Raw genomic sequence first — 55,761 nt, 5'->3', positions numbered from 1 at the left:
AAAACTGCGGTGACATCCTCGTTCGCCGCATTCAAAGCGATGTTTAAAGCAAAAGCGGTTTTTCCCATGCTCGGGCGCGCCCCGATAACGACGAGGTCCGATTCCTGAAAACCGCCAGTCAGCCTGTCCAGCTTTTTGAAGCCGGAGGGAACCCCGATTATTTCGCCCAGGTCCTTCCCGCAGTCGGTATACAAATCAACGAGCCCCTCCCGGATTTCTCCGGCATCTTCGTCCCCCTGCATGTCTTCAATCTGTTTTAGCTGTTTAATGCCATCACTGAGGACATCGTGAATATCTAGATAAAATGCCTTGTCCCTTATTTTTCCGGCAATTTCGATCGTCTTTCGTTTTTGGTGGTACGCCTTGACAGTGTTTTGATAAAAAATGAAATTCGCTGTTGTCGGGACGCTAACGGCAAGATCGGTGATAAAACTGATTCCGCCAAGGTTCTCAAGTTCCTGGGGGCCGGCTTCCTCCGCTACGGAAATGACATCAACCGGCTTGCCCTTTTCAGCTAGGAGCAGAATGACCGCAAAAATCCGCCTCATTTTATACGTATACAACTGATCGGGTTTGACTGTGCACTCTTGCACCAACCCGCCATCCAGGAAAAACGAGCCGACAAATGCCTCCTCGGCTTCCTCGTTAAAAAGCCGTCCATCGCCAGTTTTACAGCTGTTCAAAACTCCGTCCATTGTCATTTCCCTCTTTCTATCCCAAGGATTTCCCTTATCCTCGCCAAATGCAGCTGCACGACTTCATCGCTTGCCGGCCTTTCCTGTTGCCAAATCACCCCAAGCGTTTCCACACTGGTTGGAATCGCCCTTCCAGCACCGACAGTATGTATGGAGAAGTCACAAATCTTTGGCGGATAAGGAGAAATGGCTGCATGGTGCAAGACGCGCTGCTCGCAGTGGCCAAACGTGCTCTCTTTTAAAACCATGTGCCAATTGTCGACTTTCTCCTCATCAATAACAAATTGGTCATAGTAGCTTTCGATCATCCGTAAAATGGTTAAAACCTCACGTTTCGTCATCAAAACGGAAATCCCCCTCCCAAAACCTTTTCCTGGCGGGCTTTTGGTTCAAATACGATTCAAACTTCGTCCCGAAAAGCGTCTGAGGCCTTAGGTATCGGCTCCACTTAGGGTGATCGAGCCAATCATCCGTTTTCTTGTCGATGACTTTTTTAAAATCGGCGAGCCGGAATCCCTCTTTCCACCTGGCGGAAATGAGTTTCCGCGTCTTTCCGTTCCCGCTTTTAAAAGTCGAAAATGTCTTTTCATTCAGGTATTTCACCACTTCGGCAACCGGAATCTCCTCTGCCGCTTCCGATTCTTCCACTAGGGCTGGCTCAGCGAGGGGCTTAGGTTCCGGGTTGGAAATGCCCTCTATCTCCAGCTCCTTCAGTTTTTCATAGTCAATCGTGTACCACTTCGTCTGATCCATTTTGAATTTGTTGAAATTGCCGGTTATGATAAGCCCGAGTTCCTCCAGCGTTTTAAACACACGCTTCATCGTACTTTGCGACCAGAAAGGAATCTGCTCCTGCCATTCCTTGTACGTGTTATAAACCCAACTGCGTCCATCGATCATATGCGTTTTCTTCGTCAGCCAATAATGGACCTGTTGCAGGACGATCGCTTCGTTCAGCCCGATTTTTAGCGCCAATGACTTAATGACCATAAGCGGCTGTTCCTCGATCAATAATTTGCTCATGCAATAAACCTCCGTTTTCGACTATGTGGTCGTTGCTCGTTCCAAACCGTGTTGTCTACCCTTCCACCCTTTATATAGGGATTCGTACCGAAAAAGGACATGGCCAGGAAAAATTTTTATTTGGGCAAAAAATACCCCCGGCTGCTCTTTAGCCGGGGTTTATAAATAAATATCCTGTAGTAGTCTTTGAAGTAATCTTTGGTAACAGCAGGCCAGTTTGAAACCGCACATCGTGGCGAACTGAACCGCAGTGAATTCCATTTCCGACAGGGCAATGAAGCATTTTTAATCCTTAACGGATATTTAATTTAAACGAGATTCTAGACTTTAAATAAGCTGGTGAAATAATTTTTTATTGAAGTTCATGTGGAATTTCATGTTAATATATATAAGATTAGGAAAATTCAGTTCCTTTGCGGATTTATAACTTGTATAAATCAAAGACGTGTCTCTAGTAGAAAATAGCGAGATATTAGGAGGTTGGTAATGGTACTAGTTATAATGGTAAGTAGATTTCTTTGCGAAATAGTAGCTTTAATCATTTTCGGAATCTGGGGGTTTCAGCAAGGGAAAATTGCTGGCGCTATTGGAGTTCCCTTAGTGGTAGCGGTTGTTTGGGCTATGCTCGGTTCCCCGAATGCACCTTATAAACTTCAAGGTGTTTATGGTTCTATTCTAGAGTTATTGCTATTTTCAGTAGCAAGCTATCTCCTATATAGTCTGGGACATACATACTTAGCTTTACTATATTTCATCGTAGCAATTGGAATATCAATACTTATTCATTTTATGAATATATAAAACGATAGGGGTCCAATTCTGTATTAAAGGATGTGCATCCACTCTTTTTCTTTCACATGAAGACGTACTTAAAGTAACAGGGGCGTTCGGTCAATAAGAGGTTATCCAATTTCCCTAATAATAGGAAGTTTATTGTTCCGTTAAAGGGAAGGTTAATTCAATAATCGGAAGGAAAAAGGTATATAGAAAGAGAACTATTTGATATACCGGATTAAATAAAGGAGAAAAGGCTATGAGTAACTCATTTATTGAACAAGTACATTATATTAGAATTCCTGTAAAAGATTTAGAACTGTCTGCCCAATGGTATAGAGACGTATTAGGGCTCCAGTTACTAAACAATACTAAGGAACGTGCAATTTTAAAAGTAAATGAAGGACCTTTCTTACTTATCTTAGTTCCTACCGAAGATGAAACATTTGCACATTTTACAATTGATAATGAACAAGAATTTAGCATTGGCTTTACAAGTCCAGAATTATCTAAATTTCATCAACACTTAATTGATAATCAAGTTAAGGTCGAGGATATAAAAGAAGATAATGGTCATGCCTTTTTCCACTTTTATGACCCAAATGGTAATAAACTTCAAGTACACTGGTAAGATAAATAAATTACCTTGTTTCATTAACGGGTGCTTTAACGGAATAAGAACAGGAAAGTCAAAATCAGACGTTCCCATTTTTTCCTATAAAACAACAATATTATTTAACAAACCCTAATAAAAAGGACCGACTTTTGTAGTTGGTCCTTCTTGCGTTAATTGTATTGTGAATTTAATAGTAATTATCTTCGTGTTTTAGCGATTTCTCTGTTTGCATCTCATAAGTAAACCCGTTACTAAATTGGATCCTTGTTTTATCTTAGTTCAACTAGATCTCCTGTTTCCTCAAATATCATTTAAATTACACTCAAATCCAATTGAGCGACAAAGATTTTACCAATAGCCCTAAAGGTGTCGCACAAATCCCGTTGTGCGACAAAGATTCGCCCAGAAGCCGTAAAGGTGTCGCACAAATCCCGTTGTGCGACAAAGATTTGACCAATAGCCCTAAAGGTGTCGCACAAATCCCGTTGTGCGACAAAGATTCGCCCAGAAGCCGTAAAGGTGTCGTACAAATCCCGTTGAGCGACAAAGATTTGACCAATAGCCCTAAAGGTGTCGCACAAATCCCGTTGTGCGACAAAGATTTTACCAATAGCCCTAAAGGTGTCGCACAAATCCCGTTGTGCGACAAAGATTTTACCAATAACCCTAAAGGTGTCGCACAAATCTCGTTGAGCGACAAAAATTCGCCCAAAAGTCGTAAAGGTGTCACTCAAATCGGGTTGAGCGACAAAGATTTACCCAAAAGCCGAAAAGGTGTCACTCAAATCCCGTTGATTCACTGCAGTTTTGCCCGGCATTCAATATCTATTTCTTCAACAACTTGGCCTTCTGAAATCAAATAAGCTTTTTCATATAAGTTACAAACCGGACAAATATGGTTCGGTATAATCTGCACTTTATCGCCTATATACACTTGTTTGGAAAAGCTTTCATTGTAAATGATGGCATGTTCATCGAAAACACCGTGAATATAGACATCGTCAAATTCCTTTATACGGCCGAGGCCTTTTGTTGCTGTATGTCCTACACTTCGCGTTTGGGCTGTAATTCCTTTTGCCCCTACATCCGTAATCACACGCTCTTTAGTAGGTTTGCTGATGACTGTCGTAAGAACCGTTGCTGCGCAGCGGTCATATGTGCCGATTACGTTTGACTGTGAGGAATCCATAAAAATATACGTACCCGGCCTAATTTCCGTAACCCCTTTTGGAATCTCGAAATTTAGCATGAAAGGAGGAGTGGAACCGATGCTGACGACTTTTGCCTTTAGCCCCATTTCTTCTGCTATTTTTGCAAAGTGCAACGTTCGGTTTACACTTTCAAGATAAAGCTCTTTGCATTCATCTATGTTTTCCGCTTTATAGGAATGCCCATCATGAGAAAAGACCCCTCTAAACTCGACATTTTTACAAGTCTTAACAGCCTCCAATAATGTACGGAAATCACTTTCTTCAATAATCCCCGAGCGTTGTTCCCCTACTTCAATTTCTACAAGAACTTGGGCTTTCTTTTCAGCGCCTTCAAAAACCTCTTCAATTTGATTGACTTGATACGTATGATCGATACCAAACGAGATATCAATCGTATCGGCTAATTTTCGGATACGTTCAACTTTTGATTTGCCGACAATCTGGTTTGCAATAAAAATATTTTTCAAACCGTTTTTCGCCATGACCTCGGCTTCTCCTACTTTGGCAACGGTGATTCCTACAGCACCTAACTCCTCCTGCAATTTAGCAAGCGTTGGCATTTTGTGGGTTTTCGTATGCGGCCGTAAATGTACGTTATATTCATTCGCATAATTTTGCATTGAACGAAGATTGTCCATCATAATTTCTCTATCGATTAAAAGCGCAGGTGTATCTAACTCGAAATAGTTCATTGGTCCGTCTCCTTTTTTAATTTGATTTAATTCCCGCACCACAAAGAGGGATGATAATTTTTTCATCTGGCGCCTTCATATATTTTAAATATCCGGCATAGTTTGCGGCTGTTGTGATTTCAACATAGAAACCTTTGTCAGCAAGCATTGCCCTAGCACTCTCGATTTCATCCTCTTTAATGGCGATAAATATTCCATTCGTTTCACGGACAGCCTTCAAAATTTGGCTAGAGCGCGCTGGGGCCGCAATCGCGATACCTTCTGCCAAAGTCCCTTTATTGGTTACAGGTTCTGCTGTTTCGAGCCCATTTTCAAATGCACTTACAAGAGGCGCACAGTTCGCTGCCTGGATTGCAACTATCTTTGGCATTTTGTCTATCAATTTATTATCATATAACTCTTTAAATCCATAGTACGCGCCAAGCACAAGTGTACCGTTGCCGACCGGGATGATTAATGCATCTGGGGCTCCTTTTAATTGCTCGTAAATTTCATATGCGTATGTTTTGGTTCCTTCGTAAAAATATGGATTGTACACATGGCTTGCGTAAAAAACCTTTTCTTCGTCTACTGCTTTTTGTGCCGCCGCTGCAACTTCCTCCCGTGTACCACGAATCGCTTTTATGGTGGCTCTATGCGCCTTGATTTGAGCGATCTTTTTCGGTGAAGTTTCATCGCTTAAATAAATATCGCAGGCAATGTTGCATCGTGCCGCATACGCCGCAATCGCCGTTCCTGCATTCCCGCTGCTATCAGCGATTACCTTTGAAACGCCCATCTCTTTCGCCTTCGCCATCAAAACAGCGGCTCCGCGGTCTTTAAAGGATAAAGTGGGCATCATATAATCAACTTTTACACACGTATTTGGTTCCAGTGGGTCTAGAACGATTAAAGGTGACTGGCCTTCACCCATTGTCACGGATTCCCATGTCCTTGAATCTTTTGCGAATGGCATGGTGTCAACATAACGCCATAATGAGTTTGGATAGTTACTCCAGGCTGCCATATCAATTTTTGGGGTATCTTTTACGATGTTTAATACTCCGCCACATTCACATTTCCATGTCGCCGGAGTAATCTCATGCTTTTTGCCACAGCTGTTACAGATAAATTGATTCACCATTTGCCAACCCCTTTAGATACTTTTTTATAAAAAATAGACTTTTTTATATGAAGCGAGCAAAAAAATGGAACTAAATATACGCGATGGCATCAATTTCAATTTTGAATCCAAAATGCAATTCATTCGTTGGGACAACCGTTCGAGTTGGTTTATGTTCGCCGAAAAATTCCTTGTAAACAGCATCTACCTGATCCCATAATTTCACATCGGGAATATACAATGTCATACGCAAAATCTGCTCTTTTCTGCTTCCAACGGCTTCTACAATCATTTCGACATTTTTAAGTGCTTGCAATGTTTCCTCTTCGATGGTGCCGAATTTCTTTTCACGGGTTTCTGGATTAATAGAAAATTGTCCCGATACATAGACAGTGTTTTGATGAACGGTTGCCAGAGCATAGTGTCCATTCGACTTTAAATTTCCGACTTCAAAGATGCTTTTCATTTGCTTCTCCTTACCTTGATTTATTTTTGATTTCATCCAAATAACTGTAAACGGTTACTTTGGAAATCCCCAATAAAGACGCGACCTTCTCAACAGATCCTTTCATTAAAAAAATGCCTTTCTCATCCATAAACCTTATTAATTCAATCTTTTCATGGCGTTTCATTCCTGGATGCACACTGTTTTCAATGATTTGCTGAATCAATTGGTCTACGATTCCTTCAACATTTTCAATCTCATCATCTGATTTTGTTTGAGTCTCTTGAACTTCAGCTTGTGTTGAAAGAAAGGTATTTAAAAATAGCTGCATCTGATTCAGTGCCTCAACGTCGAAATTTATGCAGAAAGCACCAATCACTTTTTGACTGGAATCACGTATTAATGAAGTCGATGAACGAATCGTACGCCTGTCTTCTGTTACAAATGTATAGCCTGCTAGATAATCTTCTTTAAAGTCTTCCGACCGCAATACAGTCGTCACGAGGTGATCGAATGATTGGCCGATTTCCCTTCCTGTAACATGGTTATTGACTGTAAACATGACCGAGCTTCGAGGGTTGGTCAAATCATGTATAACGACCTCGCAGTTCGGCCCAAACATTTTTGCAGTAGCTTTTGCTACCGGGATAAAACCCTCTAATAACTTCTTGCTTTCTTCCATGTCTACCTACCTCATTTTTTAAAGTCGATTTAATTATATAATTTTTTATACAAAAAGGAAATGTGTATATTTTTTTATACAATTATTAAACTAAACACACAGCAATAACATTAATTCACACCACAAATCACAGCTATATTCTACAATTTCACAGTCAAAAAGGCTTAGAGTTATTTTCAACTTTAAGCCTTTTTTGTATGATCATATTTCACTAAAGCACCCGTTACTTCAATAAGATACTTTACATATATCTGTCGCTAAAATTTCTTCTTTACTGCTAACGTTAAAGCTTTCCATAGTTTCAGTAATAGTTTAAAAAACCAATAAAACAGCAAAAAATTAAAGATTAATCCCAAAAGTCTAAAGGTAGACACTCCAACACCACGATATTCAAAAGCCTCAGCAGGGAAACCAAAATAGATAACCCCATTACCACGGACTTGATAACCAATTTCAGGAATCAGAGCAAAGAAAATAGTTGAAATAAGACTTAAAAGATATAGGTTCTTTTTAGTGGAAGTCATTTTATTTTTGGGGCTTAATAAGCTAAATAATACTAATACAATTAACCCAAAGAGTAATAATACATTCGGCATTTCTTCTATCACTTCTGCCATTTATTTCCTCCCTTAAATAAAGTTTCACCTTCATTCTAATGAAGGAGGACCTAAATTCAACTCAATTTTTTCTTCCTTTCCTGCCCATCTAACAATCACATACCATTTCTCTATCTTACTAATTGAAGGAGGGTTATTTTCAAAACCTTCTCCCTCACCCATTTTCATATTGTTACTAACTTCCTCGCTAAAATTTACCCCCCTGGCGAAATTAACATTGTTATGATCATATATCTCAAATTCCACTGTTGTAATCCCCAAGGGATTATCTCCTGTACCAATAAAAGTAAGTGTTCCTCTTTTAAAGCTAAAATGGTTGTCAGGCAAAAAAGAAACCACATAATCATCTATCTGCCAATTTGAACTCTTTCCGCTCAAATATACGTAAGAGTATTGCTTTGGTTCTTTAAACAAGAAGTATGAAAGAGTAATTAAGTTAGTTACCGACAATGCTCCAATTAATATGAACAAGTTTTTTTTAGTTGCGATAACGAACTCCTCCGTTCTTAGTTTCTTTCCCAATCATATTTGTATTGTTCTTCACACTTCTTTTCCAATATAGGTAGCGTCCTTTAATCCGAATCTACGATCGTCCACAATTATTGTATTAACCTGTGCGTCCTTCCAACCTCCGATTACTTCTACTCTTTCAATATTAGAAAGTGAATTCCAGGCTAATTCTCTTACATCCGTTACTTCTTGGGTGGACTCTGTTTCATTTTTTGATAGTTATCGGCAAAGCATCCACCTAATAGCAGGGATAGAACACCAATAACTGATAACAAAAACATTTTAATTGAAGACACCCCATTTTGCTTTTTATTATTTTTACAAATTGGGATTTTTTTCATTGATTCTTGAGCTTAATAAGGCATTCAACAAAAAAGTGCCTTCATTCTTTTTGGAATCAAAGCACATGTTAGTTTAGGTATAATTCGTCAAAATTCCTTTTTGTATTGAACAACAAACGGAGTGAACAATAAAATAACACAGTATATAAGAAGTACTACACCAAAGGTTACATAGTCGTTATTGAAAGAAGAAAGAAAAAAATAAAATATTAAAATTGGTAAAGTACAGAGGGCTGCAACTGTACATCTCCCAAAAATGGTAATCTTATGTTTAGTACCACAGTTGTCACATTAAATTGGTTTATATAACCACCCAATCGATTTAGTGATTTTACTCCAGCTAAATGCTGAATTGCAGTTTTTACATTTTTGCAAATTACCCCTCCTTAACAATTGATTTTGCTAAATGCTTAAAACCTAATTCCGTTTTAGCATTACTTGTTAAATCAACTCCCCAATTATTTAAATCTTATCGCATTTTATCAATATTCTTCTTAAACTCCACGTTAAACAAGTAGTTCAATAAGAAAGTTTTAATCCTATTGGATTAACACACCCCTAGTAAAAAGTGATTTCTACTCTGTATTTGCTTTACTAAATCAATTATTTCTCCTTTTTGTTTTTTATCTTTTTGCAGTTGTCCTTCTATTGCTTACTATTTGCTTTATATAGTTTGTCATTAACTTTAATTGCTATTGCCTCTTCAATATTTATATCCTTTACTTTAAAAATTTTACTCGGACTTTTATATGGGTTTTGGTCTTCGGAATACGACACAATTTCTTGAATTCGATTAATTTTGCCTATTTGTTCTTCAACCTCGTTTATAGCTATAACTTCATCGGTCATTAGATAGGTTAAGTTGTCAATTTTAATTATGGCTGGGGTAAGGTTAGTAAATTCAGCACTGCTTAATTTGTTCATATTACAACCTGAAAGCAAAATAGAAACAAAAAGTAAACCTATTGTTATTGCTTTTTTCAAGGTATTCACGCCTTCCTTTGCACTTTTAACTTCAATAACTTTATGCACCTCTTCAACATAATTAATAACATTCCTTATTGAACTATCCTCGCCAGTTCCTTTAATAGGTAATTCCACAAAAATAGCGTTAATCCTTCCTGGAGCATCGTATCCGTTACTTTAAGTGTATTTCTTCAAAATCATATTGTGGTTTCTCACTTTAAATATTTTAGGGAATACAGCTCCTTTTTTACAAAAACAAAAAGAGCTGAAGCTCAATGAATCTTCAACTCTTGCACCGGTTCTTAATTTGGTTCTATATTATTTATCTGTTTTATTTATGAGGATGTTTATGAATAGCTAATCAAGATTGGGAATAATTTTACTGGAGTTTAAGAACAACTTTCCCCTTTGTCCGTCCACTTTCAACGTGCATATGAGCCTCTACAATTTCATCTAAGGGAAAGCACTTTTCAATTACAGGTCTTAATTTTTCTTTTTCCATAAGAACTCGTAATATGTCCAAATCACTGCCATTTGGTTTTGCAAGATGAATCTTAGCTTTCTTACTACCTATGATAGAGCCTATCATCAATTGAATTGGATGATACTTGGGGTAGAGTGGGTGTTCTGTTATATAAATGCCATTTTCGGTTAGAGAACGCAAACAACTGAAAAAGGTCCTCTTTCCGACAGCATCCAGTATTACATCATATTTTTTCCGTTGTGAGCGAAGTCTTCTTGGGTATAATCAATTACATGATGAGCACCTAGATTTTTAACCCACTCAAAATTTTCGCTAGTACAAGTTACAGAACATCACTTGAAATATCATTTTTCTTCAACCATAAACCTTAATACATCTTGAAAAATGATATTGTCAGACAGTGACAGCTCTTGCCTTACTATATCCAAGTAAGGTTCACATTGGTGCATGGCAACTGGCTGTCCATCTACCTTGTTATAACAGCGATTATCTTTATACATGTAGTTTTCTGAAAAAAAACTCCCATCGCGAAAAACTACGGGATGGTCGCCAGTCCTTGTGAAAAGGTTATGGCCAAATGAATAACGATCATCAATCTCAATGCCGAGCAGATGGAGAAGAGTTGGGCGTATGTCTATTTCTCCACCTTGTGTCATAATCGTTTCCCCATCGTGGCCAGGAACATGAATGATCAACGGTATTTGCTGATGTTTAACCTGGTTGACAATGCTATCTTCTTCATTTAGCAGCTCTCTCAGGCCTTCCTCATACTTTTCAGAGATACCGTAATGGTCACCGACTAGCACAAACATAGTATTTTCGTACATACCTTCTTCTTTTAACTTTTCAAAAAACGTTTCAATTGATTTGTCCAAATAACGAACGGTTGTAACATAGCGGTTTACCACATCTTCACTTGTCTCCGCCGGGGCAATAAACATATCCTTCTCGTCCAATAAAAACGGAAAATGATTCGTTAAGGTAAGGAATTTGGCATAGTACGGCTGGGGTAGATCCTTTAAATACTCTACTGACTGTATAAAGAATGGACTATCTTTCAATCCATAGTTGACCGAGTTTTCTTCCGTTACGATATAATCTTCCTTTGAAAAAAACTGTTCATATCCAAGCGCTTTGTACATGACATCCCGATTCCAAAACGTGCTTACATTCCCATGAAAAGTTGCAGAATAGTAATGATTCTCTTTTAAGATTTTTGGAAGGCTATAATAAGTATTTTCTGGCCTTCTTACAAAAACTGAACCGCTTGCTAATGGATAAAGACTTGTATCAATCATGAATTCGGCATCGGAAGTTTTTCCCTGTGCGGTTTGATCATATAGTTGATTGAAATAAAAACTATCTTTAATCAACTCATTTAGGAAGGGTGTCACTTCTTCTCCATTTACCTTTTGATTGATCACAAAGTCTTGAGTAGATTCCAGAGTTATTAAGACGATATTTTTGCCTTTCGCTATTCCGAATAAGTCTGTTCGTTCAGTATCCTTTTGTTGCAAATGTTCCTGTAAGGCAACCGCATCCGCCTCTGTAACAAGTAATCGTTCAAGAGGTGCTTTGAGGCCTAAGGCAATATCATATACATGGTAATTCAGTGGGCCCAATGATTTAACCATCTGTTCCCTGTCGTACGATTCGGAGAAAAGATGCACTGATTTTATCAAACCAAAACAAATCGTCAAAACTACAAACCCTACAGCAACTGTGATATATTTACTCTTACTTTGCTTATGGACTGTAAGGATGGACTTCGTTTGTAACATCAGCCATCCTGCTATGAAAATATCTATAAACAATAATGCATCCCACGGACTCATCAATTCAATTGTACTGGCACTCAAACCGCCGACATTATCGAACTGAAATAAAATAGGTAAAGTAACAAAATCTATGTAAAAACGATAATAAAGGAGATCTGCATAAAGAATAGCCGTCCCAAGTAGGTATAAACCGAACAATAAAAATCGATTTACCTTATTACCAAAATAAAAACTGAAACCCATTATTAACAATAAAGATCCGACTGAATTTGTTAGCACTAATACACTATCAAAAACAGATTGAATGCTAAGATTAAAGCCGACAAAACAAACAATCACCGTTTTCAGCCAAAGAATACTAGTTACAGCCAACGTAAGTTTCATGCCTGATGTATTGTTCTTTACCTGTATCATTGAGTCAAACCCTCTCAACACAGCCATCCATCACTTCCTTAAAAATTGTAACGGCAGCTTCAATCTCCTTCACTGTTAAATCCCCCATAAATGCAAACTGGATCCAATTCCGTTGCATCAAGTAACTACTTTCATAACTAATCATGACCCCCTTTTCCTTCAGTCGGTCACCAATCTTTTTTGAAGCTATAAAATCTGGAAGTGTAATGGTCAGGATACCGGGGGAGGACCCTTCATTTCCAAGGATCCTAAATCCTGCATCAGTTAACATTCTTTTCGCAGCATTTCCCAAAGTATGTCTATTTTCCAAGTCCACGTGTTTTATAGCTTTATGTAATGCAGAAAGTAGGTTAGACGAATGGGTGTATGGTACACTTTCAGCATTGGCATACTGTCCCAAATCTAAGTATCTTGGTAATTCTTTATTAGGTTCAATTGCCTCCTGGTGAAAAACAATTGCTAATCCTGGATAAGAACTAAGTCCCTTTCCGCTAACTGTACTTGCTAAATATACGTCCTTTAAATCAATGGGAACTATTCCAACTGAACTACAGGCATCCAAGCATACTTTAAGTTCATACTTTTTGGATACTTCTATTATTCGATTTAAATCGTAGAGATAGCCCGTTGATGTTTCACAGTGTACAGTCCAAATCCAATTAATATCATCATATGTACGTAGGAAGTCTTCAATTTCATCAATCGAGATCCATTCGTTCCACTGTTTTGCCAATTTGTAGTACTGTAACCCAAGCCTTTCCGCATGCTCAATTAACCGATAGCCAAACTCTCCATTTGCAAGGACGAGACCTTTTCCGGGGAGCTTTTTCAATTGAGCACCTACTAAATCATTCGCAAGAGTTCCAGTCCCAATTACTATTTGTACATTATTCGCATTTACGAGGTCGCAAAGTTTTGCCCGGACTGCTTTCATTTCTTTACTGAATTCATCCGAGCGATGGGATATAGCTGTTTTTCCGAATGCAAATTCAACTTCTTTCTTAACCTCAACAGGGCCAGGCAGAAAGTTCATTCGTTTCAAAGGCTTCTTTTTTTGCTTCATCAACCTAGTAAAAGCCTTTGTTGACGTCTCAAACTTCTCCTCTGTCAAGTACATCGGTTGAAACATCGCACCCGTTGTCCCAACCATTGGCCCAAACGGTTCGAAACCAATTTTTTTATATAGCTTGATTTGCCGGTCAGTTCCTGAAATAAGTGCCATATTATAATTTTTATCCAAGCAATAACTAACCAGCTTGTTAACCAACTGAAAGAAAACCCTGGTTTTTCGGTAGTTTCCTTTCACAGAGAGCAGCCGGATTTCACAAGGTTTTGCATGCGATGGTAAATAGTTATCTAAATCATCAAGCTTATAGTCAAGAGAAAATGGACGATTGCCACGCACGGCAATCATTCCGATAACTTCTCCTTCATCTTTTGCAATTATATATGTATTTTCACTATCAAATTTATCTATTAAACGATGGTCCTCGTTCTGTTGATGTTGAGGAATTTCATCCACAAAAGTTTCGTAATTTAACTTATAAATCTGTTCCATCTCTTCCGGTTCCGATGCTATTTTAAATGTTAGAGAATTATGTTCCATTCTCTTACCTCCCCTAGACAAAAATGAAATGGATTGAAGAAACCTGTTCATTTCCTTTTAATATGTTGATGTACCACAATTAGTAATAATGTGAAAAGACCAATAGCAACATAATATTCTTCAACTATCCACGCTGTAATTGGAATGGAAGCCAAAGAAATCAAACCAGCAATCGTAAACTTTCGAATAAATAGGTAACCGATTCCAAAGCCTATCCCTAGAACCGGAATCGCAATTGGAACAAGAAACAACGTTGACGCCAAAAAAACGACGACCCCTTTACCGCCTTTAAAGCCTAGTTGCATCGGCAAAATATGCCCCATCAGCAAGAAAAGAGCACTAATTAATAACATCATTTCATTTTGAGGAAAGACAATGGTCGTTATATACAGAGCGATTATTACCTTTGCTATATCAAGGAGCAACGTATAGAAAAATCCTTTTTTACCTAACTGTCTCCCAGCATTTTTTGCTCCAGCATTGCCGCTCCCAAGTTTACGAATATCTCTTCCACTCATCCATTTTGTTACGTAATAAGCAGCCGTAAAGCCTCCAAGGAAATAAGATAACAAAATAATAGAAATAAGCTCTAGTAACATACATTACCTCAAATGAAACTTTTTTGTATTTCCTATATTAATATAGGCTTAAAATCATTTATATGATAAATATAAACGAAAACCACTCAACTGTTGCAAATCCTTATTCTTAACCAAGCACACATTAGGGTAATATTACACTAATAATAACATATGGTGAAGTTTTACCCTACCAAAAATGCCCTTTTATAAAAATCCCCCATATTGTTTCAATGCATTGAGTATGTAGTGTATACTTCGGGCCATCTGGTAGTGTCTCTAATGCCTCATTAAAAGCTAAATAAGACAAAGAAAACTAAAGAAACGCGCGCCGATTGGTATCGACACACGCTCGTTGCATAGCTTTTTTAATTGTCTGCTTGACGGGGGCAAAGACCATCCGGGCAGGTTTTCTGTATAGAAGAAACAGCTGCTACCGGGTTATTGGCCAAATTTACCCTTTACTATTACCCTCTACAATTCTTCCAAGGAAAAAACCATCTACCTCACTCAGTTTGCCCCTCCAAAGAAATTCTCCTTTTGAAGGGGTAGATTTGCTGTCCCCACAATAAACTCTTGTGTTTGTTAAATGAATAAAATTAGCAGTATCGTGAGCCTCTGAATCAGCAGCTTCTCCAGCATTTATCAGCATTTCACCTAATTTTTCTGCTATATCGCCACCATCCTCAAAGGCCTGGCTCAGTGACTCGAAATATTCCTTGGCCGATACCAAAGTGCCTGTAATGACTGCTCCCTTTACGTTCAACGTAATATCGAGATTGTAATTGTGTTTATTGGCGGCTTGTACAAATACCTCAAGAACGTTATCTTTTCCTGGTTCGGATTGAATACTCATTTTACTCTTCCCTCTTTAGCCCATTTAATAGATAAGTATCTTCTTCCTCTTGAAGCACAGTGTAGCTTTTTTTCGAGGTATTTTTTTCACTTGAGTTTTTTGCCTGCCCGCCCTTTTTGCTGCCTGTGTTTTTGGTTGTAGCTCCGTTACTATTGCTGCTTGATTTTCCCTTTGAATCTCGTTGTTCTTCTTCCTCATCCTCAGGGGTATCTTCTGTTCCTTCGTTGTCATCCTCGTCTTCCGAAGGATCTTCTGTTTCGTCGTCTTCTTCCTCATCCTCGTCTTCGTCGTCTTCGTCGTCTTCTTCGTCTTCTTCGTCTTCGTCGTCTTCGTCGTCTTCTTCCTCGTCCTCCGGAGTATCTTCTGATTCCTCGTCTTCTTCCTCGTCCTCAGAAGCATCTTCTAATTCTTCATCATTATCTTCTCTAAAAAAATTAGTTGGTTCTTCGTCTTCTTTCACTGAGGAGCTGTTTCTTTCCTCTTCATTGCCTGATTCGTCTTCCTGGGACGAGTTTTTTTCTTCTACATTTCCTGCTGAATCGTCTTGTTTATCGCCGCTTGTGACATCCGATCCTTGAGGGGAGTTTTCCTGCCTGTTATTGGTTTTGTTATTTTCCTCTTCAAGGAGTTTAAATAGCAACTTTTCTATTTTATCCAGTCGATCCTTTACTTTTTCATGTGCCATTTTTAAATCTTCGGTTTCGCTGCTTTCTGTTTCTGAATTATTTTGAGGCTGATTTTCAGTGTCGCCTTCCCTATCTTTGGAGTAAGAAGTTTCATTAATTCCCGGGCCGATAAGCCTCGTTTCAGAAATGGTGTTTTCTTCCCCGCCGTTAGTGTCGGTTTGGCTATCTTGATCGGTTCGTCCGGAATCTTTAGATGAATTTGTCATCTCATCTTGCCCGGAGCCGTTTTGATTGGTCCCTTCTTCCTGCGAATCACTGTTTTTGCCCTTAAATAATTTTCCTAGCAATTCTTCCATTTTCTCAAGACGATCACTCAAGGATCCTTTTTCGGAGCTACCCTCGTTTTTATTCATTAGATTGGAGGCAGATTTCTTAACGGTATCCAGTGCTTTCCTGGAACTATCCTTGGCTGCACTCCCTAATTCCGAGACATTTTCAGTAATCCTGTCTTTAACTTTCTTGCTATTCTCTGGTGTAGCGATATAGCCAATGGCAGCACCAATTGCGCCCCCGGCCAATGACCGTTTTAAAGAACCGCTCATCCAACTTTTTGATTCGTCAGATTGTTCCCCGTTTGTTCCATTTGACTCGCTCTCATTGGTTTGGTTTTCATTTGTTTTATTTTCTTTCGTTTCTTCTTCATTTTCCACGTTGCTACTAGCCTGGGTATTATCTTTTTCGTTCTCATTTGTTAAGTCTTGATTGTTTTTGCTTTCTTCCATTTTATAGCCTCCAATTACATAGAGTTATAATGAACTAATTTGGGTTTTTTCTAAAATTATTCGGCATTGTATCCAGAACTGCTTTGATTTGGCTTATTGTCTTTGGACTGCAGGAAATTATTTAACATCTCCTCCAATTTATCCAATCGCTGATTTAGTTTTTCAGTTTCGGACGTTCCACCATTACTGTCGTTTGCCTGAGCAGTAGATTCCTTCTTGCTGAAAATCTTGCCGGCGGATGTTTTAACAGTTGATAAGGCCTTCTTTGATTTATCTTTTACTGTATCGCCAATATCCGCACTTTTTGTTTTAAGGTTGTCTGCATTTACAACTTTCATCACTTTTTTGCCATTTTCCGGGGTTGCAAGATAGCCGATTGTGGCACCGATAATCCCCCCGGCAATGGAGCGTTTGATTGCCTCGGCATTGGTCTTGCTTCCAGTTTGAGTTTCTTGAGATTGATTCACAGCATTAGCATTGTTTGTGCTTTCCATTTTTAAAACCTCCAGATTTATAGTGAGTTTGGTGCGTTTAAACGGTTTGTGGACAGATTTCCTTCAAGGGCTTCCAGCCGTTCCTGAAGTCTCTTGTTCTCTTCTTCCAATGCTTTTGTCCTGTTATCATTTGCTTTGGACGAGAGGTAGGGATCATTTTCCCACCAGTCCATCCCAATTTCTTTTGCCTTATCAATGGAGGCCACAATCAGCCGGATTTTAATCGTCAAAAGTTCTACATCGGCGATCCCAATTGATATATCGCCTGCTATCACGACACCTTTGTCCAATACTTTCTCAAGGACATCTACAATCGTACTGGATTGCATATGGTGCTCAACTGCCATAACTTCGTCCTCCTTAGGCTTGTTAGAGTAAGCTTCCTAAAGGACCCAGATCAATATTCAAGTCATCATCATCCAAGCCGAATATTTCTTTTAACTCTTCCATTTTTTCTTCCAGATTCATCAGCGCTTCACCCAAATTTTCGATTTGCTCATCTGTAAGGGTTCCGCCTTCAACACGCCTTATTGCGTGCCTTTCGACAATTTGCCTTAAAAGCTCAATTACAGTCAAAACAAGCTGAGCCAATCCATGTTCCGCATTATCAGGATCCAGATTAATTTTTCCATTTGTTTGGCTGGCCGGTTGCATGCAGCAGCTCCTCCCTTTGCACGTCGAATTGTTCCGAAGATATCGTTTTTCCTTTCTGCTGTGCCTGAACTAGTGATTCAACCGAAGCGATCAAGACCCGGAGATCAAGATAAACCAGGTCGACCCCTGCAATGGAAATGACCAAATCCGCTCTTAGGGCCACTCCTTTATCAAGGATCACATCCAGAATATCAATCAGGGCGATTTCCTTATTCTCTATTGATTCTCTAAGTGACATATCTATCAATCCTTATTTATGAAAAGCTTGAAAAATGGTAGGCTGGCCAGGGTCCGGTCACCTCAAAGTGCCATCCTGTATCTTTCAGTTCTTTTTCATATTGCTGGATTCGTTCTAAAAAAGGCTCCACATTGGATTTAGGAATAAGGTACACACCATTCCAGGCCATATTGTCTTTTCTTCCTGTTACATCTTTGCCCCAGGTTTTTTTGACATTTCCCTCAAGGGCGATTTCATTAAGGTGCAGATGGACTTTTTCGCTTACCCGGTTTTTTTCTTCCTCAAGCTCTGTTTCGATTAATGTTTCAAGTTTTTTCTTTTCAAAGAATTGCTTTCCTTTGGATAATTGGCTTATTTCCGCCCTTTTTTCTTCAATCGCAGGATTGGTCTCATTTACCTGTTGTTTTAACAACTGGTCATTACAGTAAATCTTTACATTCCATTCTTCATTATTTGCCAGTAAAGAAAAGGTTTGTTCCATTTTCACTGCATTAGACTGTACCGCCTGTTCTAGGCTGTCCTCACTTTTGTATAACGTGCAAAATTTTAATGGAATAATAGTGAACATTTTTGATAGATTTAAAACCGTTTCATGATGATGGAATGCTTTTTCCTGAAGCCACTCCATATCGTTATTGATCCTGTCTTCAATGGATTCTTCGCTGTATTCCGTTGAATCAAGCTTGCACACTACCGCTGTAATATTTCCGATGGAAAGGGAATAGATTTCCCTGCTGCCGTCAAATCCCTTATAATCCGGAAGCGACCTGTCTTGCGCTTCTTTTGTTGGGACCAACCCATATAAATAAATCAGATCGCCCATACTCCTGTCTTCCTCACTTCTTTTTTGTCATTTCCTGCCATTGGTCCATTTCTTTCTGTTTTGCTATTTCATATCGAACCATCAATTCTTGTTCTTTTGCTTTGTAGGCTTCCTCCGGGATTTCATCCAATTCATACATCATTTGAAGCTGGATGAGTTTTTGCTGAATGGTTGGAAGGTCGTAAAGTTCTTTATCCGCCTCCTCTTTCACCTTTTCAGCAATTTTAATAACGAGGTTGATGGGGGCGGAAACCAATTTGTGTAGCATCAGGCATTCTCAACCGTTAATCTGATGTTGACAAAATTATAGGCTGGCCAGGGACCGCTGTAGTTAAACTCGACCTTATCCTTCCATTTTTCATGAACCGCATTCACTTGTTCATCGAATATTTGCTCTTTATCCCGGTCTATTAAAAATGATGCATTAAGCAACATTTTTTCGCTTATTGGGTTATTTGTTTTAGAGGCTTCTGCCAGTTTGGTTAATGGCTGAAGTACTTCCAGCTCAATCTCCTTTTGAAGAGATTTAATAAGATTTTGTGCCATTCCGCCCAGTTGGATCCGTTCATAATAACTGGCTGCTTCAGATTTCCCCTGGACAGCGTTTGCCAAAGCGCCTGCCTTCGAGTTTTTCTTAATCTTTGATTCAAGCCAATCCTGTTTTCCGATGACTTTTAACCCCAGTTCGATCTTTCCTTTTATTGCAGGAAAAAGCTCCTGAAACTGTGGATATAGATTTTCCAGAAGTACCTCAACATCTCCCTTTGTATGGAAGACGTTCCCAAAACTGACGGGAATAACGGTATCATTTTGGTTCATTACAAGGGATACAGCTTTTTGGTGCATCATAAGGTTATCCTTGTTTGGCTGATAGATTTTTATAGGCGCTTCCGCTGCGACCATTCCCGAATCTTTATAGCGGATAACAAAAAGTTCCCGTTTCTCTCCTTCAAACTCGATTTCACCAAACGTTTCATTCGAATCCGTCTGAATTCCACAAAAGATATAAATACCCATTTGCTCTTCCTGATTCATGTTATACTTCCCCTTTACTCCTCATTTTTCTTGATGCTCTCACATACTGTAATAATCAGCTCTTCTGCTTTTTTAGTAGGCTGAGCCTCCTCTTTAAAGCACTTACTGAGTTGATGGCCTACTATATCAATGCAAAGCCGTTGAAATTCTGGATTTTTCCCTTTTATAGGCGTTTTTGCGTTCTCTGCCAGACTCGCAATCATTAAAGAAGCTCTCAAACTTGGTCCGTCTGCTTCTTTACAGCTTTTGCGCAGTTCCCCAACTAGTGAAGTTATGAATCTGGCTTCCTCGATCTTTATGCCGGTTTTCTCCATAACGATTTTGGCTTCCTGCTCACTTTCCTTGTGGTCAATATAAATGGTAATGAGCCGATCCAGCAGTGCATCCTGAGTTTTGTAAACCCCTGCATACTCGGAAGGATTGCTCGTAAAAATTACCCTGAATTCCGGATGGACGCGGATAAATGGCTCAGTCATTTTTGTTCCATAAAGCGGGAGAATCCCTTCTTCAAGCAATGACAGGAAAATATTGTTTGTTGTGGGTTTGGAACGGGTAAATTCGTCATAAATAAGGGTGTACCCATTTTTAACCGCCTCTAGTAAACGGCCATCCTTCCATACTTCCGTCAGGCTTTCATCTTTTTTATAGACGGATCTGATGTAGTTATCCACAACCTTTTTGCTTGTATAGCCAGTAAAGTCACCAATAAGGTCTTTATTATTTAATTCATGGTTTCCATGAATCAACATGACCGGCCTCTTCCGCTTTTTAGCCAGAGCAAGTGCAAGCGACGTTTTCCCTACTCCAGAGGGGCCTGTAAAATGCACAGGATAACCGGCAGCCAAATACCGTTGAGATCGCAGCAATAAATCCTGCGTATTATCGTCGATAGTAATTGGTGGCTTATTCTGTTTATTGCTCTGCTTCAAGACAGTCACTCTTTTACCACGTCCTACTATTCTTGGTTAATGGAGCTTCTGAATCGCAGCTCCCTCCGTTTATAGGAAGAAATTTCTTTCTCCTGATTCAGGCAGACTTCATAAACGCCTATCATTTCATCCTTTGCATACTTTTTCATGTATTCTTTTTCTTCTATTACTTCAACGGTGAGCTTCCAGCCGTTTTCAGCATCTTCTATTGAGGTAATCTTATGGACGGGTGCAACAAACTCATTAAAAAACTCCGTCACATTCCCTATAATCTTTTTAATTTCCATTGCCTGCCTCCACTTTTTAAATAAGTGCCAGGGTATATGTAATACATACCCTGACACCTACCCATCATCCTAAATACTAAACCTGGCGTTGCTTCTTTCATTTTCCTGGGAAGGAAGCCCCTTCTCTTGTACTTCATCTCTAAGCAGCCCTACCGCTTCTGCATATCGGAGCCACGTATCCACACTTGCAATAACTACCCTCGCTTCAACCGTCAGAATTTCAATCCCTACAACGGATACTCTAACAAATGCATCTATAACAATCCCTTTATCCAGAATCCTATCGATAACCTCTGCAAGACTTGAACTATCTGTACTTTTTTGAACAGCCATTCTTGATTCTCCTTTCTGGATGTTAAATCAGGAGCCCATTGTTTTAATGTCATTTGATGACTTGATATTGGCAGCCCCCTTAATATCGTTGGTCCCCTTAATGCTGCTGGCACTTTTTATATGGCTTATTCCTTTAACTTTGCGTTCTTTCTTTTTTTGGGAAGAGGACAGTTTTTCCTGGAGTTCCTCCCCTGCCTCTTTTGCACTGCCTACCTTTTCCCTGGCAGTAAGGAGGGCATCCTGGGTTTTCTCTTTTGCTTCTTGGGCCTTATCGTGAAGGTTTTCAGCAAAATGTTCCCGTTTTTCTTCTAATTTCTCAGTGAAGCTTTCCGCTTTTTCCTGAAAATTTTCAACAGCGTTTTCTTTTGCTTTTTCAACAAATTCTGTTTTAACCTTTTCCTTTATTGGCTTGGGGGTGTGTTCGATAATTTCTTTCGCAACTTTTCCGGCTGCTTTTTTCAGGCGTTCTCCCACCACATTTCCCCCTTTGTGTTATTAAGCGTTCTCGATTCTCGACTCAGCGAGTTTTGAGAGCATTTCTTCAATACGGTCAAGGCGGTCATTCAGATTTTTATTTTCTTCTTTTATTTCTTCAAATTTGTGAGTGCCCACTTTTTCGATTGCGGCTGAACCTGCATCAGTGTTTTCGAGATAATTGGATGCAATCTGACTGATGCTTTTTTGGGCCTGGGTGGTGATAATTTCTTGAGCAGCTTTTTTCAGTTCCTGGCTTGTATTCTTTACAAACTCAGACTGAATGAAATTTTTAAAGGCTTTTTTACTCGTTTCCTGGGTTGAGAGCAACCCAAGCCCTGCGCCCACAATCCCGCCAACTAATGCAAGATTAAATGAAAAATTTCCATTTTCCGTTTTTTCTTCTTGTTGATCCGGTTCCTGTAAATGCTGGTTATATTCCAATTCAGGCATACATAATTGCCCCTTTCTGATTACTTTAAAAACTAAATTGAGGGATTCCCTCTTTACCATCTCTTGTAAAACTGCTCCTGTTGGCTTCATCCTTAAGAAGCCCAACAGCTTCTGCATAGCGCAGCCATGTATCTACACTGGCTATGACAACCCTCGCTTCAACCGTCAATATTTCAACCCCTAAAAGCGAGACTCTTGCAAAAGCATCAATCACTATTCCTTTGTCGAGAATCCTGTCTATTACTTCTGCCAGGCTTGAACTATCCGTACTCTTTTGAACGCTCATCCCAAGTCTCCTTTCTTTCCAGCTTAGGCCGCCGGGCAGGTATTTTCTTTAGCGCTTATAGTGCCTTTTACCGCTACGTAGTGAAGATAAACGAAAATTAGCGAAAAATTTAATCTACCACTTAAGACATATTTAGGAATTCCTCTATTTGATAATGAAACTTTATTAAGAGAATGCCTTGATAAAGACTTGTTCCCAAAGCAATAGGACCATTCTTTCACAACCACTCCTTACATAAAAAAAGCCCCCATCCCGTAAGGATGAAAGCTTTTGGTATATTCTTTCCTTATAGCTAAGGTATTGGTATGGGGATTCGAAAATAACTGAGTCTTTATTGTACGCTACGGTATTAACATTAGGAGATGGTACCTTTTCAATTGGCTATATTAAACCTTGATGTTGATTCTGGACTACTAGAAAACCACCTCCTAAAAAAGGCGGTTAGTTGACTAACGTTATCCGCTTTACTTCAATAAATAACTTGTAATCAACTGAAACAAGTACACACCATAATGATATTACCATCAGGATCTTTAATGGAGAACTCAGCCAAATCGGGATATGTTATGATATCAGTTACTATCTCAGCACCAATATTAGTAACATGGATAAAAGCTTCGTTTATGTCAGTTGCACTAAGGTTAAAGAGCGGTTGATTTGATGGGATAAAACTATAATCTTTATCAAAACAATGGTTATCAAGGGTTATACCAGGGCGTCCGTCTCCCATATTCAAGGTATATATAGGTCCATTACGTTTCCCCTCCCTTACCTCCAACCCAAGTAATTCACTATACCATCGTACTGAACGTTCTAAATCCGTTACGTGAACAAAAATCGTATCAATCCTGTTTTCAATTGCTTTTGACAATTAGCATACACCTCCGACGGATAATACCATTTAATTTCCACGGGATAATTAAAAATTCCTGCCCGTTTATTTATGCTGTCTGCTTGTGCTGGTACGGGAACACAAACATTAGGAATTTTATAAGGATGAAAAAGTTGAAAATGTAGATAAAATAATTTTTCAAGATGGTTCAACGGGAAATTCAGAATCAATTACTGAGCAGGAGCAAATAAAGGAAGAGGTATTTATATATAACTTTAATGTGAAGCTGGGAATCCAGATGTTGCGGCTGTTTAATACCTGAAATTCTTCAACTTGTCATTTCCTTTAAAGAATACAGGCATTCATTTCACCTGACAGAATTTATAAATTTCGCAAACAATCATACCATCATCTTTTTGTATTGAAAAACTTATTAAGAAACATGCACTAGAAAAAATAAAAATCATATATAGGTGATATCCGGTTTAAATGGTTGAGGAGGATATCATGAAACCTATGCTACCTATTGAAAAATATTTCGGTAAGTTAGAACTTGTTTATACATTTTTTGGGGCAATGCCCACTGGTGTTAGTGTTTCAGAAACAGGGCGTATTTTTATTTGTTTTCCGAAATGGGGAGACGAAGTTAATTTTACTGTGGCGGAAATTGTTGATGATAAATTGCAGCCTTATCCTAATTTACAAACGAATTTGTTTAACCCCGAGAATATTAAAATGACTTTCATCAGTGTCCAAAGTGTAGTTACTGATGGAAGGGGAACGCTTTGGGTATTAGATACAGCCGCACCCAATTTCTCTGAACCTATTAAAGGCGGAGCAAAATTAGTCGCTGTTGAGTTAAAAACCAATACAATTAGAAGAGTGTATTCCTTTACAGAAGATGTTCTCCTGCCAACAACTTACCTGAATGATGTCCGATTTGATTTTCGTGTTGGTAGAGCCGGATATGCATATATTACCGATTCCTCATCTACAGGACCAGGAGCTATTATCGTGGTTGATTTAGAAACTGGAACAGCATTTAGACGGTTAAATGGGGCAAATCCAACTTCACCCGATCCCTTTATTTTGCCGAAAGTAGAAGGCAAAATTTTGATGAATCGAAACAAAGATGGCTCAACCTCCCCATTTAGGCTGGCTTCTGATGGAATTGCAATTTCTCCCGATGGCAAGGTATTATTTTTTTGCCCACTCACCAGTCGTCATCTGTTTTCGATTTCAACAGAAGTCCTAAGAGACCGGTCCATACCGGATGCAGATTTAATTTATCATGTGAAGTATCGGGGAGAGAAAGGTGCATCTGATGGAATGATTACCGATGCAAAAGGAATCGTTTATGCTGGTGATTATGAAAATAACAGTATTCGAAAGATATTACCGAATGGAGCGATGGAAACCATTGCACATGATCCAAGATTACTTTGGCCGGATACTTTTTCAATTGGCCCTGATGGATACTTATATGTCATTGTAAACCAATTACATCGGCAAGCCAGATTTCATTATGGAAGAGATTTACGAGAAAAACCTTATAGTTTACTTCGTATGAAAATCGGCGAATTACCTGCTCCAGCCTTTTAATAATAATGGATACTTCCTTCACAGCAGTAGGCCATTTAGATGTTATTCAGCCACTGCTAGCCTTTTCTTTTAATAACACTCCAATTGTGATTTCGTTGAAGAGGATGAAAAACGGGGAGAGATCAGTACTTTTCCAGTGATACAACAAAACCCAGTCTTAAACTCACTGGGCTGTCTGTTTTTTAAGGTTTTAATACAACTTTGATGCAATCTTCTGTTTTTGTGTCGAAAACCTCATATCCATGCTTAGCCTGATCGAGGGGGAGAACGTGTGTAATAACATCGCTAGGATCTACTTTTCCGGAATTGAACAGGTCATATAGGAAAGGCATATACGGAATTACTGGTGCCTGTCCCATTTTTAAATCGATATTTCTCTGGAAGAAGTCTCCAAGCGGAAAAGCATTGTATCGTCCTCCATAAACGCCTGTTATTTGGACGGTACCGCCTTTTCTAACCGCCTGGCTGGCAATTACAATCGCCCCCATCGCTCCGCCCTGAAGCTTTAGTCCGCTTGCAAGAAATTCCATTTCGGTCCACTTTCCATCCATACCGACAGCATCTATGACTATATCTGCTCCGCCCTTTGTAATTTCCTTTAGGTACTGACCGGTGTTTTCATGCTGTTCAAAATTCACAATCTCAACCTTGTTGTGTTTCTTGGCATGCTGCAGCCGGTAGTCAATGTAATCTACAGCAATAACCCTTTTTGCTCCTTTGTACCAGGCAAATTTTTGGGCAAGCAGTCCAACCGGGCCGCAACCAAGCACTATGACTGTATCTCCCTCTTTTACGCCGGCATGGTCTACCGACCAGTAGGCGGTTGAAGCTGCATCGGCAATTAAACAAAGCTTTTCATCTTCAATTTCGCAAGCTTCGGGAATTTTAAAAGGCGTAAAGTTTCCGTAAGGGACACGCATATACTCAGCTTGCCCGCCAGCATAACCGCCAGTAAGTTCAGAGTAGCCGAAGAATCCGCCCATGTCACCATGAGGGTTGGAATTATCACATTGGCTGGTTAAATCATGCTGACAATACCAGCACGATCCGCAACTCACATTGAAAGGGATAATGACCCGGTCACCTTTTTTTAAATTCCTTACATCTGGCCCTACTTCCTCAACAATCCCCATCGGCTCATGCCCGATGACAAAGTCAGTAGGCATGCTGGGAATCATACCATGAATTAAATGAAGGTCCGACCCACAAATTGCGGAACTTGTTATTTTAACTATAATATCATCGGAATTCTTAATTGTGGGATCTTTAACTTCTCTTACTTCTACATTTTTAATCCCTTGATAGGTAACAGCTTTCATCTAAGTATTTCCCTCCTTTTATTCATTTGGAGTAGCGAACATTCCGCCCCGGTCGGTGTCATTATGGAAGAGAGTCATTTGGCCAATTTGAACGGCTGTCTCTGCTCCTTTTAAATCAACTGGATACTGCTCCTTAAAATTATAGGGGTGAAGCCATTTTCTCTCGATCATTAAGTCGGAAATTTCTCCGTGTAGATCAATTGCTTGCATCAATTGTTTAGTTAATACTCTTTTAAGTTCCGGATTCGCAACTTCTGCAATCGCAAATCCATAATTACGAATACCATTTTTTACAGAAAGCAAGAAATCCAAAGCAAATGCAGAATCAGCCAAATTCGGCATGCCTTCCGCGTTTCTCGGGTCTAGATAGTCTTTCATGATTCCACCTCCTGATTAATGAAGAATTTCACTCTGTTTATAAAAAGGCAGTAGCTCATTTATCGCTTCTGTTGATTGTTGAACATCTTTCTGCATTAACTGTTTTAACTCATTATTAAAGCAAATCCCTTGCATTAATTTAGATCTCAGCAAACAAACAGTTTTCAGATTGATGATTTCATGTGTCTCCAAAGTTTCGTGTAGTGCCAACTTTTGCTGGTCCACCAACTCTTCACCTCCACTTTTTTAATCAAAAGTATTTTCCCAATGAGGATTTCTTTTTATACACAATGCATGAGCGATTTTATTTTTTGACATGAATATTCCATTAAAGTCATTCAAATAAATAAGTAGGTACAAAAACACAAAAGGAGTGAATATGATGGTCAAATATCTAGGATTGCATGAGACTCTGGAAGTACACGAATTGTTAACCTTTAAAAACCTATGTTTAACCAAATCAACAACAATGGGTCCTTTGGCACAGGATGAAGAGTTAAAAACAATTCTTTCAAATGATGTTTCGACAGGACAACAGCATATTCAGCAATTGCAGCAAATCTTAACAAATAGGGAGGCCAACCAATGAATCAATTTATCCAAAACATGGTAGGAATGGGTGGTATGACGGACCAGGTTATCGCAAATGATTTCTTAATGTCGGCTAAAGCAGGAATAAGGAATTACACAATTGCAATAACAGAAGCAGCTACCCCGGAATTAAGAACAGTATTGAGGGAACAGTTACAGGCTGCTATTCAAACTCATGAAAATATAACCAGCTATATGATGTCAAAAGGATACTATCATCCGCATAATCTAAGTGAGCAGTTGCAGGTTGATTTAACCGCATCACAAACAGCAACAAACCTGGCACAGCAATAGGCTTTTTGTTTATTAAGATAATAGAGGACTTCATAGCGGACCTTAACAAAGTGAGGACTTACGAATCTGCCTGTGTAGAATTAATCTGCACAGGTTTATTCTTTTATAGGATATGACCTTTTGGTTAATATTGTTTAAAGATAATCTAAAAGGACCTTAGAAGATACCAGATGGCTACTCCGGTATTGTTTATTTTTTGAAAAAAAGGATGGTTCGCGGATGGCTTTTAGGCAGTGGCTGAATGATAAAGTATTCCTTCAAAAATCTGTGTTTAGAGTAGTTATTTCTGCCAAAATAGTGAACTGCAGTTTTGCCTGAATGCCATAGTCTTTGTATACGGGGAAAAGCATTTAATCCGTTTGTCTGTTGCATATGCTTTTCACGCCGTTGATCATAACAACCTAAAACGGGGCAGCGCTCCTGTAATGAATCAAAATTTGTGAATAAATCTACTTAAACATAACGGTGCTAATCTTCAATAAGTAATTAAAACAAGGACCCCATCGGGTCCTTGTTTTATGGTCATTATCATCAATATTATCTAACATAGCTTTTTTATTATCTCATTTTGGCATATGACACCAAATTCTCTTACTACTTTGCTCCATGCAATTCCTTAAAAGAAGGACTTAGTTCGCTCCATACATCAAATAAATTTCCATCCAAATCATAAAAAACAAAATTGTTTCCCGCATGACCACGATCTTCAATTTCACCAACATTGACTCCTTGCTTTTCAAGGTAATTATGGAACTCTACTAAAAGATTATATCCATCTACTTCGAAAGTCACTGTAAAATGGTCCTTTCCATGAACATCTAAAAATTTAGCAGCCTCTCCTGGTTTAGCCTTTACAAGGAAGAAACTTTGATGAGCAAAATCTAAAATTGCCTTATCATAATTCCGAAAATTTTCAACGGCACCGAGTTTCTCTTGATACCATATTGACGATTTTTCTGGATCAGTCACAGGTATATATGTAGTTCCTACTCTTTGAATATATGTACTCATTCTTTACACTCCCTATTAGTAAATTCCCCTTAAAATGTTACGATCCCCAATCCATTTCCATCGGGATCGTAAAGGTCAAAAAACCGCATTCCGTCTCCTCCGTGAATTTCGCTTACTCTGTAATTTTGATTGGATAAATAATTATGATACCCGTCAACATCATCACAATAAAAGTTGAATGCAATATGTTTAGGTTCAGGCATCTTCTCAACTTTATAAAGAGTTAAAGCTGTTTTAGTTTCCCCGTCATCGATAAAACGAAAGCCTACATATAGACCATCGCTGCTTCGGTAGACGACTTTAAAAGGGAATGTGTTGATATACCATCTTTCTGAACTTTCCAGATTGGTAACCGGAACAAAAACAGCATCTATCCGTTTAACAGATTTCATTCAAACTCACCTCCTACTTTAATAACGGATAAAAAACAAAAAAGGATACGGGCACTTTTAAATTTTTTCATTAACCCAAAAACGATTGCCATCCGGGTCTACTAGTTCAAATATAAAATGGCCATCCGATTTTTTAATTTTAATTCCTCTTGAAACTAAAAGGTGGTATGTAGAAACTACACTTTTAAAATCGTTTTGTCGCAGACCATTCAACATTCGATTCAGAAGGTTAGGAGTGGGGTCCTCATTGGTTTGCTGGAATTTTTCTAATTTGGCGAGATTATTTCTCCCTCTATTGATTGCTGCCTTTACTCCACCTGAAGTCATGTCCAGCAACTTTGCAATCTCATTTGAAGTAAACCCAAAATATTCTTTAAGTAATAGAGTAGCTGCTTGCTTAAACGGTAAAAGAGAAATTAGAATTTCTACTGATTCCAATAGACTATTATCAAAAGTTGCTAATTCAAAATCATTGTTGATTCCTACAATCTCACGCTTTGTTTTCCTAGTTGTGTCATACCACTGATTCGTTGCAATCTTAAAAATATATCCTTTCGGGTTGGGGTGTTCAGAAAGGGCCGCGTTATTCGTTAAGAGTTTTATTAAAGTATCCTGGAATAAATCTTCCCCATTCCATGGTGTACCCGCTAACATATAACAATACTTCTTAAGTTCCGGTAAAAATGGTTCGAAATTAAAATCTGACATTAAATCATGCTCCTTACCAAAAGGTCAACCTAATCAATGTAGATTATTATTCGACAAAAAAAACGCTTTGTCCTGCCATTCCATTTTATTTATTCCTTCTTCAACTCCCCAGTATGTAAATAAGGAGTTAAACAAAATATGCGGTAATCCTTCATGGAATTAACCTCCACAATTAGGCTAACACGAAAAAAGACCGCCACAGCGATCTTTGTCTTTAGCTCTTCATTGTAATAAACAGCCAGTTTATTCATCATAGGCATCGCCTAAGGATGTAAAATCGTCCTGAAGCCAATACCAATAATCACCGTTATTCAATACCAAACGTTCAAGCAACTCAGTAAAAGAATTGGCGATTACTGGGCAGCTCCCAGCAACACCGTGAATTTCCCAATTACTATCATAACATCTACCTAAACGGAACTTATCAAGGTCTATTGTTATGTAATCGTTATTACCATCTTGCCCAATTATGTACCAATTTGAAGAAATATCATATTCAGCTTTTTCACCTATTATAACAGGATTTGCTAGTACAAACTCTTTAGGAGAAACAATTGTTATCCCATAATCACGGTCGGTAAAGAGGTCTATTCCACCACATTGATTATAAAAATCAAATAAATCGTTAGGCAAATGATGTCCTTTTTCTAAAACGGGAAAGCCAGAAGGAGAATGAACTTTACAGTTTGGGAATTTTCTTATTTTATCAATCAAAAGTTCAATTTCCATACACCTTTTCCTTCCATTATTGAACCATAATGAGCCGGGATTTCTAATGAATCGACTAGTTGGCTACTTTTTTGAAATATGTGTATACCTTCTCCATTTTCTTCTCCTGGTTCCCGTTTGGGCTTTCCATGTTCCCGAATTCAAAAAACTTCACTTTCTTGATTCCGACGAAATGGAACAGTGCCCGTTTCATGAGGATTTTATGAGCGTTGTTAAGCCAGAGAAATGGATAGTAGGCGGGTCCCTTCATGGTCGACACGCACACCACCGACTTCCCCTTCAGCAACCCTTCCGGAAAATAGCCTTTTTTATCTTTATAGGCGAAATTAGACGCAAATATTTGGTCAATGTAGCCAAGAAGCATAGCGGGCGGCCTTCCCCACCAAATCGGATAGATGAAAACAATTTTGTCCGCCCAAGCGAGCTGCTGCCTGTATTTTTCCGTTCTAGGATCCTTGTGCATATCGCGTCGCCGCTTTTGCTCATTAAACACGAGGAGAGGGTTGAAGCCCTCTTCATATAAATCGAGGACTTGAATTTCCTTGATGATTGCATTTTCCTTGCTGCCTTTAAGGACTTTTTGCAAAAAGGCATAATTCAAACTGTTATGATTGGGGTAAGTAAAGATGATTAACATGTTCAAATGACAGCACCCCTTTAATTATCATTAGATAACTAAATAATACCACGCAAAAATTTAATTATCAATTGATAGTTGTTTTTTGATAACAAATTTGTTATCTTTTATGAGAGGTGAGGACAGTGGACAAAAGGGTTCTTTTTCAAAAGGTTGTATCCTTTACAAGTTCCGTTCATCGGGTTAAGAATGAACTAACAAAAAATGCGAAACCCGATTCGATTTCCCAAATTCAATATAACATTCTCGAATATATCGCTGTCAGCCAGCCGGTTACCCCAAGTGAAATCAATGACTGCCAGAACATGTCTATGCCGAACACGAGCCGAGAGCTGAAAAAATTAACCGAAAAAAATTTAATTGAAAAGGTTCATGATAGTGAAGACAGGAGAAAACAATTCATCCGTCTCTCTAAAGACGGTGAAGCCATGATGAACGATGCTTTTACGACGATTGAAGCACATTTCCAAGAGCGGATTCAGCATGCTTCGAACGAAGACCTGGAGGAAGTCGAGCGGGCGTTGGATATCCTTAGGGCGAAACTTTTTTTGGATTAATTGAATAACCCCTGACAGAGCTACAAGATGAATTGAAGTGCTCCTTCACATTATTCGGCTGCAAGTATTTTAATCCAACATTCACTAAAAAGGCTGCCCCAAATCTTTAGATAGGAATCCCACCCGCTATATGTTATGGCCAAAGCTCTTCAGCACTTTTAGGTACTCCAATAAAAAGGGTAGACAGGATGATTGCTTCATCCTGTCTACCCTTTAACATTTTTCACTAAATCCAAGGTGTGGCAGAGATAAACTAATAGGTACCTTAAACTAAGTTTTTAGAAGCAAAAGCACCTCTATATCGTGAGGCTGGGTGACGTTTATTTAAACGATCCTCTCCAAAAAGCTTATTTCTGAAAGTAGTTTGTTCTTCATCTGGATTACGAGCTAATCCACGTTGGCGGAGGACAGGCATCAAATAATCAATGAATTCTTCATACGAACCTGGAATCGTTGCACTAATCACATTAATTCCATCGACTCCCGCCTCCTGCCACTGTTCAAGTTTGTCAGCAATTGATTCTGGAGTCCCCACCACTCTAATCGTTCGGACATGGTATCTCGCCAAATCTTCTACTGTAGGAGTCCGTTTTGGTGTATTTTGCTTCACCCAATTAAAGAAAGTACTCATTCCCTGTGAATCAACATCATCAAGTGGTGTATCCATGCTGACATTGCCTAAATCTATCCCTGCAGCACCTGCCATATGTGCAACCATCATTTCCAAATCCACCTTATTTTCGAGTTCGATTGCTTTACGCTGCGCTTCTTCTTCAGTTTCCCCTATAACAAAGGATAAACCTTGATAAAACTGAAGGTCCTTTCCATCTCTTCCATGTTGAATTGCTATGCGCCGTGTTTCTTCAATCTGCTTACGGGCAATTTCCGGATTCGGCGCTTTGATGAAAACCCCTTCCGCATTTCGAGCCGCAAAGTCGCGTCCAGTCGGTGATGATCCAGCCTGGAAAAGTACCGGCGTCCGTTGCGGTGATGGCGCAACAAGGTGAGGTCCCTCTACCTTATAGCGCTCACCAACATGATTTATTTTATGTACTTTATCTGAATCAGCATAGATTCCACTTTCTTTATCCTTCAAGAGTGCTCCTTCATCCCATGAGCCTTCCCAGAGCTTATATAACACATCTGTATATTCATCCAACCATTTGTAGCGTTCATCGTGCTCAACCATACCATCATAGCCGAAATTTCGAAAGGCATTATCCAAAAATCCTGTCGTCATGTTCCATGCAATCCTGCCTTTTGAGATATGATCAAGCGTCGATACACGACGTGCAAAGTTAAACGGATGTTCTTGTAGTGGAGAAGCGGTAAAAGCTAATCCGAGATTCTTTGTGTGAACGGCCAAAGCGGATAATAGCACCATCGGGTCATTGCTCGGTATTTGCAATCCTTTTTCAACATGATATTTCCATCCACCACGATGATTACCATATAATCCAACCACATCCGCGAAAAAAATAGCATCAAAGCCACCTTCGTCAAGTCGCTTTGCCAGTGAAATCCAGAGATCTATATCATTGAAATCCCTCTGGCGACCATCGTCCTCCCGCCACAATCCATGTAAATTGTGATTGGCTGTGTTCATTAAAAATGCAGAAAATGAAAGGGGCTTAGTCATAACTTACTCATCTCCTTCGAAAGTGAATTATATGAAGTACTTGGCACATATGTCGTCGAATCGCGCTCCTTCGTTATACGCGCTAACCCAATCGCGCATATGCAGGCAACTACGTTGACAAGCGCTACAAAGATAGGTGGAGTTAGAGCCCCCATTTTGGATAATGAAGTGAACAACACTGGGAATAGTGCACCTCCTATAGCGACAGGAACGTTATAAGCGATAGCTCCCGAAGTAAAACGATGTGCCGCGGGGAAAACATCGACTACGGTAAATGGAGCTAGTGCGTAATGGAACCCTACAATCAAACCGAGTATTACGATTCCGAAAATCATACCTCCAGGGACAGTAAACAACCAATAGGCAAAAACAACGAATACAGCGAAAACAGCACAGCTTGCGATGCGAAATGCTGGTATATTATCAGGGTTTCGACCGACAATCCAGGCAAAGACAGGCACCGACAATCCAAATATAAGCCCGGTAATTCCCATTGTTAGGTTTGCTTCTGTTGGTGCGAATCCACTTACATTGACAAGGTATATTGGCATATATAAAAGCACCATCACAGCCGCTGCATTATACCCTAAGACATAGAGTGATGTAAGAATTAAGCGTTTAGGGTCATATTTCAAACTATCCTTTAAAGGTGACGCCGAGATTTCTCCATTTTCCTGTAGTTTTTTGAACACTGGTGATTCATCTAATCCAGATCGTATAAATAACGCTATAAGCCCGAGCGGCGCAGCTGAAATAAATAATAGTCGCCATCCCCATTCGTTAAACGCATCACCACCTAACCATATTCCAAGCCCGTAGGCAGCAAACGCCGCAGCTGGATAGCATAAGCAGGTGCCTAACTGAATCAAACCCATTAAAAAGACTTTATTTTTTCTATTAGAAAACTCATAAACATAGGCCGCGGCGCCGACAAACTCTCCGCCTGCTGATATCCCTTGTACAGCCCGGCACGCCATCAAAAGAATCGGAGCGCCGATTCCAATGGCAGCGTATGAGGGGATCAGTCCAATACAAAGCGTCCCTATCGCCATCATGGAAATCGTTAATACAAGGAGTTTCTTACGTCCTATCCTGTCACCAATCGCACCCATGATGACACCACTTATTGGGCGCAGGAGATATGTAAAACCAAAGGCAAGCAACGAATAAAGGAGAGCGAATTCCCCAGCTTCCGAGAATAAGACCATGGATATGCCGATTGCTGCATAAGAATAGATTGCTAGATCATACCATTCGATAAAGTTGCCAATCGCACCCGATATCACGACTTTTCTAATTGTTTTCTGATCAGGTGCGCTGTTGGTTGACGATGCCAGTTCAGCTTGTTTCATTTTCATCCCTCTTTCAAAAATAATTGAGCTTTGCAACACGCTCTTTGATGCTGGATACTTCATGGTAAATTACCCTGAGGCTCCTAAATGTTCGGGTTTTTTGGTTATAGATAGGTCCTCTATTAGCCTCATAGTAAAAAAAATAGGTTGTCAAATGGTCAGGGTGCCGATTTACACTTTTTAACATTTTAATTTATGCATCTTTGATTCCTCCTACTTATTATCCCTATTTTTCCAATAGCATAACTTGGATATAAAGGCGTGTGGATGTATGGTTTTTTCTAAGAAACTGATATGGATATAATTAATTGGACAATGGCTTTAGGCGTTCCATCTGTCGCCAAGTCCTTATAAATACCAAAAAACCCCTTCCACTAAGGAAGAGGTTTTATAAACAGAGTCTATAGAGTCTACACCCTCCCTTATCTTCCAAGCTAAAATGCTTGCTGGACTTAGCACCTTATCACTGAAATACAATTTGAGTGATGGTTGCTGCAGGATCGTTGGACCAGATTCCTCCCCTGCTCTTAATAAGGAAAATATTCATTTTTTTAAGATTATTCTCATAATAGTTTACTAAAATAATACTGTCAAGTGATAAACTTTTTTGTTAGATATAGTGATCAACTTTCCCTGTTATGTTTTGCCTACAAAACCCTTTTGGATCAATGTTTCAACGTGCATCTAAATTTGGCTGGGCAGGGAAGCATTTTTCGGTTCAGCCACTTTTCTTTTTTTTAAAAACTTAAAAGCTCTTTTCCAGCTCGTCCACAATCGTACCAATATGGGCGATTGCCTGTTTGATGACGTCGGTTGTGCTCATGTCGAGTCCTGCCATTTTGTATAGGTCAAAGCCGCCCAATGTTCCCCCACGCTTCAAGACTTCTGTCCACTGCTCGCCGACGGAAACCCCTTCCTCCTTGATCCGGTTTGCTACGACAGTGGAAGCGGATGTGCCAATCGAGTAGGTGAACGGATAAAGGCCCATATAATAATGCGGCTGGCGCATCCACGTCAGTTTCGCGCTTTCATCGATCTCGACCGTTTCCCCCCAGAACTCCGATAAAATCGCGCCTTTCGTGTCGCTGATGACACTTGTCGTCAACGGAATCTCCTGGTCTGCCATTTTATACAGCCTTCTCAACAATTCGGCTTCTAGAATATGGGTAACGCAATTATGGTGGTAGCTCATCATCAAGTACATATTCAGCCAGCGGTGCAGCCTTGGGTCATCTCGGTTTTCCCGCAGGTACTGGACAATTAAATGTTCGACCAAGGTGGACGGCGCCTCAACAAATAACAGAGACCCGCCATTGTTGATGAATTTCTGGTTTTGCGCGGCTAGCGTAAGGTGGATGGCGTGTCCGAGCTCGTGGCCGAGGAGAATCACATCGAACAGATTGCCTCCCCATGGGTAAAATGAATAGCCATGGACACCATGGACGCCGCCTCCGAAGGCGATCATTCTCCGTCCGACATTATCTCCTCTGTATACCCAGCGGTCCGTGAACACCTTCCGCATCAGGTCCTGGTATTCAGGCCCGAGCACCCCGACGGCTTCAACAATGATTTCCCCTGCCTCTTCATAGCTGATGGGCGGATCAAAATCAGGGTCGAGCGGTGCTTTAACATCCGAGAAAAGCAGCTTATCAAGGCCAAGCTGGCGTTTCCTTATGCGCGCATACCTTTGCATATGCGGGGCAAGCTCCTGCTGGAACGTATCGAGCACATCTTCAAAATAGCCGCGGGGAATGCCATCCCCTGAATAAAAGTTGTTGTCCGCCGGCGAGTCATAGTGAAGCAGGTAATCCATCGTAGTTGGATACTGGCGGAGTTTTGCAATCGCCACATTTTTATGTATTTCATTCGTCAGCGTTTGTGCAAGGCCGTGCTGATAGTTCTTCAAACCATTTGAGAGCGACTGATACGCATTCCGGCGCAGCACTGTATCCGGCGACGTTTCGACCTGGGTCATGTACATGAAAAGCGAAACAGGCACTTCTTTTCCATCCTTGTCCTTCACCGGCTCGAACTTCAGGTCTGACGCTGTAATCGTTAAATACGTTGAATTCGGTGCATTCAAGGTACGTCCAAGAGTAGACAGCAAATTTTCCATTTCCGGCTTTAGCGAGTGTTCCCGCAGGTTATCAATTTTCTCGAGGAACCGGTCATACGTGTGCAGGCCGCTTTCCTCTTCTTTATAGGTTTGCAGAGTATCTTTCGGCAGCTGCAAAAATTGGTTCACGACCACCGTACTGAGGCTGTACGACTTTTTTCCAAGAGACTGCGAACGCCCAAGCCTGCGCTGATTCTCAGGGTCGGTCCCATCCTCGGAATATTTGTAAAAAGCGTAGCTAGACACCCTGCTAAACTTTTCCATTAAGCCGTCGTATTGTTCAAGCAAATCCCGGGTGGCTTTCGCGCTATCAAGGGTGATGTTGCGTTCAAGCATCCCGTCCAAGTCTTTTCCAACCTGGATATACGCCTTTTCCCAGTCCTTATCCGATGCAAAAATCGGCGTCAAATCCCATGTTTCCTCCACTGGCACATCTTTACGTGTAATCATACTCATTGTAAACTCCCCTTTTTTATAGAGTACTTAATATTCTGATAATATCATTTTTAAAAGTCGGTAGATATATGACTTTACCTTAAAAGGGAGATTTAAGTTTACAAGTTGGAGTTGAACAAACGATGGGCCCTTTTAACCAAGCTAGAAGCTGGTCATTCAGGCATTAAAAAAAACGATGACTGAATGCCCGAACAGCCCTGAGCGTTCTTTATAGTGATGCTTTGTGGAAAGTAAGCACCCGTTTCTTTAAGTACAATACTTCGCAATCTACTTTATTAATGAAACCAAATCGTCGATGTCCTGTTAAAGAAGCATCGCCTATTTGAATTTGACGGTAGGGACTAAATAAATATTTATTAAAAAAGCACAATTCCTTGTACTAGAATTGCGCCCGATGATTAAAAAATTTTTGAATACTAAAAGTTACCTTTTATAAATATCGATAGATGAAAACCATTCTAAAAAATGTTGATACGGATAATATGTAGTTCCTTTCAATTCGACTTTTGGTGCATCAGGAAATTTGCTTAGCAGTTCGTTTACTTCTTCTTTACTTAACCCTAAATAAAGATACAAATCCCTTTCTTTTATTAATGTGGGGTACCCAGAGAAACTCCCTTTTGAATTATTAAAGTTCTTTAATCCATCTCCTATAAAATAGCCCAAAAATGCTAATCCTGCACCTACCCAGAAAAAACTTATATCCATATGTATTATCCCCTTCCTATTTACCGATTGTAAAAATAAGGCGACTGCTTATTATGCAGTCGTATCCCCGCTGGTTCAAAATGTCAGTTGGTCTGTCACATAAATTATCATTATTGGACTGTCAACTTTTTTTACCATCTCTCTTATTCTTTTTAACACTCTTAAATAGATAGAAAACACCAATTAAAAAAACTAATACTACCACTACCGAAATAGCACCAAATTGTAAAAGGGCCTTAGCTATTGCTGATAAGAAATTCATTTCATCCCCCTTAAAAATTGTACTATAAGTAAAATCATACTACATAAAACTAAGATGAATTGTTAAGTTTTCCTAAACTAGCCTACCCAGTTTAATTAGGATTTCAACAGAGAAGAGTGATTAATCCGCATTAAAGTGAAAGTAATGCGTCAACCTTGTTGACAAAATATTTTTCTGCTATTAAAAACTAACTTGACGATATTTAAAGAGTGTGAGCAAATGGTTAAATTGTTAGCGGGAGCAAAAATAAATGGCCCTATTGAATTCGGAATTCAATAGAGCCATTTTATTTACAGTTTTAAAATGGACGTAATTAAACGCTCACAAGATGTTCTCAAAAGTGTCATCAAAAACATTCTCTTGTACACTATTAAAATTATACGTCCAGGTTCCTGACGTAAATGGCATTTTCCTCAATAAACTGGCGTCGGGGCTCAACCTTTTCACCCATCAATAAATCACAAACCTCATCCGCTTCTTTGGCATCATCCAAACTTACCTTGAGCAATGTTCTTGTCTCCGGGTTCATGGTGGTGTCCCACAATTGTTCCGGATTCATTTCGCCAAGGCCCTTATACCGCTGCAGGTTGGGTTTTGGGGAACTTGGCAGCATTGCCAGTGCTTTTTCCAATTCAACGTCATTGTAGGCATACTGAATTTTCTTTCCTTGTTGAATTTTATATAACGGAGGCTGTGCGATATAAATATATCCGCTTTCAATTGTCAGCCTCATGAATCGGTAGAAAAATGTAAGCATAAGGGTGCGGATATGGGCACCGTCGACGTCCGCATCGGTCATGATGACAATTTTATGATACCGCGCCTTCGTGATATCAAATGAATCCCCTATTCCTCCGCCAATCGCCTTAATAAGAGTTCCTATTTCAGCATTTTGCAAAATTCGGTCCATCCCGGCTTTTTCGACATTCAAAATTTTTCCCCTTAGTGGCAGGACGGCTTGAAAATGGCGGTCACGCCCACCCTTTGCCGATCCCCCGGCAGAATTACCTTCTACGATATATAATTCACTAATGGACGGATCTTTTGATGTACAGTCTGCAAGCTTGCCCGGAAGTGTTGATATTTCCAAAGCACTTTTTCTTCTTGTTAATTCACGTGCCCGCTTTGCGGCAATCCTCGCTTTTGAAGCAACAGTGCATTTCTCAATGATCTTTTTTGCTACTGAAGGATTTTCGAGCAAAAACAGTTCAAGCCTTTCCGAAAGAATGGTATCAGCGGCATTTTTTACTTCGGAGTTTCCAAGCTTCGTTTTTGTTTGCCCCTCGAATTGCGGATTAGGGTGCTTGACCGAAATAACTGCAGTTAGCCCTTCCCTAACATCCTCTCCGGAAAAATTGCTTTCATTCTCTTTAATGGCACCTGATTTCCTTGCGTACTCATTAATCGTTCGCGTTAAGGCTGTCTTAAAACCAACCTCATGCGTGCCGCCTTCATGTGTATGAATGTTATTTGCGAATGAGTATAACGTTTCTTTATACCCTTCGTTATACTGAAGAGCGATTTCCAGGGATATCCCTTTATGGTGGCCTTCTATGAAAATCGGTTCTTCATGAAGGACAGTTTGCTTATCATTTAGATGCTCGACATAGGATTTTATCCCACCTTCATAGTAGTATTCATCCTTGTTGTCTTCTCCGCGCTTGTCAAATATGGAGAACTTGACCCCCTTGTTCAGGAAAGCCAGCTCACGTAACCTTGTTGATAAAATTTCATAATCATACTCAAGTGTTTCTGTAAAAATTTCGCCATCAGGTGCAAAATGAATGGTCGTGCCTATATGGTCTGTTTCACCAACCACGATTAATTCTCCTTGCGGGACCCCGCGGACGAATTTTTGGTAATGGATCTTTCGGTCCCGGTGCACATATACCTCCAATAACGAAGATAATGCATTCACGACGGACGCGCCTACACCATGCAGCCCGCCAGATACTTTATATCCTCCGCCTCCGAACTTTCCCCCGGCATGGAGCACAGTCAGAATAACCTCTACCGCGGGCCTTCCTTCCTTCTCCAGGATTCCAACCGGGATTCCCCGGCCATTATCTGTAACCGTTATACTATTGTCTTCTTCTATTACGACGTTAATTTCATTGCAATATCCGGCAAGTGCTTCATCTACACTATTGTCTAAAATTTCCCAAACAAGATGATGGAGGCCTCTGCCGGATGTGGAACCAATGTACATACCCGGCCGCTTGCGAACAGCTTCAAGACCTTCCAAAACTTGTATCTGACTGGCATCATATGCCTGCTCTTGAACTCCTACCTGTGCCATTTAATTAATCTCCTTCACTATCCGTCTTTATAACAATAAAAACAGACATATTGTCAACAAGGTTGACTATTTAAATGTAAAGAAAAACCCCCTCATTGTCAACTTCATTGACATTAAGGAGGTTAACTTTTATTCGATTTAACTCTTAAAAGGTTTGTGGGATATTTATGTTAAAAATAGTATGTGGCCTTTCATTGCAAATGCCGTAGTTTATCGGGATTAGCAACCGTGTAAATCGTCTGAATTCGATTGCCGTTAAAGGCAAAGGTGTACACATATTTTAGGTGGTCATCGGTTGTTAATATAACTCCCGGAAGCCCGTTTACTGTAGTAAAAGTGATGGTGAACTTTCCTATATACATTTTCAATAAATTTTGAAGCAATTGGATTACACTGGCGGCACCGAAAATAGGGATCCCGGCGGCCTTTACTTTTCCGCCGCCATCTGTATACATTGCTACATCTTCACTAATCAGATCCAATAATTGATTTACATTGCCATTCAAAAGAGACTGGACAAATTCTTTTACTGTCGATTCCGCGATGGAAATTGAAGGTTGTTTCTTAGGTTGAAAGTCCATGCTTTTTTTTGCACGGTGAAAAATTTGCCGGCAATTTGCATTGCTTTTTCCAAGAATTTCAGCTATTTCATCATACGAGTATTGGAAGACATCACGAAGTAAAAAGACGGCTCTTTCCGTTGCATTTAGCTGTTGTAATAATAGTAAGTATGCGATTGAGAGGGACTCTTGCTGCAAGAAGACTTGTGAAGGATCGTTTGGTGAATTCTGTATTTCAAACAGTGGTTCTGGAAGCCACGGGCCGACATATACCTCACGCTTTTTTGCGGATGACCGTATTAAGTCCAGACAGCGATTGGTGACGATTTTACATAGATACGCTTTTTTGTTTTCAATCTGTTCGCGGTTAGGAAGCTGCTCAAAGGTTATAAACGCTTCCTGGACAATATCCTCTGAATCCATTACGCTGCCTAGCATACGGTAGGCTAAGGAAAAAAGCAGAGGTTGATAGGCTCGATAAAGTCCTTCCATACTCATATTTTGATTTCCTCTCTCGTATTTAGTAAATGTGAAACGGCCCGTTTAGCACTAGCTACGGATGCATCAACGACCAGTTCCCCGTGCGAGGCCCAGTCACCGGCAACATATAAACCGTCAATTTCAGGAACAGTAGGGCCTGGATTATCGATTCTTTTTATATGAGGAAAATCGTGGGCAACGGTCATTTTCGGCAAAAACTGTTTTGTTACTAATTCATCCCGCCAGCCGGGTTGAACTACATCCAACACTTGCTCCAACTCATCCTCATCCTTCGCTGCATCTGTTTGTGGCCCCTGATATTTAAAAAGTGAGACCAGTTTTGTCCCATCATCACTCATGATAGCTGGCCTTGGTTTTCCCTCCCGTGTTTGATGCGTAAGGAATATTGGTTGATCCAATCCATAGATAAATTGGTGCTCATGTATAGGCAGACGGCGCAATCCAACATCCAGACAGGCAACCGTAGCAGGAATCGCCTGCTTGTTCCACGTGCCAAGCGCTGTTTGATCCGCGTAGGGAACTAGTTTGTGAGAAATGGAGGGTGGTGTAGTTAGTATAACATTCTCTGCTTCTATCCTATTGCTACCCTCACATAAAATCGAGTGTACTTTTTGATCTTGATGTTCGACTGCAGCCACTTTACAACCGGTGACCAGCTCCACACCTTGTTGGACAGCAAGCTGACGCAGTTCTTCTACGAGTGTTCCCCAGCCTTTATCAAGATACAAGACTCCTTTTAGTGCACGCTGCAGCTGCTTTAAGGCAGGGCCTGCGGCGTGTAATTCAGGTGCAAGTAAATAAGTGGATGTTCGAAGCAGTGCATAGAACACGTTGCGGAGCATTGGATCATATAATTGAGTTTCAATCCAATCGCGGATACTGATCTGATTCCAAACGCTTGTATCCATTTTTCCTATTTTCATGAACCATTTAGCAAGTTCGAGCTTTCCTCCTAAACTGAGGAGTGGCGTTTGAAAAAAGGAGGATGTGTTCGTGGGTATTGGCAATAATTGTCCTTTCCACATCCCGTAGGCATCAATAGATGGGCTGCTTCCCTCAAGACGCAAGCCGAGTTCGCGGAATGCTTCATATGCTTCCCCTTTATACAGTGCATGCGCGCCCAAATTAAAATATACCCCCTGCTTTTTGTTTGTGATGGCCCTGCCCCCCAATAGTTTTTGCTGTTCCAATACAATGGTTCGTTTCCCTGCTTTTGCCGCATAGATTGAACTCATTAAACCCGCAATTCCCCCGCCTACAATAGCCACTTCATATTTTGTCATTGATATCATCCTTTCGATCATTTACAAACATAACGGATGAGTGAATGATTTTGTGACAAAAAAAAGCAACCAGAAATATCTGGCTGATTCGAACGGTGCAGGTTAGTGAAAAAAATTTTTATAATTTTCAAAAAAAGTATTGAAAATGCCATCAAATAGGTTTATATTTAATATAACCTTTAGGTTATATGTCTGGAAGGAGGGAATGAAAATGCCAGATGTCTATCGAGCTTTAGGTGATCCTACTCGCCGTCGCATTTTAAGCATGCTTAAACAAGGAAGCAAAACCCAAAAGGAGATAGTTGAAGCATTCGATATCTCTCAACCAGCCATTAAGAAGCATCTAAATATTCTGTTGGAGGAAAAGATTATTTCAGAGAGATTAAAAGGGAAGTATCGTATCTATTCGCTAAATCCCAACTCTCTCAAAATAGCTTACCAGGATATGCTTCATTACATCGGAGAACTGCTCGATGATCAGCTCGTAAGTCTAAAAGATTATGTTGAAAGAGGAGAGATTCGAGATGAACAAGATTAAGGATTCCGTCAAAAGAGAAATCGTTATTAATGCCACTTTAATGGAAGTATGGGATGCTTTGACTAAACCTGAGCATTTAAACCGTTGGTACACAAAACATGCGGAAATAGATTTTTCTGTAGGTGGAAGAGGTTACATGAATCATGGTTGGGGAGCAACAACGGAAGGAATATTCACTGAAATTGATCCGATGAAACGTTTTGTTATCCAAAGTATAGATGGTGATTTTACTACTATTACTTCTTTAATGGAAGTTGAAAATGGAGTTAAGGTGAGTATTGAATATCAAGCTTCCTTTTTGAGTGAAATGTCTCAAGCTATTAAAGAAAATATGTTGTTTGGTACAGGTCAATTTTTAGAGAATCTGAAGAGTGTCTATGAAACAGGTGAAGATTTTCGTCCAAAGTTGTGGAAAGGATGGATTGGTATTACACACACAACTAACGAAGGGGCTATAGGCACAAAAGTATTAAAGGTAAAAGAAGGTTCAGTAGCTGCAGCTGCTGGGATTGAACCTGAAGACATAATAAAGGAAATCGATCATGAAGAAATCGTTGGGTATGAATCATTTGAAAGAGCGTTAAACAAAAAAGCTGTTAATCAGACTGTTACCTTAACCATAGAAAGAAAAAGTGAAAAATTACAATTAAGCTGCCTTGTGGATGCTTATCCTGTTCCTTATTAACATACCATGAAGACCGTAGTTAAACTTTTTTTCTCAAGAAACGGGTGCGTTAATCTAAGGATTAACGCTTTTTTGTTGATGTTATTAAGCTAACATGTCAGGCTAGTTCAATAAAAATTCAATAAGTATCCGGAATAGACTGATTTTTGTCTATAATTGTGGAAAATGGAGGTGTTTTGATGGCATATCTATTTATTGCAATTGTAGTATTAGTGGTCGGAACTATAATTTTCAAGATGATAAGAAAAAGAAAATTACCGAGTAACAACTATACTCCTTTCGATGATATAACAACGGGGAAAGTTGATAAAGAATAGAGTTTAGCTGCCATTAAGACAGCTTTTTTCTTCGACTAACGGGGCAGGTTAGCTTAACAGCAAAATCACTCCATCTGTAAGTTAAGTGTTCCATTTTCAATACCCTCTCCTATTGCTTGTACATATAAATGATCGTGAAGGTATGACTTATTAATGTTCCAAGTTAAGGTAAAGGAGTTATCTTGTTCATCAGTTTTTAAATCATAGCCGATTAACTTTCTCTGATTCCAGTTCTCGGTTCCCGTTGGGATTAACCAGAACAAAACGGTTTCCGTATTATTAGCTTGTACGTTAAATGTGATGTTCTTTGTCCCTTTCGGTATTTCAACCCAGTTTTCTATTACAGGGAAATTGGAAGAAATACTTACTATTTCAGGAGCAGATGGCTTAATGGGTTGAACATAGGTTAAAAGAGCTAAAGACAGAAATATTTTCATAACTGACATGAATTCACCTCAAAGTATTAATATGTACCTATAAGAGGTTAGTATGAGGAAGATATTGAACTCTACCGGGGAGGTTAAGAAGAATATTGATAAATGTGATGGTTTTTAAATAATTGGGAAGTTGATTTAACAAGTAATGCTAAAATGGAATTAAATAGGCTTTCTGCATTTAGCAAAAAAAAAATTGTTAAGGAGGGGTAATTTGCAAAAATGTAAAAACTGCAATTCACCATTTAGCTGGAGTAAAATTACTAAATCGATTGGGTGGTTATATAAACCAATTGAATGTGACAACTGTGGTACTAAACATAAGATAACCATTTTGGGGAGATGGACAGTTGCAGCCCTCTGTACTTTACCAATTTTAATATTTTATTTTTTCCTTTCTTCTTTCAATAACGACTATGTAACCATTGGTATAGTACTTCTTATATACAGTGTTATTTTATTGTTCGCTCCGTTTGTTGTTCGATACAAAAAGGAATTTTGACGAATTATACCTAAGCTAACATGTGCTTTAATTCCAAAAAGGATTAAGGCATCTTTTTTTAAATTCTTTATTAAACAAACGGGGCAGGATAGTTGAACAAGGATAAAACTCTAAATGTATATTTGACATAAATTGTGAAAACAAATTTTGATGAAATATTTATTATAAAAAATGTACTTGAAGCATATTATTTGAGAAAAATTTCTATAGTGTTAAAATACTATTAAATCAAATATCTCGAATTCGATATAGTCTGGTTAATAATTAATTCCTAGGAAGAAATATAAAATGAAAGATCTCTATTCACGTATTTCAAAGGAAGATGCTGCGGTTCTGAAAAGAAGAACAGCTAAAAGTAACAAGGTATATAAATTAGTTTAAAGGAAGAATTGGTTGCAATAGTTACAGGTTCTGCTCAAGGATTAGGTAAAGGAATTGCTTAATTATGGTGTAAAAATTCCTTCCTGAATAAAAAAGATTTTTACCTAATAAAAATGTTGTTTACTATAAGCTAGTTGTCCGTTGAACCAGGGAGGATTAACTGATAGATTAATTACATTCTACAGATATATAAAGGAGTAGATTATTATGAAACTACAAGACAAAGTTAGTATTGTAACTGGTGGTGGATCTGGTTTAGGACGATCAATGTGCCTCAACCTTGCTAAAGAAGGCTCAAAAGTAGTCGTAGCAGATATGAATTTAGAGAATGCTGAAGAAACCGTAAAAATGATTAAAGATAACGGTGGAGAAGCAATAAGTGTTGAAATTGATGTAGTGAATACCACACAGATTGAGAACATGGTAAAAACTGTAATAGACCAATTTGGTTCAATTGATATATTATGTAACAATGCTGGTATCCCTGGTACGGGTGTGAAAACTGCTGAAGTATCTGATGAAGCCTGGCATAAAGTTATAAACGTTGATTTAACAAGTATGTTTCTCGTATCCAAAAGGGTAATTCCACAAATGTTGAAACAAGGAAAAGGTGTAATCATTAATACATCTTCTGCTTCTGGTTTAATTGCAAGTGAAGCAGGCATTGAATATACTACTGCAAAACATGGCGTCGTTGGACTTACTAAACAATTGGCGTTTGATTATGGGCATGAAGGGATTAGAGTAGTGGCTATTGCACCTGGTGTTATCGAAACACCACTTACAATTAAAGTAGGTGCGACGGGGCCTGAAGGTATCCTCCATGATTTAACGATGAAAGCTCCAGCAGGACGTTATGGAAAACCTGATGATATTGGTAAAGTAGTAGCATTTTTAGCAAGTGACGATGCTGACTTTATACACGGTCATACAATACCTATAGAAGGTGGATCATCCATTCGTTGATCACAAATAAATAAATACCCCCTATTATTCACATTACACGTGAATAATAGGGGGTATTTTGTTATTGTTTTCCTATTACCATTCAGTTATTTTTCTTGAATTAGGCAGACATACCACCATCAACCGGTAACGTAACTCCTGTAATGAATGAAGATTCTTCAGACGCTAAAAATAAAACAGCATTGACGACATCACTAGTTTCAGCATAACGGCCTAAAGGGATAGACTCAGCGAACAATTTTCGTGCTTCTTCTGGATTTTCGCTATTTGTTCTCGCTTCTGTCTTACGCATCATCTGGGTATTTGCAGGCGATGGACCAACAGCATTAATACGGATATTTTTAGAAGCATATTCAATAGCTGCAGTTCCAGTTAATCCTACGATGGCAAACTTTGAAGCGTTATATGCCGCTGTATTTGGCATAGCCTTTAACCCACCAATTGACGAAGTATTAATAATTGAACCATAGCCCTGTTTTTCCATCACTTGTAAAACATATTTTAATCCCAAAAACGCCCCTCTTAGGTTTACATTAATAACAGTATCAAAGGCATCTACTGGATAATCTGCTGTTGGTACAATAGCTCCTCCAACGCCAGCGTTATTAAAGAAAACGTCAATTTTCCCAAATGTATCGACTGAACGATTCACATAATTTTGTACAGCTTCTTGATTCGAAACATCAGCTGGTACTAATAAATAATCCCCTTCTTTTAAATCCAGTTTTTCTACAGTATCTTGTAATTGATCTTCTTTTAGATCAACTAATACGAGTTTTGCCCCTTCTTGTGCAAATTGTTTAGCTGCTTCAGAACCAATTCCACCTGCCGCTCCTGTAATTACAACTACTTTATCTTCAAATCTACCCATATAACTGTAACTCCTTTTCTAAAATATTTTTAATTAAAGAATTTTTACTTACGAGTAAATGATAAGGCTTTCAAACGTTGGTTGTCAAATTAAATGCCCTTAATATTCAGTAAAATATTAAGAGTTATTATTATTCAAGTATAGGGTGCGATGGTCCAAGAAGGATTCTCGCACTTTTTAGTTGAATTCGTTATTCAACAAACGGTGTAGGTTAGTGAAGTAGTTGCTTTCTATTCATTTGTATCGTAACATAAGATATAATCTTAAAATACGATGTAAGGGCTGGTAATATGGATAAGGAAATCGTAATATTAAATCATCTTTGGACGGACATTTACTATCAGTTACGTTATAATCACCAAGAAAAAATTACTCACCAAGGTATTCGCATCCTACAAGTTATTGAAAAAGAGGACGAAGTAGGAATAAAAGATATTGCTAGTGCGATTCAGGTGTCCCATAACACAGCTTCAGAGCATATTAAACGCTTATTGGAAAAAAAGTATGTATTTAAAACTCGTAGTAACAAGGATGAGCGAAAGGTTATTCTAAGGCTTTCCGAATTAGGAGTAAATGTACTACATCGTCATTCAAGTTTAGATGAAGAAAAACTAAAACAAATTCTATTCGAACAAATGAGCGATGAAGAAAGGAAACTTATCTTAGAAGCATTTACATTACTAAGGGAGAGAGCAAAAGATGTTCGCAATAGTTAAAATCCTTATCTCAGCAATAATAATTGGCGTTATTACAGAATTTTCACGGAGGTATCCCGAACAAGGTGGAATCATTGCCGCTTTACCAATTGTCAGCCTTTTAAGTATCCTATGGCTATATGCTCAAGGCGAACAGATAGACAAAATAAGTAAGTTTGCTATGGGTGTTGTATGGGGGCTTCCTGGAACAGTAGTTATGTTGTTAATCATAGGACTAGCACTGAAATATTCCATTCATTTATTTGCTTCATTAGGTCTTGGAATCGGAGGTTGGCTAATCTTCTATTTTGCTCAAGACTTCATAGTGAAACATCTTTATAACTAATTTGAGAAGTTTGTGAATAAATGTACTTAAACTATAGGGTGCTAATGTTTAATACCCTAAAAAATAATGATAAGCCGAACTTATGCGGCATTCATTTCTTGCATATGGTCGGCTTTTTGGAATGCAAAAAAAATACTGTCATAAACGACATTTTTTATTTGCCATTTTCAGTATACGGATCTGCAATTGCAGGTACATACAGCGCCTGCCCTTCTTTATTTTTAAAAATATAGTAAGGCTGCATTACTTGTCTTGAAGTAAAGGGTTGTTGTTCATGATAGGCTATTTCAATATCTGTTATGACGAATTGGTCAACATTGCCATCGAACTTCGGAACACCATATTCATATATATACAGGTGAAGCCATTTTCCCTTTTTTAACTCCTCTATTGCTTCATTTAGTGAACGTGTTGGATAATCACTCTCCTCAATGATTGGCCTTCTTCTTCCTTCGATATAACTAACTCGCCCTTCGGTATCAAAACCGACTCTTAACGGTTTGTCTACATACACTTTGTACCCATTAATATATCGATAAAAAGTAACCGTCCAACTCCCGTCATTGTGTTGAACTGTTGATGGGTTTGAATCAGGCATTATTAATTTTCCAAGAACCTCTTTCGCCTTTTTTTCTATATCCTTTTGTTGAGGATGATCAATTTTTTCAGTAAGCGGATCTATGCCTGCAAAGTATATCCCTGAATAGGAGGGGTGATAATCTAAAACTTCGTGGTATGGGGTAAAGGATTTAAGAAGTTCTTTATGATGTGATGGGTAGCTGCCTTGCATATAAACAGGGAGCTCTTTTGGAATGCTTGGAAGCTCAGTATCAACTTTAAACTGTTTTATAGATACATTAATATTTTGAGGGATGTGTTTTAGCTCCCCAAATGCAGCCCTTTCTAATTTTCTTGGTTTATCGGTTGCCCAGAATTCCCCTTCTTCGGGAAAAGCCCGATCCGATTGCTCGCCCCATTCTTCAGGAGACCATATACATGGCTTGCATCTTAAGATAGGCTTTTCTCTTATTTTATTCATGTGTGTCTTTCCGGTATTAACAACTTTTTTTGTCTTCGGTTCATCTGCTTTGGATTCACAGCTTGAAAGAATGAAAGATAACATTATCATCATAAGCCCCATTTTCCTTATGACGCCCACTATACCCACATCCTTTAATAAATTTTGCTTACTTAATATACGTACGAAGCAAATTAAAAATTTCAATTTGGTTTGCTTTTTTCTTTGTCTTTTTAAAAAAATACACCCAAAAATTGTCAAATAACGGAAGGTTTTAAAAAAAAATCTAATTCCTCGTATGTTTACTAGGAATTAGACTAATGATCTTCAATATTAACATTTCTCTTATATAAATTTTGTCTCATCCTTAGGATTTGCCAACAGCGTTTTTTCGAGTTCGAGCCTCATTTTCTCGGTTTCGATAAGATAGTTTTCGTGCTTGAGCTTTTCCAGTTCCAGCTGGTCTTTCACCATACTGGCTGTTAGTTGTGACTGTTTTCGAATATGGCTTGTAATTATAGCAGTGATTGGGATACTAAATATCATAATAACAGGAACTAATATTATAATAGCAACAATAGTACCGCTCATGGCAAATCCTCCTTTTTATTGAAATATATGTACAATTAAAATAGTTACAAACTTTTCTGAAAACTTATATTGAAATTTCTGAAATGATGTCAATCCATTATAGAAAGAATTTTTGATGTTGCTCCAGAAAATTCGAACAAATCTTTGAAGAACTTCTAACCTTCGAAAAAAAAATACTTGTAGTTTTAATAGAATAGTATAAGAATGAAAATCTCAGAGCCCTTTCATACTCTGAGATTTTTCGCACCGATATTACAGCTAAAATGTGAGTTGTAATCTTTTCTATTTTTTATCCGACATGCGCTGCAATTTTCACTTCAAAACCGTCATTGGATTTTCCGATGCGTTTTTTATTTATCCTTTACATCGATTAGCTTAAAACGCTCACATACCAACATCATATCTTCTGAAAATTGAAGTCCTATTTTACTTAACTCCTCTGTAAAGAATCTTATGTGAGTTTCTTTCCAGTATTGATATGTTTTATCTCCTTCACCTTCAGCAATAGCGAATTCCTCTGGAACCTCATTCATTGGCGTTATTTTCACATCTACTGTTTTAATAATCGCCAAAGGCTCGTTTTTGCTGTTTAGAACAATACTATAGTCCTCAACAGAAGGCAGTGGCGCGTTTTCGAGTTCATAAAAAATGAGTCCAGAACAAGTGGCTGTTTTTACCCCATCTATTACTAAATGAGCCAAATAGTCTGGATTGTCCCCAAATTGCCACGCACTAACTGACCTTGGTTTTTCTTGGCCCCGGGACTCCCAGTATTCTTTCCAATATAGTTTTGATGATTCGTTCATTCTATTCTCTCCCTAATTTCTTAAGCGCAGAAAATTTTTATTCAAGAAAAAACGCCTAATTCCTCCGCATTTTCAGCTGGGAATTAGACTAATGATCTTTAATATTAGCATTTTGCTTATATAAATTTTGTCTCATCTTTAGGATTTGCCAATATTGTTTTTTCGAGTTCTAGCCTCATTTTCTCTGTTTCAAGAAGATAGTTTTGGTGTTTAAGTTTTTCTAACTCCAGCTGGTCTTTTACCATACTGGCTGTTATTTTTGACTGCTTTTGAATATGGCTTGTAATAATACCGATGATCGGAATCCCAAATATCATAATAACCGCAATAGTCCCTGTCATGGCCGCCCCTCCTTATAAGTGGAAAACATGTACTTCTAAGTAAAATAATAGCAAACTTTTCTGAAAACTGATAATCAAATTTTGAGAAATGATGTCATTTCCTTAATTGTTTTACCTTATTTCGTTCCATTTAAAGGCTTGAGCGGAGGGTGAAAGAATGGGCATTTTTATTGTCATGAACTCCTTTGGTGTTCCTTTATTAAATTCATAAAATTTTTAGCGTGTGTGGAGACATAATGATTTTCCAGCCAAATAACCCCTATGGAAGAGGACATATTTTCATTGCTCATTGGGATTGTACAAAGACTATCGATCCCATAGACATCCAACACAGATTCAGGGATTATCGTGGACCCCATTCCTCCCTTCACCAATTCCATTAATAATTTCATATCCGAACACTCCGCAATATGATTAAGTTCAAGGTTTTGCTTAGTAAATGCTTCAAGAATTGTATTGTAAATGCCCAGACCCTCAGTGCTTGGAATGATAAGAGGAACTTGAGAAATTTCTTCAAGTGAAATAGCGGTTGTTTCCTTATTTGTTACATAGTAAAAGGGCTCATTTTTTACATGTTGGTAAGTAAAACCACGATGTTCAAGTGGCAGACGTACAAATGCGATTTCAATTGACCTCGTTTTTACCATTTCAGCCAAATAAAACGAATCATTTTGAACAATTTTTAACGTTACAAGTGGATACTTTTTGTGGAAGGATTGGACGATATCCGAAAATCCTGAAAGAGATAAAGTATTGATTCCTATCGTTAATACCCCTATTTTCCCTTCCTCGGTTTCCTGTATTTCACGTTTTATTTCTTCCAGGCTGTTCACAACATTCAGGGCTCTTGTATAAAGTACAGTGCCTTTATCAGTTAATTCCATACTTTTGCCGCTTCGTTCGAACAATTTAACCCCCAGCTCATCCTCCAATTGTTTCAACTGAATGCTTAATGGCGGCTGGGTCATGTGTAGCCGTGCGGCGGCAGCTGTTAAGTTCTTTTCCTCGGCAATTGCAATGAAATACCGCAATTGTTTAATGTCCATATCCTTCTCCTTCTATATGAAAAATGTTTAGTTTCTATTCGAATTATATATTTTTAAAATAGTAAGGTCCATGCTATGATTACACTCATGTTCATTTTTAACGTCAAGCAGGAAGGTGATTCATTTGGAGCGTTTTTTTAAATTTAATCAATATGGTACATCAATTGGAAAGGAAATTTCCGCTGGTCTTATTTCATATATAACTGTAGCTTACATTATTATTGTGAATGCGATGATTTTGGCGCAAGCAGGAATTCCTATGGAGGCAGGAATTATTGCAACCATATTAACCAGTTTTTTTGGTTGTTTAATCGCCGGCTTATGGAGTAATACCCCTCTCATTCTCATTCCGGGGATGGGGATTAATGCGATGTTTACTTTTACAATTGTCCAGTCTGGAGGATTTACCTGGCAGGAAGCGTTGGCGATCGTGTTTGTTTCCGGTCTGATTTTTGTTGTGATTGCCTTTACTCCAACGGCGAAGATTATTAGTGCCTCTATTCCTAATTCCTTAAAAGAAGCCATAACCATCGGTATAGGGATCCTATTGATTTTAATCGGTTTTGAAAATGCCGGCATTATTACGAAATCTGACCACACGCTGCTAGCAATTGGAGATTTAAGCAGCCCCACAGTCCTCATAACATTTGCTGGTTTGATTATTACGATTTTATTATTTGTAAAAAGTGTTCCAGGTAACCTGTTAATCAGTATAGCTATCACATCGTTTTTAACAATTTGGCTTGGAGGATCTTCCATAAAGGGCGTTTCCCTTTCACTGCCATCCTTTAATGAATACTTCGGCGTGTTTGGCCAACTATCTTGGGCACAAGCAGGGAATATCGTGTTCTGGCTAACGTCCATCTCTTTTGCAATGGTCATTGTGTTTGAAAATATTGGCTTAATACATGGACATAGCAAAATGCTAAACCGCCCTGAAAGCAGCAAGAAATCTCTGCAAGCAACAGCTGTTTCCGTTTTATCTTCCGGAATCTTCGGTACGAGTCCTACAGTAGCCTCTGTTGAAGCGGCAGCAGGAATTGCAGCTGGCGGAAGAACAGGGTTAACTAGCATTGTGACTGGCTTTATGTTCCTTCTTTCTATCTTGTTTATACCAGTGATTAAAATGGTTCCAGCTAGCGCGGTATCGCCAATTCTTATCTTAATAGGGCTTCTCATGTTGCAAAACATTGCCCAAATCTCAATGGATGACTTAACAGAGAGTATTCCGGCACTGTTAATCATTGTTTTGATTCCTTTGACATATAGCATTGCCGATGGAATGGCAATTGGCTTTATTCTCTATCCACTGTTTAAGTTCTTAATGGGGAAAGGGAAGGAAATTCACCCTGTCCTATATATGATTGCGATTCTGTTTATTAGCAATTTTGTTATACAGTATGTTTTTTAAGCGGAAAAGCAAAAGCCTTAAAACTTAAATTTACAGATAAAAATATAAGGTTAAATGACATTGACTAGCACCGCATTTGCGGTGCTTATTGTTTTTTTGAAAATAAAATAGCCCAGCTCCTTAAGTGAACTAAGCTATCCCAGATTTTATTTAATTTTGTTTAACTAAAGTACCCGTTTGTTCAACAAGAAGGTCAATAAAACCTTCTTGTTAATCTCTATTTTAATGGGTTTTCCAATTCCTCAGATTGAAGAACTAACGCAGTTAATCCCTTTTCACTTCCGCTAATATGTCCTTCACCTTTATACCAAAATACTCCTTGACCACTTTTTACCGTTATTCTTATTTTGTCTTCTCCTTCAACCCATCCCTCGCCTTCTACCACTAAGAAAAGCTGGGGTACGGGTGCTTTATGGTATCCAACAACTCCGCCTTGCTCTATGTTAATAAAACCTATATTAGTAGGTGTTTCTGTTTTCATTAACTTTGAATAGAAAGCAGATACAGAGTTATAATTACCAATTTCTTGAGCTATCTCTTTTCCAAACTTAAAAAATTCCATATATGTACCTCCGAAATCTTTGTTTTCTTTATTTTACCTTTTGTCTTTACTTTTCGGAACTCTTATTCAACTAACCTGCCCGTTCAATAAGGAATTCAACAAAAAGGCTGCTAATCCCACCTAATCAACGCACCCGTAGATTTAATTAAATTCCGTAAACTAAACTGTATTCTGATTTTAAAAGGTCTTATGAGTATCCTTTGGTAAAGCTCCTAGTTCATATAGAATAGCAGCATCGCTATTTTCACACCACAAATCTTTGACTTTTCCCTCTTTAAATAGGAATATCATAATACCAGTTTCCTTTACACGCTGATTTTCCGAAGGAATATTAAACCAGCCTCCCTTATAAGTCATCCAGCCTGTATATCGAACAACTAACTTATTACCTTGCTCTATCAAATCGTCTATTACCCATTGATCATCTTGGAATACTTGCCTGTACCATTTCATAAATTCTTTCATATCTTCTTTTGTATTGTCAGTATTTCTTGAGTGAAAAACAAAGTCTGAATCAGTAAGTTGATCTAAAACATCAAGATTACCCCTAGTAAAGTATTCATTGAACCAAATTTCAACAGTTTTGCTTTTCTCGATATTAATCATATTATTCCTCCTCAACATTGACAGTTTACTTAGAAACAAGTTAATTTTCTTATTCAACTATACTGCCCCTTTAGCTCAATAAGGAATTCAACAAAAGGTGCCTTAATCCTTCTTGGATCAAAGCACCCGTTTGTTGAATAAGAAATTCCAATAATTTTAACCATTAAAGAAGCTTTTACCCTTTACTTAATTTTCTCCGTTCGAATATTAAACAAACAATATATATCACCAACAATGTCATCGAAACATTGATTGATATTTCATAACCTGTCTTAAATAAATCGGAGTTCCAGTGTCCAAAATGATCTTCACCAAAAACGTAATATGCCAACCAGTTGGAAACTGAAAAGCCATCCCTTTCAGGGTATGGAATTAAGCTGTTATTATAGTTCTGTGCTAATGCAGTATTAAAGACCAATGATGTTATTAATAAAACAAGTGTTGATTTAGATTTACTATCCTTTTTATCTAAAATCCTTTGAAGAAAGTAAAACAATAAAATAGCGGGTAATAAGAATTTTATTAGAATGATTAGCATTTATTTCCTCCTACTATTTATACATCAAAACTCAAACTGATAACCTTCCATTCGTTATTTTCAAATTTAAAAGTTAA

General features: G+C 38.7%; 70 protein-coding genes, 1 pseudogene and 1 riboswitch (1 of these 72 only partly in view). Of the genes and pseudogenes, 14 read left to right on the top strand and 57 right to left on the bottom strand.

Features of this window, described 5'->3' with window-relative positions; all coding sequences use genetic code 11:
* The 3 genes in view from dnaB to RB160_RS22555 are tightly spaced (at most 2 nt apart) and all read right to left on the bottom strand, a layout consistent with a single transcriptional unit that may run on beyond the window.
* On the bottom strand, positions 1–695 hold the 5' portion of the coding sequence (dnaB, locus tag RB160_RS22565; protein ID WP_316572721.1) for a replicative DNA helicase. The gene continues 652 nt to the left of window position 1, outside the view; 695 of the gene's 1,347 nt are visible here — the first part of the coding sequence; it begins with the start codon at positions 693–695; its stop codon lies off the left edge, out of view.
* A 2-nt stretch (positions 696–697) separates the two neighbouring features.
* Complete coding sequence (locus RB160_RS22560) at positions 698–1,039, bottom strand: hypothetical protein (RefSeq protein WP_316572720.1); 342 nt, start codon at positions 1,037–1,039, stop codon at positions 698–700.
* A complete protein-coding gene (locus tag RB160_RS22555) occupies positions 1,023–1,718 on the bottom strand; it encodes a conserved phage C-terminal domain-containing protein (protein ID WP_316572719.1) in 696 nt (231 codons plus the stop codon). The genes RB160_RS22560 and RB160_RS22555 overlap by 17 nt, the downstream gene beginning before the upstream one ends.
* A 486-nt stretch (positions 1,719–2,204) precedes the next feature.
* On the opposite strand from RB160_RS22555, the gene RB160_RS22550 reads away from it, so the two are divergent.
* Both RB160_RS22550 and RB160_RS22545 read left to right on the top strand, forming a co-directional pair.
* Entirely contained in the window at positions 2,205–2,519 is a 315-nt protein-coding gene (locus RB160_RS22550; RefSeq protein WP_316572718.1) for a YrdB family protein, read from the top strand.
* A gap of 232 nt (positions 2,520–2,751) precedes the next feature.
* A complete protein-coding gene (locus tag RB160_RS22545) occupies positions 2,752–3,123 on the top strand; it encodes a VOC family protein (protein WP_316572717.1) in 372 nt (123 codons plus the stop codon).
* Between the two features lie 296 nt (positions 3,124–3,419).
* Here the strand turns inward: RB160_RS22545 and RB160_RS22540 are convergent, their stop codons facing one another.
* The 28 genes and pseudogenes from RB160_RS22540 to RB160_RS22410 all read right to left on the bottom strand — a co-directional run bounded on the left by RB160_RS22540 (position 3,420) and on the right by RB160_RS22410 (position 23,675).
* On the bottom strand, positions 3,420–3,842 hold the full coding sequence (locus tag RB160_RS22540; RefSeq protein ID WP_316572716.1) for a hypothetical protein: 423 nt from the start codon (positions 3,840–3,842) through the stop codon (positions 3,420–3,422).
* Positions 3,843–3,904: 62 nt separating this feature from the next.
* On the bottom strand, positions 3,905–5,011 hold the full coding sequence (locus RB160_RS22535) for a D-TA family PLP-dependent enzyme (RefSeq protein WP_316572715.1): 1,107 nt from the start codon (positions 5,009–5,011) through the stop codon (positions 3,905–3,907).
* Positions 5,012–5,027: 16 nt separating this feature from the next.
* Positions 5,028–6,131, bottom strand: coding sequence for a threonine synthase (locus RB160_RS22530; RefSeq protein WP_316572724.1), 1,104 nt, complete (start codon positions 6,129–6,131; stop codon positions 5,028–5,030).
* Positions 6,132–6,204: 73 nt separating this feature from the next.
* Positions 6,205–6,579, bottom strand: coding sequence for a RidA family protein (locus RB160_RS22525; RefSeq protein WP_316572714.1), 375 nt, complete (start codon positions 6,577–6,579; stop codon positions 6,205–6,207).
* A gap of 10 nt (positions 6,580–6,589) precedes the next feature.
* Complete coding sequence (locus RB160_RS22520) at positions 6,590–7,240, bottom strand: helix-turn-helix transcriptional regulator (protein WP_316572713.1); 651 nt, start codon at positions 7,238–7,240, stop codon at positions 6,590–6,592.
* 257 nt (positions 7,241–7,497) lie between these two features.
* Positions 7,498–7,857 carry a hypothetical protein gene (locus tag RB160_RS22515; RefSeq protein ID WP_316572712.1) on the bottom strand — a complete coding sequence of 120 codons (360 nt, stop codon included), beginning with the start codon at positions 7,855–7,857 and terminating at the stop codon, positions 7,498–7,500.
* A 30-nt stretch (positions 7,858–7,887) separates the two neighbouring features.
* Positions 7,888–8,379 carry a hypothetical protein gene (locus RB160_RS22510; protein WP_316572711.1) on the bottom strand — a complete coding sequence of 164 codons (492 nt, stop codon included), beginning with the start codon at positions 8,377–8,379 and terminating at the stop codon, positions 7,888–7,890.
* 974 nt (positions 8,380–9,353) lie between these two features.
* Positions 9,354–9,809, bottom strand: a complete 456-nt coding sequence (locus RB160_RS22505) for a hypothetical protein (protein WP_316572710.1) — start codon at positions 9,807–9,809, stop codon at positions 9,354–9,356.
* A 244-nt stretch (positions 9,810–10,053) separates the two neighbouring features.
* Positions 10,054–10,386, bottom strand: a pseudogene (locus tag RB160_RS24085) (zinc-binding dehydrogenase); the annotation flags it as partial.
* A 116-nt stretch (positions 10,387–10,502) separates the two neighbouring features.
* Positions 10,503–12,377, bottom strand: a complete 1,875-nt coding sequence (locus RB160_RS22500; protein ID WP_316572709.1) for an LTA synthase family protein — start codon at positions 12,375–12,377, stop codon at positions 10,503–10,505.
* Positions 12,355–13,956 (bottom strand): aminotransferase class V-fold PLP-dependent enzyme, encoded by a 1,602-nt coding sequence (locus tag RB160_RS22495; RefSeq protein WP_316572708.1) that lies wholly within the window; start codon positions 13,954–13,956, stop codon positions 12,355–12,357. The genes RB160_RS22500 and RB160_RS22495 overlap by 23 nt, the downstream gene beginning before the upstream one ends.
* A 47-nt stretch (positions 13,957–14,003) precedes the next feature.
* Positions 14,004–14,555: a glycerol-3-phosphate acyltransferase gene (locus tag RB160_RS22490; protein ID WP_316572707.1), complete on the bottom strand. Its 552-nt coding sequence runs from the start codon at positions 14,553–14,555 to the stop codon at positions 14,004–14,006.
* A 433-nt stretch (positions 14,556–14,988) separates the two neighbouring features.
* Positions 14,989–15,390, bottom strand: coding sequence for a gas vesicle accessory protein GvpU (gvpU, locus tag RB160_RS22485; protein WP_316572706.1), 402 nt, complete (start codon positions 15,388–15,390; stop codon positions 14,989–14,991).
* A 1-nt stretch (position 15,391) separates the two neighbouring features.
* Positions 15,392–16,798: a hypothetical protein gene (locus RB160_RS22480; protein ID WP_316572705.1), complete on the bottom strand. Its 1,407-nt coding sequence runs from the start codon at positions 16,796–16,798 to the stop codon at positions 15,392–15,394.
* A gap of 56 nt (positions 16,799–16,854) precedes the next feature.
* Complete coding sequence (gene gvpT / locus RB160_RS22475; protein ID WP_316572704.1) at positions 16,855–17,292, bottom strand: GvpT/GvpP family gas vesicle accessory protein; 438 nt, start codon at positions 17,290–17,292, stop codon at positions 16,855–16,857.
* Positions 17,293–17,309: 17 nt separating this feature from the next.
* Positions 17,310–17,639 (bottom strand): gas vesicle protein, encoded by a 330-nt coding sequence (locus tag RB160_RS22470; RefSeq protein ID WP_316572703.1) that lies wholly within the window; start codon positions 17,637–17,639, stop codon positions 17,310–17,312.
* Between the two features lie 22 nt (positions 17,640–17,661).
* The gene (locus RB160_RS22465) at positions 17,662–17,946 is read right to left on the bottom strand and encodes a gas vesicle protein K (protein ID WP_316572702.1); all 285 of its coding nucleotides are present in this window, start codon (positions 17,944–17,946) and stop codon (positions 17,662–17,664) included.
* Positions 17,912–18,184, bottom strand: a complete 273-nt coding sequence (locus tag RB160_RS22460) for a gas vesicle protein (RefSeq protein WP_316572701.1) — start codon at positions 18,182–18,184, stop codon at positions 17,912–17,914. Before RB160_RS22460 ends, RB160_RS22465 begins: the two co-directional genes overlap by 35 nt.
* Before the next feature lie 16 nt (positions 18,185–18,200).
* Positions 18,201–19,007, bottom strand: a complete 807-nt coding sequence (locus RB160_RS22455; protein WP_316572700.1) for a GvpL/GvpF family gas vesicle protein — start codon at positions 19,005–19,007, stop codon at positions 18,201–18,203.
* 13 nt (positions 19,008–19,020) lie between these two features.
* Entirely contained in the window at positions 19,021–19,275 is a 255-nt protein-coding gene (locus RB160_RS22450; protein ID WP_316572699.1) for a gas vesicle protein GvpG, read from the bottom strand.
* Positions 19,275–20,042 (bottom strand): GvpL/GvpF family gas vesicle protein, encoded by a 768-nt coding sequence (locus RB160_RS22445; protein WP_316572698.1) that lies wholly within the window; start codon positions 20,040–20,042, stop codon positions 19,275–19,277. The genes RB160_RS22450 and RB160_RS22445 overlap by 1 nt, the downstream gene beginning before the upstream one ends.
* A 14-nt stretch (positions 20,043–20,056) precedes the next feature.
* Positions 20,057–20,980, bottom strand: coding sequence for a gas vesicle protein GvpN (gene gvpN / locus RB160_RS22440; RefSeq protein ID WP_316572697.1), 924 nt, complete (start codon positions 20,978–20,980; stop codon positions 20,057–20,059).
* Between the two features lie 17 nt (positions 20,981–20,997).
* Positions 20,998–21,258 (bottom strand): gas vesicle protein GvpO, encoded by a 261-nt coding sequence (gene gvpO / locus RB160_RS22435; protein WP_316572696.1) that lies wholly within the window; start codon positions 21,256–21,258, stop codon positions 20,998–21,000.
* Positions 21,259–21,327: 69 nt separating this feature from the next.
* On the bottom strand, positions 21,328–21,591 hold the full coding sequence (gene gvpJ / locus RB160_RS22430) for a gas vesicle protein GvpJ (RefSeq protein ID WP_316572695.1): 264 nt from the start codon (positions 21,589–21,591) through the stop codon (positions 21,328–21,330).
* A gap of 27 nt (positions 21,592–21,618) precedes the next feature.
* Complete coding sequence (gene gvpQ, locus RB160_RS22425; protein ID WP_316572694.1) at positions 21,619–22,065, bottom strand: gas vesicle protein GvpQ; 447 nt, start codon at positions 22,063–22,065, stop codon at positions 21,619–21,621.
* A gap of 21 nt (positions 22,066–22,086) precedes the next feature.
* Positions 22,087–22,518, bottom strand: a complete 432-nt coding sequence (locus RB160_RS22420; RefSeq protein ID WP_316572693.1) for a gas vesicle protein GvpP — start codon at positions 22,516–22,518, stop codon at positions 22,087–22,089.
* 25 nt (positions 22,519–22,543) lie between these two features.
* A complete protein-coding gene (gene gvpA, locus RB160_RS22415) occupies positions 22,544–22,804 on the bottom strand; it encodes a gas vesicle structural protein GvpA (protein ID WP_316572692.1) in 261 nt (86 codons plus the stop codon).
* Positions 22,805–23,291: 487 nt separating this feature from the next.
* Positions 23,292–23,675: a VOC family protein gene (locus tag RB160_RS22410; protein ID WP_316572691.1), complete on the bottom strand. Its 384-nt coding sequence runs from the start codon at positions 23,673–23,675 to the stop codon at positions 23,292–23,294.
* A 468-nt stretch (positions 23,676–24,143) separates the two neighbouring features.
* Between RB160_RS22410 and RB160_RS22405 the strand changes: the two genes are divergently transcribed.
* A complete protein-coding gene (locus tag RB160_RS22405) occupies positions 24,144–25,238 on the top strand; it encodes an L-dopachrome tautomerase-related protein (protein ID WP_316572690.1) in 1,095 nt (364 codons plus the stop codon).
* A 182-nt stretch (positions 25,239–25,420) separates the two neighbouring features.
* Here RB160_RS22405 and RB160_RS22400 read toward each other — a convergent pair whose 3' ends face one another.
* The 3 genes from RB160_RS22400 to RB160_RS22390 are packed head-to-tail and all read right to left on the bottom strand — an operon-like array spanning position 25,421 to position 27,160.
* A complete protein-coding gene (locus tag RB160_RS22400) occupies positions 25,421–26,557 on the bottom strand; it encodes a zinc-dependent alcohol dehydrogenase (RefSeq protein ID WP_316572689.1) in 1,137 nt (378 codons plus the stop codon).
* Between the two features lie 18 nt (positions 26,558–26,575).
* Positions 26,576–26,935: a spore coat protein gene (locus RB160_RS22395; protein WP_316572688.1), complete on the bottom strand. Its 360-nt coding sequence runs from the start codon at positions 26,933–26,935 to the stop codon at positions 26,576–26,578.
* 15 nt (positions 26,936–26,950) lie between these two features.
* Positions 26,951–27,160: a hypothetical protein gene (locus tag RB160_RS22390; protein WP_053367862.1), complete on the bottom strand. Its 210-nt coding sequence runs from the start codon at positions 27,158–27,160 to the stop codon at positions 26,951–26,953.
* A 154-nt stretch (positions 27,161–27,314) separates the two neighbouring features.
* Between RB160_RS22390 and RB160_RS22385 the strand changes: the two genes are divergently transcribed.
* The gene (locus tag RB160_RS22385) at positions 27,315–27,524 is read left to right on the top strand and encodes a hypothetical protein (RefSeq protein ID WP_396954763.1); all 210 of its coding nucleotides are present in this window, start codon (positions 27,315–27,317) and stop codon (positions 27,522–27,524) included.
* On the top strand, positions 27,521–27,820 hold the full coding sequence (locus RB160_RS22380) for a spore coat protein (protein WP_316572687.1): 300 nt from the start codon (positions 27,521–27,523) through the stop codon (positions 27,818–27,820). The genes RB160_RS22385 and RB160_RS22380 overlap by 4 nt, the downstream gene beginning before the upstream one ends.
* Positions 27,821–28,414: 594 nt before the next feature.
* Here RB160_RS22380 and RB160_RS22375 read toward each other — a convergent pair.
* The 5 genes from RB160_RS22375 to RB160_RS22355 all read right to left on the bottom strand — a co-directional run bounded on the left by RB160_RS22375 (position 28,415) and on the right by RB160_RS22355 (position 31,297).
* Positions 28,415–28,831: a VOC family protein gene (locus RB160_RS22375; RefSeq protein ID WP_316572686.1), complete on the bottom strand. Its 417-nt coding sequence runs from the start codon at positions 28,829–28,831 to the stop codon at positions 28,415–28,417.
* Positions 28,832–28,860: 29 nt separating this feature from the next.
* Positions 28,861–29,223, bottom strand: a complete 363-nt coding sequence (locus tag RB160_RS22370; protein WP_316572685.1) for a VOC family protein — start codon at positions 29,221–29,223, stop codon at positions 28,861–28,863.
* A 57-nt stretch (positions 29,224–29,280) separates the two neighbouring features.
* Complete coding sequence (locus RB160_RS22365; RefSeq protein WP_316572684.1) at positions 29,281–29,931, bottom strand: RNA polymerase sigma factor; 651 nt, start codon at positions 29,929–29,931, stop codon at positions 29,281–29,283.
* A gap of 243 nt (positions 29,932–30,174) precedes the next feature.
* Positions 30,175–30,660: an SMI1/KNR4 family protein gene (locus RB160_RS22360; RefSeq protein WP_316572683.1), complete on the bottom strand. Its 486-nt coding sequence runs from the start codon at positions 30,658–30,660 to the stop codon at positions 30,175–30,177.
* Positions 30,661–30,715: 55 nt separating this feature from the next.
* Positions 30,716–31,297, bottom strand: a complete 582-nt coding sequence (locus RB160_RS22355) for an NAD(P)H-dependent oxidoreductase (RefSeq protein WP_396954764.1) — start codon at positions 31,295–31,297, stop codon at positions 30,716–30,718.
* Positions 31,298–31,422: 125 nt separating this feature from the next.
* Here RB160_RS22355 and RB160_RS22350 point away from each other — a divergent pair, with 125 nt between their 5' ends.
* A complete protein-coding gene (locus tag RB160_RS22350) occupies positions 31,423–31,854 on the top strand; it encodes a MarR family winged helix-turn-helix transcriptional regulator (RefSeq protein WP_316572678.1) in 432 nt (143 codons plus the stop codon).
* A gap of 265 nt (positions 31,855–32,119) precedes the next feature.
* Here RB160_RS22350 and RB160_RS22345 read toward each other — a convergent pair whose 3' ends face one another.
* The 8 genes from RB160_RS22345 to RB160_RS22310 form a co-directional block, all read right to left on the bottom strand.
* On the bottom strand, positions 32,120–33,493 hold the full coding sequence (locus RB160_RS22345) for an LLM class flavin-dependent oxidoreductase (protein WP_316572675.1): 1,374 nt from the start codon (positions 33,491–33,493) through the stop codon (positions 32,120–32,122).
* Positions 33,490–34,908, bottom strand: coding sequence for an MFS transporter (locus RB160_RS22340; protein WP_316572673.1), 1,419 nt, complete (start codon positions 34,906–34,908; stop codon positions 33,490–33,492). Before RB160_RS22340 ends, RB160_RS22345 begins: the two co-directional genes overlap by 4 nt.
* Positions 34,909–35,264: 356 nt before the next feature.
* Positions 35,265–35,382: riboswitch (SAM riboswitch) on the bottom strand.
* A gap of 208 nt (positions 35,383–35,590) precedes the next feature.
* Positions 35,591–37,417 carry a M3 family metallopeptidase gene (locus RB160_RS22335; protein ID WP_316572671.1) on the bottom strand — a complete coding sequence of 609 codons (1,827 nt, stop codon included), beginning with the start codon at positions 37,415–37,417 and terminating at the stop codon, positions 35,591–35,593.
* A 423-nt stretch (positions 37,418–37,840) separates the two neighbouring features.
* Entirely contained in the window at positions 37,841–38,125 is a 285-nt protein-coding gene (locus RB160_RS22330; protein ID WP_316572669.1) for a DNA-binding protein, read from the bottom strand.
* 121 nt (positions 38,126–38,246) lie between these two features.
* On the bottom strand, positions 38,247–38,387 hold the full coding sequence (locus RB160_RS22325) for a hypothetical protein (protein WP_316572666.1): 141 nt from the start codon (positions 38,385–38,387) through the stop codon (positions 38,247–38,249).
* Between the two features lie 376 nt (positions 38,388–38,763).
* Positions 38,764–40,686 carry a DNA topoisomerase (ATP-hydrolyzing) subunit B gene (gene gyrB, locus RB160_RS22320; RefSeq protein ID WP_316572664.1) on the bottom strand — a complete coding sequence of 641 codons (1,923 nt, stop codon included), beginning with the start codon at positions 40,684–40,686 and terminating at the stop codon, positions 38,764–38,766.
* 191 nt (positions 40,687–40,877) lie between these two features.
* A complete protein-coding gene (locus RB160_RS22315) occupies positions 40,878–41,744 on the bottom strand; it encodes an RNA polymerase sigma-70 factor (protein ID WP_316572662.1) in 867 nt (288 codons plus the stop codon).
* On the bottom strand, positions 41,741–43,030 hold the full coding sequence (locus RB160_RS22310) for a phytoene desaturase family protein (protein WP_316572660.1): 1,290 nt from the start codon (positions 43,028–43,030) through the stop codon (positions 41,741–41,743). Before RB160_RS22310 ends, RB160_RS22315 begins: the two co-directional genes overlap by 4 nt.
* 211 nt (positions 43,031–43,241) lie before the next feature.
* On the opposite strand from RB160_RS22310, the gene RB160_RS22305 reads away from it, so the two are divergent.
* From RB160_RS22305 to RB160_RS22295, 3 genes are all read left to right on the top strand, one after another.
* The gene (locus RB160_RS22305; RefSeq protein WP_316572658.1) at positions 43,242–43,568 is read left to right on the top strand and encodes a metalloregulator ArsR/SmtB family transcription factor; all 327 of its coding nucleotides are present in this window, start codon (positions 43,242–43,244) and stop codon (positions 43,566–43,568) included.
* The gene (locus RB160_RS22300) at positions 43,555–44,253 is read left to right on the top strand and encodes an SRPBCC domain-containing protein (RefSeq protein ID WP_316572655.1); all 699 of its coding nucleotides are present in this window, start codon (positions 43,555–43,557) and stop codon (positions 44,251–44,253) included. Before RB160_RS22305 ends, RB160_RS22300 begins: the two co-directional genes overlap by 14 nt.
* 179 nt (positions 44,254–44,432) lie before the next feature.
* The gene (locus RB160_RS22295; protein WP_316572653.1) at positions 44,433–44,570 is read left to right on the top strand and encodes a DUF3951 domain-containing protein; all 138 of its coding nucleotides are present in this window, start codon (positions 44,433–44,435) and stop codon (positions 44,568–44,570) included.
* Between the two features lie 65 nt (positions 44,571–44,635).
* Here the strand turns inward: RB160_RS22295 and RB160_RS22290 are convergent, their stop codons facing one another.
* Complete coding sequence (locus RB160_RS22290; RefSeq protein ID WP_316572651.1) at positions 44,636–45,016, bottom strand: hypothetical protein; 381 nt, start codon at positions 45,014–45,016, stop codon at positions 44,636–44,638.
* A 184-nt stretch (positions 45,017–45,200) separates the two neighbouring features.
* Between RB160_RS22290 and RB160_RS24080 the strand changes: the two genes are divergently transcribed.
* Entirely contained in the window at positions 45,201–45,506 is a 306-nt protein-coding gene (locus RB160_RS24080; RefSeq protein WP_396954762.1) for a TIGR04104 family putative zinc finger protein, read from the top strand.
* Between the two features lie 588 nt (positions 45,507–46,094).
* A complete protein-coding gene (locus tag RB160_RS22285) occupies positions 46,095–46,853 on the top strand; it encodes an SDR family NAD(P)-dependent oxidoreductase (RefSeq protein WP_316572650.1) in 759 nt (252 codons plus the stop codon).
* Between the two features lie 100 nt (positions 46,854–46,953).
* Here the strand turns inward: RB160_RS22285 and RB160_RS22280 are convergent, their stop codons facing one another.
* Positions 46,954–47,724 (bottom strand): SDR family NAD(P)-dependent oxidoreductase, encoded by a 771-nt coding sequence (locus tag RB160_RS22280; RefSeq protein ID WP_316572647.1) that lies wholly within the window; start codon positions 47,722–47,724, stop codon positions 46,954–46,956.
* A gap of 290 nt (positions 47,725–48,014) precedes the next feature.
* On the opposite strand from RB160_RS22280, the gene RB160_RS22275 reads away from it, so the two are divergent.
* Together RB160_RS22275 and RB160_RS22270 are read left to right on the top strand one after the other, a co-directional pair.
* On the top strand, positions 48,015–48,440 hold the full coding sequence (locus RB160_RS22275) for a MarR family winged helix-turn-helix transcriptional regulator (RefSeq protein ID WP_316572646.1): 426 nt from the start codon (positions 48,015–48,017) through the stop codon (positions 48,438–48,440).
* Positions 48,424–48,765 carry a DUF3147 family protein gene (locus tag RB160_RS22270; RefSeq protein ID WP_316572645.1) on the top strand — a complete coding sequence of 114 codons (342 nt, stop codon included), beginning with the start codon at positions 48,424–48,426 and terminating at the stop codon, positions 48,763–48,765. Before RB160_RS22275 ends, RB160_RS22270 begins: the two co-directional genes overlap by 17 nt.
* A gap of 154 nt (positions 48,766–48,919) precedes the next feature.
* Here the strand turns inward: RB160_RS22270 and RB160_RS22265 are convergent, their stop codons facing one another.
* The 5 genes from RB160_RS22265 to RB160_RS22245 form a co-directional block, all read right to left on the bottom strand.
* Positions 48,920–49,924, bottom strand: a complete 1,005-nt coding sequence (locus tag RB160_RS22265) for a hypothetical protein (RefSeq protein WP_316572644.1) — start codon at positions 49,922–49,924, stop codon at positions 48,920–48,922.
* Between the two features lie 204 nt (positions 49,925–50,128).
* Positions 50,129–50,374 carry a hypothetical protein gene (locus RB160_RS22260; protein WP_316572642.1) on the bottom strand — a complete coding sequence of 82 codons (246 nt, stop codon included), beginning with the start codon at positions 50,372–50,374 and terminating at the stop codon, positions 50,129–50,131.
* A gap of 350 nt (positions 50,375–50,724) precedes the next feature.
* Positions 50,725–51,180 carry an ASCH domain-containing protein gene (locus RB160_RS22255; RefSeq protein WP_316572640.1) on the bottom strand — a complete coding sequence of 152 codons (456 nt, stop codon included), beginning with the start codon at positions 51,178–51,180 and terminating at the stop codon, positions 50,725–50,727.
* Positions 51,181–51,296: 116 nt separating this feature from the next.
* Positions 51,297–51,521 (bottom strand): hypothetical protein, encoded by a 225-nt coding sequence (locus RB160_RS22250; RefSeq protein ID WP_316572638.1) that lies wholly within the window; start codon positions 51,519–51,521, stop codon positions 51,297–51,299.
* A gap of 173 nt (positions 51,522–51,694) precedes the next feature.
* Positions 51,695–52,567 carry a LysR family transcriptional regulator gene (locus RB160_RS22245; RefSeq protein WP_316572635.1) on the bottom strand — a complete coding sequence of 291 codons (873 nt, stop codon included), beginning with the start codon at positions 52,565–52,567 and terminating at the stop codon, positions 51,695–51,697.
* A gap of 124 nt (positions 52,568–52,691) precedes the next feature.
* Between RB160_RS22245 and RB160_RS22240 the strand changes: the two genes are divergently transcribed.
* Complete coding sequence (locus RB160_RS22240) at positions 52,692–53,978, top strand: NCS2 family permease (RefSeq protein ID WP_316572633.1); 1,287 nt, start codon at positions 52,692–52,694, stop codon at positions 53,976–53,978.
* A 217-nt stretch (positions 53,979–54,195) separates the two neighbouring features.
* Here RB160_RS22240 and RB160_RS22235 read toward each other — a convergent pair whose 3' ends face one another.
* The 3 genes from RB160_RS22235 to RB160_RS22225 all read right to left on the bottom strand — a co-directional run bounded on the left by RB160_RS22235 (position 54,196) and on the right by RB160_RS22225 (position 55,684).
* Entirely contained in the window at positions 54,196–54,540 is a 345-nt protein-coding gene (locus RB160_RS22235; protein WP_316572631.1) for a cupin domain-containing protein, read from the bottom strand.
* A 177-nt stretch (positions 54,541–54,717) separates the two neighbouring features.
* A complete protein-coding gene (locus RB160_RS22230; RefSeq protein WP_316572629.1) occupies positions 54,718–55,146 on the bottom strand; it encodes an ester cyclase in 429 nt (142 codons plus the stop codon).
* Positions 55,147–55,321: 175 nt separating this feature from the next.
* On the bottom strand, positions 55,322–55,684 hold the full coding sequence (locus RB160_RS22225) for a hypothetical protein (RefSeq protein WP_316572626.1): 363 nt from the start codon (positions 55,682–55,684) through the stop codon (positions 55,322–55,324).
* Positions 55,685–55,761: the final 77 nt, after the last annotated feature.

It is taken from the genome of Neobacillus sp. YIM B06451 (assembly GCF_032667185.1).
Taxonomy (GTDB): Bacteria; Bacillota; Bacilli; order Bacillales; family Cytobacillaceae; genus Bacillus_D.
Note: the sequence above shows the minus strand (reverse complement) of the source record. Positions and strands in the feature narration are given on the sequence as shown.

Coding starts and splice junctions, on each gene's coding strand:
- RB160_RS22455 (WP_316572700.1), bottom strand. CDS start 19,007: ATGGGCGATCTGATTTATTTATATGGGTTGGTCCCAACAAAAGAAGCG.
- RB160_RS22460 (WP_316572701.1), bottom strand. CDS start 18,184: ATGTCACTTAGAGAATCAATAGAGAATAAGGAAATCGCCCTGATTGAT.
- RB160_RS22270 (WP_316572645.1), top strand. CDS start 48,424: ATGTTCGCAATAGTTAAAATCCTTATCTCAGCAATAATAATTGGCGTT.
- RB160_RS22445 (WP_316572698.1), bottom strand. CDS start 20,042: ATGAATCAGGAAGAGCAAATGGGTATTTATATCTTTTGTGGAATTCAG.
- RB160_RS22290 (WP_316572651.1), bottom strand. CDS start 45,016: ATGTCAGTTATGAAAATATTTCTGTCTTTAGCTCTTTTAACCTATGTT.
- RB160_RS22545 (WP_316572717.1), top strand. CDS start 2,752: ATGAGTAACTCATTTATTGAACAAGTACATTATATTAGAATTCCTGTA.
- RB160_RS22305 (WP_316572658.1), top strand. CDS start 43,242: ATGCCAGATGTCTATCGAGCTTTAGGTGATCCTACTCGCCGTCGCATT.
- RB160_RS22330 (WP_316572669.1), bottom strand. CDS start 38,125: ATGGATATAAGTTTTTTCTGGGTAGGTGCAGGATTAGCATTTTTGGGC.
- RB160_RS22280 (WP_316572647.1), bottom strand. CDS start 47,724: ATGGGTAGATTTGAAGATAAAGTAGTTGTAATTACAGGAGCGGCAGGT.
- gvpT (WP_316572704.1), bottom strand. CDS start 17,292: ATGGAAAGCACAAACAATGCTAATGCTGTGAATCAATCTCAAGAAACT.
- RB160_RS22325 (WP_316572666.1), bottom strand. CDS start 38,387: ATGAATTTCTTATCAGCAATAGCTAAGGCCCTTTTACAATTTGGTGCT.
- gyrB (WP_316572664.1), bottom strand. CDS start 40,686: ATGGCACAGGTAGGAGTTCAAGAGCAGGCATATGATGCCAGTCAGATA.
- RB160_RS22465 (WP_316572702.1), bottom strand. CDS start 17,946: ATGCAACCGGCCAGCCAAACAAATGGAAAAATTAATCTGGATCCTGAT.
- RB160_RS22365 (WP_316572684.1), bottom strand. CDS start 29,931: ATGTCAGATTTTAATTTCGAACCATTTTTACCGGAACTTAAGAAGTAT.
- RB160_RS22315 (WP_316572662.1), bottom strand. CDS start 41,744: ATGAGTATGGAAGGACTTTATCGAGCCTATCAACCTCTGCTTTTTTCC.
- RB160_RS22480 (WP_316572705.1), bottom strand. CDS start 16,798: ATGGAAGAAAGCAAAAACAATCAAGACTTAACAAATGAGAACGAAAAA.
- RB160_RS22295 (WP_316572653.1), top strand. CDS start 44,433: ATGGCATATCTATTTATTGCAATTGTAGTATTAGTGGTCGGAACTATA.
- RB160_RS22535 (WP_316572715.1), bottom strand. CDS start 5,011: ATGAACTATTTCGAGTTAGATACACCTGCGCTTTTAATCGATAGAGAA.
- RB160_RS22395 (WP_316572688.1), bottom strand. CDS start 26,935: ATGAAAGACTATCTAGACCCGAGAAACGCGGAAGGCATGCCGAATTTG.
- RB160_RS22525 (WP_316572714.1), bottom strand. CDS start 6,579: ATGAAAAGCATCTTTGAAGTCGGAAATTTAAAGTCGAATGGACACTAT.
- RB160_RS22520 (WP_316572713.1), bottom strand. CDS start 7,240: ATGGAAGAAAGCAAGAAGTTATTAGAGGGTTTTATCCCGGTAGCAAAA.
- RB160_RS22380 (WP_316572687.1), top strand. CDS start 27,521: ATGAATCAATTTATCCAAAACATGGTAGGAATGGGTGGTATGACGGAC.
- RB160_RS22470 (WP_316572703.1), bottom strand. CDS start 17,639: ATGGCAGTTGAGCACCATATGCAATCCAGTACGATTGTAGATGTCCTT.
- RB160_RS22335 (WP_316572671.1), bottom strand. CDS start 37,417: ATGAGTATGATTACACGTAAAGATGTGCCAGTGGAGGAAACATGGGAT.
- gvpO (WP_316572696.1), bottom strand. CDS start 21,258: ATGGAAATTAAAAAGATTATAGGGAATGTGACGGAGTTTTTTAATGAG.
- RB160_RS22515 (WP_316572712.1), bottom strand. CDS start 7,857: ATGGCAGAAGTGATAGAAGAAATGCCGAATGTATTATTACTCTTTGGG.
- RB160_RS22345 (WP_316572675.1), bottom strand. CDS start 33,493: ATGACTAAGCCCCTTTCATTTTCTGCATTTTTAATGAACACAGCCAAT.
- gvpA (WP_316572692.1), bottom strand. CDS start 22,804: ATGAGCGTTCAAAAGAGTACGGATAGTTCAAGCCTGGCAGAAGTAATA.
- RB160_RS22230 (WP_316572629.1), bottom strand. CDS start 55,146: ATGATTAATATCGAGAAAAGCAAAACTGTTGAAATTTGGTTCAATGAA.
- RB160_RS22360 (WP_316572683.1), bottom strand. CDS start 30,660: ATGGAAATTGAACTTTTGATTGATAAAATAAGAAAATTCCCAAACTGT.
- RB160_RS22225 (WP_316572626.1), bottom strand. CDS start 55,684: ATGCTAATCATTCTAATAAAATTCTTATTACCCGCTATTTTATTGTTT.
- RB160_RS22355 (WP_396954764.1), bottom strand. CDS start 31,297: ATGTTAATCATCTTTACTTACCCCAATCATAACAGTTTGAATTATGCC.
- RB160_RS22275 (WP_316572646.1), top strand. CDS start 48,015: ATGGATAAGGAAATCGTAATATTAAATCATCTTTGGACGGACATTTAC.
- RB160_RS22420 (WP_316572693.1), bottom strand. CDS start 22,518: ATGCCTGAATTGGAATATAACCAGCATTTACAGGAACCGGATCAACAA.
- RB160_RS22490 (WP_316572707.1), bottom strand. CDS start 14,555: ATGTTACTAGAGCTTATTTCTATTATTTTGTTATCTTATTTCCTTGGA.
- RB160_RS22495 (WP_316572708.1), bottom strand. CDS start 13,956: ATGGAACATAATTCTCTAACATTTAAAATAGCATCGGAACCGGAAGAG.
- RB160_RS22370 (WP_316572685.1), bottom strand. CDS start 29,223: ATGAAATCTGTTAAACGGATAGATGCTGTTTTTGTTCCGGTTACCAAT.
- RB160_RS22550 (WP_316572718.1), top strand. CDS start 2,205: ATGGTACTAGTTATAATGGTAAGTAGATTTCTTTGCGAAATAGTAGCT.
- gvpU (WP_316572706.1), bottom strand. CDS start 15,390: ATGAGTATTCAATCCGAACCAGGAAAAGATAACGTTCTTGAGGTATTT.
- RB160_RS22385 (WP_396954763.1), top strand. CDS start 27,315: ATGATGGTCAAATATCTAGGATTGCATGAGACTCTGGAAGTACACGAA.
- RB160_RS22405 (WP_316572690.1), top strand. CDS start 24,144: ATGAAACCTATGCTACCTATTGAAAAATATTTCGGTAAGTTAGAACTT.
- RB160_RS22450 (WP_316572699.1), bottom strand. CDS start 19,275: ATGCTACACAAATTGGTTTCCGCCCCCATCAACCTCGTTATTAAAATT.
- RB160_RS22255 (WP_316572640.1), bottom strand. CDS start 51,180: ATGAACGAATCATCAAAACTATATTGGAAAGAATACTGGGAGTCCCGG.
- RB160_RS22340 (WP_316572673.1), bottom strand. CDS start 34,908: ATGAAGTATCCAGCATCAAAGAGCGTGTTGCAAAGCTCAATTATTTTT.
- gvpJ (WP_316572695.1), bottom strand. CDS start 21,591: ATGGCTGTTCAAAAAAGTACAGATAGTTCAAGTCTTGCAGAGGTTATC.
- RB160_RS22300 (WP_316572655.1), top strand. CDS start 43,555: ATGAACAAGATTAAGGATTCCGTCAAAAGAGAAATCGTTATTAATGCC.
- RB160_RS22310 (WP_316572660.1), bottom strand. CDS start 43,030: ATGACAAAATATGAAGTGGCTATTGTAGGCGGGGGAATTGCGGGTTTA.
- RB160_RS22250 (WP_316572638.1), bottom strand. CDS start 51,521: ATGACAGGGACTATTGCGGTTATTATGATATTTGGGATTCCGATCATC.
- RB160_RS22400 (WP_316572689.1), bottom strand. CDS start 26,557: ATGAAAGCTGTTACCTATCAAGGGATTAAAAATGTAGAAGTAAGAGAA.
- RB160_RS22260 (WP_316572642.1), bottom strand. CDS start 50,374: ATGAGCGGTACTATTGTTGCTATTATAATATTAGTTCCTGTTATTATG.
- RB160_RS22500 (WP_316572709.1), bottom strand. CDS start 12,377: ATGGCTGTGTTGAGAGGGTTTGACTCAATGATACAGGTAAAGAACAAT.
- RB160_RS22285 (WP_316572650.1), top strand. CDS start 46,095: ATGAAACTACAAGACAAAGTTAGTATTGTAACTGGTGGTGGATCTGGT.
- RB160_RS22375 (WP_316572686.1), bottom strand. CDS start 28,831: ATGAGTACATATATTCAAAGAGTAGGAACTACATATATACCTGTGACT.
- RB160_RS22235 (WP_316572631.1), bottom strand. CDS start 54,540: ATGGAATTTTTTAAGTTTGGAAAAGAGATAGCTCAAGAAATTGGTAAT.
- RB160_RS22555 (WP_316572719.1), bottom strand. CDS start 1,718: ATGAGCAAATTATTGATCGAGGAACAGCCGCTTATGGTCATTAAGTCA.
- RB160_RS22245 (WP_316572635.1), bottom strand. CDS start 52,567: ATGGACATTAAACAATTGCGGTATTTCATTGCAATTGCCGAGGAAAAG.